Raw genomic sequence first — 52,041 nt, forward strand, 5'->3', positions numbered from 1 at the left:
AAATAATAAAGGCGAAAAATCAGTGTTTAATACAGTAACTCATAACAAGGTGGCCAAGAATGCTTCGGCCGTAAAAAACACGGCCTGCGCGGGACACGCTATGCTTCGCGCCGCGTGCCCCTTGCCACGGCGTTAACTGTCGTCCGTTCTAAGGAGTAGTAGTGGCAAAAATGCATGAAAGGCAAATTTTTCAGGAGCTTGCCACTCTAATAACATCGGACTCACCCACAACCTGGTTCAGTCTGATTTCGATATATCTATGCCATGATGGGGCTATGAAATTGACGCACTACTTTCGGGAAGCTCCTACCAGTGATTGGTGCTCATTCGATCCCAGCAGTGTTGGTTTTGACATAATGGATTGGTGGGAAAACTATCATGGGCTTGTCAAGCAAGCTGAAGGAAACGAATTCAAGTTTGCGGCAGCCGTGTTAGATCGATCTGGGAACCTTAGACTCAAACTGTCGTACGAAATAGTAGATCCACTTGCCGGTATCGATATTTTGAAGATGGCTGAGAAACTGATTAACAACAGTTAACAAGGCCAGTCAGGGCGACGTCTACTACATTGCGGCTTTGCCTTCATTCGTAGCCGCGCATGCTGGCTGGCGTTATGCACAGTGCATTGGAAGAAAGTAGAGAGTTATGGATTTGTCATCTGAATCTGAAAAAGTAGAGCGTTTGGTCCAAGAAATTGCACTTACTGCTCCAGAAGGTTGGAGCCGAATTGTGTTTTATCAAGAACTACTCGCCCAATCTGATGGCGGATTCAGAAATAAATCTACAGCAAGGTGCTGGATCGATAATGACCAAAATGAATACGAGCGCAGCTTTGAAATAGGAGGCTCAATGGAGGCCTTTGAAGCTGTCGAAGATATTTATGAGAGTGCTAAAAGCAAAGGTGAGGAATGGTCTGGGCTATTTCTGAATTTAACAAGTGATGGGAAGTTTCGCATTGAATTTTACTATGACGCTACCCCTTTGCTAGATGGTGATAGCAATCTTGTAAAGGAGAAAATGGGACTCTAAATGCATAACAAGTGACTGTGGTGTCAACGTCCCAAATCAGGCTGTTTTTTCACGCCACGGCTCTTGATTCTTAACCATGGTGTTGAGCATCACGATCATCTTTCGCATGCAGGCAATGAGGGCGACTTTTGGTAACTTTCCTTGGGCTTTCAGGCGTTCATAGAACTGCTTGAATACCGGGTTGCATTGGATGGCTGACATCATCGCCATGAACATCACTGTTCGCACTCTATGACGACCGCCACGGATCCGACGCTTGCCCGTCAGTCTGCCGCTATCGCGATTGATGGGTGCCACGCCAACCAGGGCTGCGATCTCTCGCCGGTTAAGCTTGCCTAACTCAGGAAGCTCGCTCAGTAGCGTAAACGCCATGACTTTGCCAACGCCTGGCACGCTGGTCAGGATGTCTGTTTTGCTTCGCCAATGATCAACCTTGGCGACTTCATGCTCGATCTGCTTGGTGATGGTTTTGATCTGGGTCTGGAGCGTTTTGAGTAGACTATTGATGGAGCTGTGAAGTGTTTTTGGCAGTATTTGCAGGCGGTTTTTTTCCATGGTGGACATTTCCATGAGCTGGCTGCGCCTCGCCAATAGGTCTTTGATTTTTTGAGATGTTTTATCCGGTATGGGCTTGAATTCTGGCTTCAGCGTAGCAGCATATTTGGCAATGACCTGAGCGTCGATGCGGTCAGTTTTTGCCAACACACCGATAGCTTGGGCATAGCGCCGCACACTGATCGGATTGACCACAATGATGGGCAGCCCAGCCTGACTGATGGCTCGAACCAATGCATGTTCGTAGCGGCCTGTTGCTTCTACAACGATCCGCTCAATGGCGTAGCCCTTGAGTATCTTCACAAGCTCTCGGATATGAGTGGTGCTGTTCGGGATGGTAAAAGACTGGCCGGACGGATGAAGGGCGATATCGAGGTTAGCTTTACCGACGTCGACACCGATGTTGATCAGGGTTTGGTTTTCTGGAGTGTTCATAATAAGCTGACTCTGCCTTGCTATACGGGCTCGAGGCCCCGATGACTGTTCGAGTTATCGCTTGAGAGTCATGCAGCGCTACCCACTTGTTATCGGTCTCTCAAAAGAGGAGCCGGCGCTACACCGAGCTGCTGCATGAAGGCCCCCGATGGCCGTCGGGGGTGGGCCTCAATTTACCCAAACACGGCAGAAATTATCCATACAAGTGCTTGAGGGCGAGCGAGTGGTGAGCGTTCTCAGGCTCTGGAGCCGATACGAATAATGCATAGCCAGCCGCTGTTGCCGGACAATATTTCCACCGCTTCGCGGCTCTAAAATTACCGCAATGCTCCGCGTTATGTTTTCTTCTATTACAAACCGCAGGCCACGGCATGAAAGATATCGAGTTTTCCAGAGAGCAGAAAGAACGCATGGTAGGCAAGATCAAAACCTACTTTCAGGACGAGCTGCAACAGGACATTGGCGGATTTGAAGCTGAGTTTCTGATCGACTTTTTTGCCAAGGAGCTGGGCCCCAGCTTTTACAATCGCGGCATTTTCGATGCGCAGCAGGTTTTCAACGAGAAGCTGGAAGAGGCCGGGTATGTGATTCAGGAGCTGGAGCAGCCGGAAGGTTAGTCGCTGGGCGCCTGGTTTGTGCCGCCGGCGGCATGGCGAGCAATCCGTTGGTTACCTGTGATGTGCTCAGCTTCTTCGTCTGACTCACCAGTAATCACGGCAATAGTTACCGCAATGGAGTGCGTATGTTTATCGGTCACCTACCCGCAGGTTATGTAGCCACAAGATTGTTGTACCGCCGCTTTGCCCGCACGGGCGTAATGGCCAAATATTTCATGCTGGCCGGTATGTTCGGCGCCATCGCGCCTGACCTGGACATGTTTTACTTTTATCTGATCGATAACCGGCAACACCACCATCACACCTACTGGCCGCACTATCCGGTGATATGGTTCAGCCTGCTGGCGGCAACCAGCCTTTGGTTCGGTCTGGCGCGGGACAAGGCACGCGCAGCGTTGGGGCTTGTCTTCGCGCTCAACGGCTGCCTTCACATGCTGCTCGACTCGATTGTGGGGGATGTATGGTGGTTGGCTCCCTGGGTAGATCAGCCCTATGTGCTCTTTACAGTGCAAGCCGTTTATACCCCTTGGTGGCTTAACTTCATTTTGCATTGGTCCTTCGCGCTTGAACTGGCGTTGTTGGCGTGGGCGATTTATCTGTGGCGCTGCAAACCGGTTGTGGCGCCTGCTTCTGCCATGCCGAGCGCGGATAACCCTCTTGACTGAGGCAGGCTTGGGAAGCGCTGGCAAGGGTAGTGCCTCCAGGCCAGCGCAGCTGCCAATTCGATTTTGCGGTGCTGACTGAGGAACGGCAGCACCCTGAAGATGGTCAGAACCTTCTGATAGCGCAGGGCGGGTCCGACTAACCGCCCCATCGCTTTAGCTTGTGGCAGCGCTTTGCGACCAGCCTGGCGTTGCCGGTCACTCGCCACCCGGTAAGGCTGCACTCTCGCTACAGGCTCCGGGCTTACACAGGAGAGGGTATGGCATTTAGTGAGTTTGAAATAAAGCAGATTGAGCGCGCGGCTGCAGCTTTCCTTGAGGTGCGCAGGCCGCCTGCCGGCGTGCGGCACCAGGTTGACCTGCAGGTACGCATTAACGAGCAAAGCATCGAGGTGATCGAACTCCGCCCGCATCACAGTGATCTGTCGAAAGCGGTGGAATCGCCGACGGCCAAGGCGGAGTATGTCGACCAGGGCCAGGGTTGGCGGGTCTATTGGATGCCCAGCGACCTTGAATGGCACGTATACGAACCACAGCCTGAAGTGCAGTCCATCGAGGCGTTCTTCACGCTGGTCAACGCGGATGAGAACGCCTGTTTCTTCGGCTAGGGTCAGGCGCGTTGTGGGTGTCCCGCCTTTGTTTACCTGGAGGCGCAAACGCACTGGCGCAGGCGGTTCAGCGGCGTGGCTGTGGCCCGCTTGCTCGCGCCAGGTGCGCAGTGGCGCTACAGACCATGAAGGCTTCTGTCTGGCGCTTTAACATCCTGGAGATGGCATGACACAAGCAACGACGGAGGCGAAGCAGCGGGCGATATTGGCACGGTTGGAGCGATTCAGCCGCTTTACCGACAGCAATATCGGCATTCCTTTCACCCGTATGCGCATCGGTACCGAGGCCCTGATTGGGCTGGTACCCGTGGTCGGTGATCTGGCGGGGTTGGCAATGTCGGGCTACGTACTGCTGGAGGCGCAAAGGGCCGGTGCCGACAGCGCGCTAAAACGCAAGATGCTGCGCAATGTGGTGATCGATTTTGTCGGCGGGCTGGTGCCGGTGGTGGGCGACGCCTTTGATGCCATTTACAAGGCCAATACGCGCAATACCCAATTGTTGAGAGGTTATCTCGACCGGCAGTTGAACCCCGAACCGCCACCGTCCCTGCAGTGGGGCAGGCTGGTTGGTCTGTCCGTCCTGTTTGCGTTGATCATCGGTGGCGTCGCGCTTGCCCTGTAACCGGGTCTCTGCGCTCGGTTTCGTCGGCCATAGAGCGCATTGATAAGCCCGTATACCCAAAGCCGCGACCGCGCCGACCAGGCGCACGCCTGTGCTAACGTCTGGCTCCGTGGCGCTGGCGGTGCCTTGCGACCACAGTGCCCATTCCCATCAGGAGACCAGCAATGAATTACGATGAGGTTGTGCTTGGCCGCCGCAGTATTCGCGCTTTTCAACAGCGTGCGGTGCCGCGCAGTGTGATTGAAGAGGTCATCGCCCTGGCCATCCGGGCGCCGTCGTCCATGAATACCCAGCCATGGCACTTGCACGTGCTGACTGGCGAGCCCCTGGATCGCATTCGCGCCGAGAATACCGAGCGCATGCTCAACGGCGTGCCGCCGGCCAAGGAAAGCCGGGGTATCGGCAGCTACGAGGGCGATCATCGGCAGCGGCAGATAGACATCGCCGTGCAACTTTTCGAGGCCATGGGCATTGCCCGTGATGACAAGGCCAAGCGCCAGGACTGGGTGCTGCGCGGCTTCCGTCAATTTGATGCACCAGTCTCCATTGTAGTGACCTACGACAAGGTGCTGCGCGAGGGCGATATTGCCCAGTTCGATTGCGGCGCGCTGGTGAACTCTCTGGTTAATGCAGCCTGGTCGCGCGGCCTGGGCTGCGTGGTCAACAGCCAGGGCATCATGCATTCGTCAGTGGTGCGCGAGCATGCGCAGATTCCGGAGGATCAGGTGGTGATGATCTGCGTGGCCATGGGCTACCCGGACGAGGCGTTTCCAGCCAACGCCGTGGTCTCCAGACGTCGCGCCGTGACGGAGGTGGCCAGTTTTGTAGGGTTTACCGAGTCGACTACCTGAGGTGGCCGGCCTGCTGAGATTCTGCGCTCGGCAGGAACAGGCGCCTTGCGCCGCGGTCTGTCAGTTAGCTCGGTCTCAGTGGGCTGCAGCGGTCACTTGCAGGTTAATTGCACTGACGCCAAGCAGCAGTTCGGCAAACTCATCCAAGGTGCTCATGTGAAAAGTCTGGTATTGCTTGCATTGTTTATCGCTCTGGCTGGTTGCAGCTCGGTGCCCTCGGGATCAGCGGGGGACTGGGCTGGCCATAGGGAGTCCGGGAAGGCGTCGTATTATGCGGATAAACATCAGAACATGCGCACCGCCAGCGGCGAGCCGTACAAGCATGACCTGCCCACCGCCGCGCACAAGCAGTTGCCCTTTGGCTCTATGGTCAAGGTGACCAATACGGCTAACGGCAAAAGCGTGGTAGTGCGCATCAATGATCGCGGCCCCTTTGTGCGCGGCCGGATTATCGATCTGTCCAAGACTGCCTTTAGCCGCATCGGCAGCCTTTCCTCTGGCCTGCTCAATGTGGAAATCGAGGTACTGCGGTAGCGGCTACCGCTCCGCTTGCGCTGCATTTGCGGTCAGGCGGTTATCCGGCCGACTACGCCTCTGACCCAGGGCGCCACAATGGCTACGGTGGGAAAGGCGATCGGCCAGGTGGTGAAGCAGCTTTGCAGCCACTGCGCCAGGAAGCCGGAGTGCAGTCCCTGTGAGGTGGCCAGTACAAAGGCCGAGACGATGGCGACCATGATGGCTGAGAGCAGGGCGCTGAACACCATGGGGGCGAAGCGAGCGGGAATACGCATTGTCATGCTCCTGAATGAGATTGGCCGGTAAGGCCGGAGGCGTTGTATGTGGGGGTTCAGCTCAGCGCAATGAGCTGCGCCACCTTGGCCGCAGCAAACAAACCAGCGCCGAACACCGCGTGGGTAATCAGGCTTTGCAGGCGAGCGGTGGCTGGGCGCGCTGTGCGGCTGGCGGCTATGCCGGCTCCCATGCCCGGCTGCATCAACAGGAATGGCGCTGCCACGGTGGCGATCCCCAGCGCCAGTGCCGGGCCCAGGCTGGGCTGTGCCAGCCAGGCAGCGCCATTAAGGCTCACCAGTAAGGCCGCGAAGGCAACCCCCGTCAGGTAATGCACAGCCCACCCCAGCGCTCGCTCGCCGCGCACCGGTGCCGCGGTTGCAATCGCAGGATGATGAAAGCGCCCGCGCGGCATGTGTCCCACCCAGCGGCCTACCAGGGCGTAGTTAGGTGGCGCTATGCCGAACAGGCGCTGGCGGACGAGCCCCCAGAAATCCATTACTGCAGTAGCGCCCAAGCCGATGAATAGGGTGGCTGGCAGGTAGTCCATGGTGTTCTCCCGAGTGGCTTGCTTTGAAGGTGAATGCAGCGTACAACTTCAAGTCGCCTTTAAGTCAAGGGGCCGGGATGGATATTGCTGAAGTGGCGAAAAGGTCGGGCGTGCCGGCCTCTACGCTGCGCTATTACGAAGAAAAGGGCTTGATTGCCTCGGTGGGCAGACGCGGTTTGCGGCGGTTGTTCAACGCCAATGTGCTGGAGCGGCTGGCGTTGATCGCGTTGGGTCAGTCCGCCGGCTTTTCGCTGGAGGAGATTGCTCGCATGCTGGGCGCTAACGGCCAGCCCAGAATCGACCGTCAGTTGCTGAGCGACAAGGCGGATGAACTGGACGCTACCGTCCGCAAACTGACAGCGATGCGCGATGGCTTGCGGCACGCCGCAGTCTGCTCGGCACCGAGTCATATGGAGTGTCCTACCTTTCGCCGTTTGCTCGGTCTGGCGGCAGCCGGTGCCAGCAGGCAGGCCAAAAACAAGCCGCGGTCTTCTCTGCCTTAACTACCTGGCCTGCCAAGGGTGATCTGCACCGCAGTTCTGGTCAGCGCTATTTGGTCTGCTGCGTCGCGGCATGGAAAGGTGCGCAAAGCCCACCACCGCTGCCTGTATCAGCGTGCGCCGGATAGGCCGGCCAGGTGGCCAAGCCACAGGGACGTTGCAATGCGGCAAATCTGCTTTTTTCTCCTCGTACTCGTTTGGCTTGGCGCTGCCCCACCTGGTTTGGCCGCAGGGCCTGCGCACCAACCCATGCTGGCCAGAGTTTATGCTGGCGAAGCCAAGGTGGAGGAATATTGGGTCAGCGAAAAGCTCGACGGCGTGCGCGCCCTTTGGGATGGGGAGGCGTTGTGGAGCAGAGGCGGATACCCGATTGCTGTGCCGCTCGAGTTCACTCAGGGCTGGCCCGGTATGGCGATGGAGGGCGAACTCTGGCTGGGGCGCGGCACCTTTGATCAGCTTAGCGGCATAGTGCGCAGCGCGAAGCCTGATGCGGCGCAGTGGCGGCAAGTCCGGCTGATGGTGTTTGATTTGCCCCAGCACGGCGGCAGCTTCACTGAGCGGGTCGCGGCCATGCGGCAGTTATCCGCGTTGAAGCTGGCATCGTTGCAGCCGGTGCCGCAGTTTCGGGTGGCCAGCGGCGATGAGCTGGATGCGCGCTTGGCGAGCCTGGTGGCCGCGGGCGCGGAAGGTCTGATGCTGCATCATCAGGACGCGCACTATCAGCCCGGCCGCAGTGATGCTTTGTTGAAATACAAACCCTATGCGGACGCCGAAGCACAGGTGATTGGTTACACGCCGGGCAAGGGCAAGTATCTGGGTATGCTTGGGGCATTGGAGGTTGCCGATGCCGACGGACGGCGTTTCCGCCTGGGCAGCGGCCTGAGCGATGCGCAGCGGGCCGCCCCGCCAGCGATTGGCAGCTGGGTGACCTTTCGCTACAACGGTTTAACCTCTACCGGGTTGCCGCGGTTTGCGCGCTTTTTGCGCGAGCGTGAGGCGCCGCCAGCGGCAGCTGCCGCGGCGCCAAGCCCCGCCGATACTGCGCGCGATGATGGCTGAAACACCTGAGGTTAGCGGGCCGGGTTGGCTGCGCAGGGCTGACGGTGCATGATGGCGCGGTATGTGCCACCGCTACCTGGAGCCGCATCTGTGCCGGAACTGAAAACCCTGGGCTTGTTTCTGCTGACCGCGCTGGCGGAAATCGTTGGCTGCTATCTGCCTTACCTCTGGCTGCGCGAGGGCAAATCTATCTGGCTGTTGTTGCCGGCGGCGTTGAGTCTGGCGCTGTTTGCCTGGCTGCTGACCTTGCATCCTACGGCGGCGGGCCGGGTGTACGCGGCCTACGGCGGCGTCTATATCTTTACCGCTATGCTCTGGTTGTGGGCGGTGGACGGCATCCGACCGACGGGCTGGGATTTGCTGGGCTCGCTGGTGGCTTTGCTGGGAATGGCTATCATCATGTTTGCGCCGCGCTCAGCCTAGACGAGAAATCCCCAAGCCTTGTCGAATGCGGCTGCGCTCAACCGACCTGTCAGTACCACCGCAATCCAGCGTGGCCATCGAGCTTCCACTTTAAGGAGACAGCTTATGCCCAGCACTATACGTTTGCACCGCGTTCTCATGGCACCGCCCGAGCGCGTTTATCGCGCCTTCCTCGATCCCGACGCCATGGTCAAGTGGCTGCCGCCACACGGGTTTACCGGCAAGATGCATGAGCACGAGGCGCGCGTGGGCGCGAGCTATCGCATGTCTTTTACCAATTTCAGCACTGGCAGCAGCCACACGTTTGGCGGTACCTATCTTGAGCTGATTCCCAACGAGCGGATTGTCAACGATGATCGCTTTGACGACCCAAAATTGCCCGGCAGCATGCGCAATACCGTGGAGCTGCGCGCCGTCGCCTGCGGCACCGAACTGAATATCATCCAGGAGGGCATCCCCGATGTAATCCCCGCCGAGTCCTGTTATCTGGGGTGGCAGGAGTCGCTGACGCTACTGGCGCAATTGGTGCAGGCAGAGGTACCGGACGAAGGCTGAAACGCCTGGACGGTAAGCGCCAGCCCCCTGGCTGAGCGCACTGTGCGCAGATAGAATCGCGCTGACCGGCGCGCCGCCGGAGGCTATCGGAAAGGCTCGCCGGAGGTGTTGATGCACAAGATAGGTTTCACCATTTTATTGCTGTCGCTCAGCAACGTGTTCATGACCTTTGCCTGGTACGCGCACCTCAAGGAGCTGAGCAGCAAGCCGTGGATTGTTGCAGCGTTGATCAGTTGGGGTGTGGCGCTGTTCGAGTATCTGCTGCAGGTGCCAGCCAACCGCATTGGTTACGAGGTGCTGTCGCTGGGCCAGCTGAAAATTCTGCAGGAAATCATCGCGCTAACGGTTTTTGTGCCCTTCGCCTTTTTCTACATGAAGGAGCCGCTCAAACTGGATTACCTCTGGGCCGGCCTGTGCATTCTCGGCGCCGCCTATTTTATCTTTCGCAGCAAGTGGGGAGTGGCGTGACAGCGCGTGCGCGGCCAGCTCAGTCACCAATCTGGGGGTGGGGTTTCGCTATCTGATTGCCAGTCGCTACGGCTTCTGGATGGGTAGCGACATTGCGCGGGGGCCGGAAGAGACCGCGTTCTACATTCAGGCCGGATCCAACTGGTAGCCGCCAGATCACGGCTGGGAGCGGTAGTACTCCCAGCCATCAACCTGCTGGCCATCGGGCAGCTCGCAGGTGCCTGAGTCCAGGTGGTAGCTGCCGCCCTGGTCTGCGCAGTAAATCGCCGCCGGGTTAGCCAGGCCGAGGTTGGGTGAATCGGACTGAGTGCTGCAGGCGCTGAGCACTGTCTGGGTAAGGGCGGCGAGTATGAGGGCTTTGGCGTGCATGGCGCCTTCTCCTGTGCGTGGTTCGTCAGTTCAACCCGGGCCTGAAGTTGATCCCGATACTGATATACGGGCTATTGCTGACATCAAACGCAGGCTCCTCCCAGTCGTCACCCCGTATGCTCATACCGGTCAGCCCGGTGACGCCAAGTTCGCCCTCCAGCCACAGATTGCCGTACACGCGGCGCTCCGCCGAGAAGCCGAAATCCCAGGTGTCCAGCTCATACTGCAGGTCGTCTTTACCGTTCTCGCTGGACCAACTCGCGCCGGACGGTGATACGCCAAGGCGGTACAGGGTGCGGTCGTCTGGTGCGTAGAGTACGGCGGGCCAAGGCATGACGGCGCTGAGGGTCCAGTGGTCGTTGACCGCATACGAGGCGCCGACATAGGGCAGGTAGAGGTCATCCCCCGGATTGAAATCAGCGTACAGGCCGAAAGCCCACCACAGCCGGTCGCTTTGTACATAGCGAGCGAAGCCGCCGGCCATGGTTTCCCAGCTCCAGTCCTCGCCGGAAGCCTTGTGGCCCAGCGGCATGACAAAGCCCCCGGCCTGCCACTGGGAATTGACCTGGCGGAACCAGCCAACGGGCAAACCGGCAGAGAGCACATCGAAGGACTCCAGCTCATTCGAGGTGGAGTCAAAACGCGACCAGCCCACCCAATCGCCGATCAGAAAGGCATCGCGCGGGGTGACCAGAAAGGGCAGCACCGCCCCTTGGGAGACCGTAGTCTGGCGCGTGCTCACGCTGCTGCCGTCTGCGCGGCGGATATCGCTCTCGCCATAATGCGTGGTATCGATAAACGCCAGCGGTTGAAAAGGGACATTGGTGGTGCCGCGTTGAAACACGATCTCGCTGTCTTCAAACTGCTGTACCCAGCGCTGCATGAACGCGGGGTCAGCCTGTGCCACGCTGGTTGTACAGCCCAGCAGCGCCAGAACGGTGAGGTTGATTTTGTACTGCATTGCCTTGCCGAGCGTTTTCACGGTCAATCGACTGGTCTCCAACGGGGCCTGTATACCGCCACTTTCGTGTGGTTCGAGTTCAGCATAGACCAGGCTTGCTGGTTGCCAGGTATGAATTGCACTGCAGGGTGCAGCGTTGACAGCCTATAGCCGGGCGGCTGGCGTGGAGGAGGACATTTACAGCGGAACGTGGGAGGGGCGGGCTGAGTGACGCGACGGCCGGGCCAGTGCGGCACCGCCAGGCGGTGCCGCTATTCGGGTCAGGCCAATACGACGGCGTGACCTTCCTTGGGGTCGATACGCCCGGCCACCAGGTCTTCTACCAATTGCTGGGCCTGCTCCAGACCGTTGTGCTCGTTGACCAGCATCCACGGCTGTTGCGGGCTCTTGGTGCGCTGAATGAATGCCAGTTGCGCCTCGTTGAACTTGCGCGTGACCTCGGCGGCGCCCCAATCGGCGTTGCGCTTCTTGATCTGGTAGGGCGCGAAGTAGGGCTGCGGCGTGGGGCCATGGGCCGGAGCATCGGCGGCGCTCAGATGCTCGTGGTTCTGTGAGGAGCCGGCGAAGCAGCTGTGCGTCAGGTTGTCCTTGAAGTGGTCATGGATGCGGTTGCGCAGCGCGTTGTTGCCGGCAAAGTCGACATAGAGCGTGGGCACGCTGGCGTCGAGCTGCTCTACATCGTCATAGGCCATTGAGCGTGCGTAGCAGCCCAGGTTGTCGACAAACTGGGTGTTACCGCTGGAGGTCAGGCCAATGAGTTCGACGTTTGGATTGTTTTCCAGGCAGAACGCGGTGCCGTAGGCAGTTTTGCTTGAGGCGCTGGAAACGACGATACGTTTGGCACCGAAGAAATTATTGTCTTCCAGAAAGTCAGCCAGCATGAAGGAGGTAATGAACAGCGGGCGCAGCAGCATCTGATAGTTTTCATCTTCTGCGCGGTAGGCCGCGTCTGTGCTGATGCGCTGATACTGGTTATAGGCGGAAGTCAGCTCCAGGCGGTGTTCGATGCCGTCGTAGAAGCCGCGTTCGCCAACCCGTACCGGCTTCATCACCACGTGACTGGCAATCGGCCAGAATCCGTAAAAACGCTCGCCCTTGTCGAGGCCTTCTACGCTGCTTTCGACGATTTCGGCAAAACCCCAGGCGGGCATGTGGAACCACGCCTTGTCGGTAGTCGGGTAGAAGTTCCAGTAGCGCAGGTGCGGCGTTTCACCGAAGGCGGCGTAGGTGATGTTATTGGTGGTCAGCGCCAGACGGCAAATGCGCAGCAGGGCTTCGCCCTCTTGCAGTTGGGGCATGGGCTCGCGGTGCAGACGGGTTTGCTGCAGGTCGGCCTTATTGTTCTGAAGTTGCAGAATGTCGCTCATCGATTGGCTCCTCGGGTGGTGAAACGCTGTGTAAATGACTGTAGCCTGTCTGTCCGTCTTCCGGGTTCGGATTCCATGACCAGCAAAACGCCCACCCCGCAGCCACGCCCCAAACCGCTTAAACGGCCTACGCAGTCGCGCGCCAAGGCCACAGTGCAGGCGATTTTTGATACCTATGTTCGGATTTGGCAGCGCGACGGCTGGGAGCGCATCACCACGCGTGCCATTGCCCTTGAGGCCGGAGTGGCGGTAGGTACCTTCTACGATTACTTTCCCAGCAAGCAGGCGCTGCATTCAGGTTACGTGCGCCACTGCATTGAAGCGTTGCTGCAGGCGATAGAGCAGCAGGCCGTACAACCGCAGGAGCTGAGCTGGCAGCAGCGCCTTGGCCGCCTGGTACGCCTGTTGTGTGGCGCTGATGGGCAGGTCTCCTGGTTTCATCCGGAGATGCTGGAGCTGGAGCCGCTGGTGGCCGAGCAGAAGCACCAGCGCCGCGCTTATGAAGAGTTGCTCAGCGCTTGGCGGCGGGTGTTTGATGCCGCCAGCGATCTACCCGAAAAGCCCGCCGCGGCGACGCTGGAAGCCATGCACCTAGCGGTATGGGGCGGGCGCCGTTACGCCATGCTGGTGCAGCTGGATGACGCGGCCATGGGCCGCTGGGCGCAGCAGATGCAGGGCTTTTGCGAGCAGGCAGTGGCGCTGGGCGAGGCGCCCAAGCCCTGAGCTTCAGTCGCGCCGGTTGACGCGAACCTTCAGGTAGTCTCGCTGAATCGCGGTTTCCAGCGCATTGGCCGCACTGACCAGTTCATCGAAGGTTTCTCGGCGTGCCTTGAGCTGGCTGATCTGTTCCGCCGAGGGCGGTTGGCCCTTACTGTGCTCCGCCAGATCAAGCAGACAAGTGAGGTAGTCGCGGCGGGCGCCGGCCACCAGGGTAATCAGCGGCTGCAGATTGGTCAGGCTCAGCTCGGGCAGGGCGGGGCTGAGCACATTGTGATTGATCTCGCGGCGCAGCTTTTCAAACTCCAGCAGCAGGCGGTTGCTGTCGATGGTCATGGGTGTCTCCTTGCCGGTCTCGCGGTTGTTATGATGCCAGTCTAGTTCAAGGCGCTGCGCTGTGATGCGCGCCGGAACCCGGTGATACGGAGGATAGCGGATGTACAAATTGTGCTTTTATGTGCCGGTCAGCCACGTCGAGCAGGTCAAGCAGGCGGTGTTCGCTGCTGGCGCAGGCCGCTTGGGGAACTATGACTGTTGCAGTTGGCAGACGCTGGGCTCAGGCCAGTTTCGTCCGCTCGGCGGTAGCACGCCGCATCTGGGTGTGCAGGATCAAGTGGAGCAGGTTGAGGAGTATCGCGTGGAGATGCTGTGCTCGCAGGCGTGTCTGCCGCAGGTCATCTGTGCGCTGAAGGCGGCTCACCCCTACGAGGAGCCGGCATTCGATTATGCGACGGTACAGATAAGCTGACGTTGCCCGGCGCTGCCCGCCGCGGGCGGGTTATTTCAGATGGCTGGCAAACTGGCTGACCACATTGACCACCTGCTGCGCGCCCTTCTTGATCTCGCGCATCACCCGACCGGACTCGTTGGAGAGCTCCAGCCCTTGCTGCGCTTTGTCCTGGCTCTGTCTGATGGCGGTTACCGTGGATTGGGTCAGGCTCTGGTTCTTCTGCACCACCTCGACTATCTCTACCGTTGCCTTGCTGGTTCGCTGCGCCAATTGGCGCACTTCATCGGCCACCACGGCGAAGCCGCGGCCCTGTTCTCCGGCACGCGCTGCTTCAATGGCGGCATTGAGGGCCAGCAGGTTGGTCTGATCGGCGATGCTGCTGATGCTCTGGACGATACTGGCGATCAATTGCGACTGCTTGTCCAGTGCGGAGATCTCTTCCCCGGCCTGCTCCATCTGTACCGACAGCTCACTGATAACCTGCAGGGTTCGTTCGATGACCTGTGCGCCTTGATCGGCGATAGCGTCGGTCTGGGTGGAGGTGTCGTAGGCGACGCTCGCGGCGTTGGCGACCGATTGCTCACGTTCGATTTCATTGGTGATTACGGTCGCGAATTTGACGACTTTGTACAGCTCGTTGTCTTGGCTGAAAATAGGGTTGTAGGAGGCTTCCAGCCAGACGGTATTACCGTAGTGATCGAGCCGTTTGAAACGGTCGGACACGCATTCGCCGCGGCCCAGTTTGGCCCAAAACTCGGTATAAGCGCTGGAGTTGGCTTCGTCCGGATCGCAGAAAATGCGGTGGTGCTGGCCGATGATCTCATCCTTGCGATAGCCCATGGCCGTCAGAAAGCGCTCGTTGGCATGCAGCACATGGCCCTTGAGGTCAAATTCGATCAACGCCATGGAGCGGTTCAGTGCCTGTATCAGGTCCTGGTATTCCCGCGAGGTCTCGATGGTGCGCGTGAGCACCGTGCTGTGCAGGGTGAACTCCTGCAGCCGCTGCTGCTCGTCGATAATCGGCTGCAGGATTGAGCGGAGCCAGGCCTGTTTGCCGTCCGCGCGCTGAAACTGTATTGCGCCAACCCAATGCTCTTTCTTCTCCAGCGCGGTCTTGAGGCTTTTGAAGTGCGGGGTGTTGCGGGCCTTGTCAGGGACGAAGTCGAGCAGTTTTTTACCGGTTACCCGGTCGAGGGGATAGCCCAGTTCGTCTGCTGAATTGCTGTTCTGTGCAGTAATGACCCCGGCTTCATTGAGGGTCATGACCAGCATTTCCTTGTTCAGACTGTCGGTGACCTGGTCCATGCGGAACAGCTTCTTTTCCAGCTGGGCAATTTTTTCTTCTGATTTTTTACTGAAAAACATGAAGCCTCCGTGGGCCATTGTACGGGTGTCGTCATGCTATCCATAGCAACAAGGTAAGCGTATTACCATTAGGTGACACTATAGTTCAGGCTTGCTTGATCCGGCGAGCGGGCCGCGAGGCTGGGTGGCCAGGCGATGAATCAAGGCAGGATTTCAACCAGGGTGCCGTCGGGTACGAGATTCCAGACTTCACGCATCTCGGCGTTGCCCAGGGCGATGCAGCCGTTGGTCCAGTCCAGCCCTTCGAAATACCACTCCGGGTAGTCTTCGTCGATGGGGGTGCCGTGGATCATGATCATGCCGCCGGGATCTACATCGTTCTTGTAGGCTGCCATCTTGTCTTTCAGGTTGGGGTAGTCCAGGTGCATGCTCAGGTTGTAGGCCGGGCTTTCATGGCGCCAGTCTATGGTGTAGATGCCTTCTGGCGTGCGCTGATCACCCTGCTGGCGCTTGTGCCCCACGGGTTGGCGACCGAGCGAAATGCGGTAACGGTGCAGCACCTCACCATTGCTGATCAGCTGCAACTGACGCTCGGCCTTGAGCACCACTACCTTGTCGATCACCGGGGCGGCTGCGTGGGCAGCCAGGCTGCACAGGCACAGCAGTACTATGCTGAAAAGACGGCTCATCGGCTGGCTGCCTGTGGGCGGTAGAGGATGTCGCGGATGCGCACCGGGAAGTGGTTGTCCTGGCGGTCGATGAAATACTGCTTTAGCGTTTTGCCAATGGTCGGGAAGGCCAGTTCCTGCCAGGGGATCTCGTCTTCGCTGAACAGGCGTACTTCCAGGCTCTCTTCACCGGCAGAGAAATCCAGATCGGCCAGTTCGCCGCGAAAGAACATGTAAACCTGATTGATGTGCGGCAGATTGAACAGCATATACAACTCCTGCGCCTGCAGGCTGGCGCGGGCTTCCTCCCAGGTTTCACGCAGCGCGGCCTGCTCGGTGGTCTCGCCGTTCTCCATGAAGCCGGCGGGCAGGGTCCAGTAGCCCAGGCGTGGCTCGATGGCACGACGGCACAGCAGCACGCGCCGCTCGTGGGTGGCCAGACACCCAGCCACGATGCGTGGATTCTGGTAATGAATGGTTTCGCAGTGGTCACAGATGAACCGCGAGCGCGTATCGCCCGAGGGGATGCGTGCGGAAACGCTTTGTCCGCACTCACTACAGAACTTCATGTTGTTTTCCCGACTGGGTAGGGTTTCGAATCCACCCTATCTTGCGGGGCGATGCGCGCTTGGGCAAGAGACAAAAAGCACAAATGCGCTTGACGGCAAGCAGGTTTCCGGATGGCTGGTGGCCTGGCTATCAAGGGGTATTCACACCGCTGTGCGGCTGGTTCTGCCCTGGTGATCATGCCATCATTGTGAAAAGAACCGAGGACCTATGCATGCTGGACAAAATGCGCATGCGGGTACAGGAGCATTCCCCCCGAACGGTTGAGGCAGCCGGTCTCCCGGAGGCGGGTGTGTTGATCCCCATTACCTGTGTGCATGATCGCCCCGAGATTATCCTGACGCTGCGTTCGCAGCGGCTTTCTACCCATTCCGGCGAGGTGGCCTTTCCCGGTGGGCGCCGCGATCCCGGTGATGTTGATCTGTGTTTCACTGCCCTGCGCGAGGCGCACGAAGAAATCGGCTTACTGCCCGAGCTGGTTGACGTGGTCGGCCCCATGGACTCGCTGGTATCGCGCTTCGGGATCAAGGTCACACCTTATGTCGGCATAGTGCCGGATGTGTTCGATCTGGTGCCCAACAGCGGCGAAATTGAAGAGGTGTTTCGGGTGCCGGTAGAGTTTTTTCTTAACGACCCGCGCGAGATGACCCACCGCATCGACTATGAGGGGCGCAGCTGGTATGTGCCCAGCTACCGCTACGAGGGCTTCAAGATCTGGGGTCTGACTGCACTGATGCTGGCCGAGCTGATGAACACCGGCTTTGACGCCGGTATACCCTTGCACACCCCCTACGACGGCCACAAATAAGAGGTAAAGCCATGAAGTACAGCCTGGGAAACGACCGTGTCGAGATGGCGGACGACGCCTGGATTGCCGATTCCGCCGCCGTGATTGGCAAGGTCAAGCTGGAGGCCGGCGCCAACGTCTGGTTCAGCGCGGTGATTCGGGGTGACGTCGAGCAGATCACCGTGGGCGAGCACAGCAACGTGCAGGACGGCGCCGTAATGCACGCCGACCGTGGCGTGCCGCTGACGTTGGGCAAGGGGATTACCGTGGGTCACAACGCCATGCTGCACGGTTGCACTGTGGGGGACTACAGCCTGATCGGTATCAACGCGGTGATTCTCAACGGTGCCAAGATCGGCAAGCACTGCATCATCGGCGCCAACTCGCTGATCCCCGAGGGCAAGGAAATTCCCGACGGTTCGCTGGTCATGGGCTCGCCCGGCAAGGTGGTCAAGACGCTCAGCGAGCAGCAGAAAAAAATGCTCGAACTCAGCGCGGCGCACTATGTGCAAAACGCCAAACGCTTCCGCGAACAGTTGCAAGTGCAGGAAGATTGATGGGCGCGCAATCGCCGGTGCGTTCACCCTGTGTGAGCATTTGCGCACTGGACGATAACGACATCTGCACCGGCTGCCAGCGCAGCGGTATGGAGATCGCGACCTGGGGCCGCATGAGCGACGCCCAGCGCCTGGAGGTGCTGCAGCGTTGCGAGGCGCGCGCCCGTGACCAGGGCCTCTGGCTGGGCACGCTTAACCAACAAGGATACAAGGCATGAATGTAATCATCGGCACCCCGCAGGCGGAAGATGCCACCCGGGTACTGCTATTGGGTGCGGGCGAACTGGGCAAGGAGCTGGCCATCGAGTTGCAACGCCTGGGCTGTGAGGTGATAGCAGTGGACCGCTACGCCAAGGCGCCGGCGATGCAGGTAGCGCACCGCAGCCACGTGATCAGCATGCTGGATGGGCAGGCGCTGCGTGAGGTAATCGAGGCTGAGCAACCTGATTACATAGTGCCGGAAATCGAAGCCATCGCCACACCCACCCTGGTGGAGCTGGAAAGCGAGGGCTACCGCGTTGTACCAACCGCCGAGGCGACGCGCCTGACCATGGACCGCGAAGGCATCCGCCGGCTGGCAGCAGAAACCCTGGGCTTGCCTACGTCGGCCTATCAGTTTGCCGAGACCCTGGAGGATTACCGGGCGGCGGTGGCTGCCGTTGGCTTGCCCTGCGTGGTCAAGCCGGTAATGAGTTCCTCCGGCAAGGGGCAGAGTCTGGTGCGCGAAAGTGCCGATATCGAATCGGCCTGGGAATACGCCCAGGCGGGTGGTCGCGCAGGCAAGGGTCGGGTGATCGTTGAGGGCTTCGTTGATTTCGAGTACGAGATTACCCTGCTGACGGTGCGCCATGTAGACGGCACCAGTTTCTGCGCACCCATTGGCCACCGTCAGGAGGCCGGCGATTACCGCGAGTCGTGGCAGCCGCAGGCGATGTCCGAGGCAGCGCTGGCCGAAGCCCAGCGCGTGGCCAGAGAGGTGACCGAGGCGCTGGGCGGGCGAGGCCTGTTTGGCGTGGAGCTGTTCGTTAAAGGCGATCAGGTGTGGTTCAGCGAGGTCTCGCCGCGGCCGCACGATACCGGTCTGGTGACGCTGGTCTCCCAGGATTTGTCCGAGTTTGCGTTGCACGCGCGGGCGATTCTCGGCTTGCCGATACCAGCAATCCGTCAGCTGGGGCCGGCGGCGTCGGCGGTTATCCTGGTTGAGGGGCAGTCGGCGAATGTCAGCTACGGCAATCTACGCGAGGCGTTGGCCGAGCCGGATACTCAGCTGCGTTTGTTCGGCAAGCCGGAAGTGGACGGTCAGCGCCGCATGGGGGTGGCCCTGGCGCGAGATGAAAGCATCGAACTGGCGGTCGAGAAGGCCGTGCGTGCCGCCACTGCTGTCCAGGTCAAGCTCTGAGCCGTTGGTGGTATCTGGTCGCGCCAGCGCTGCCGCTACTGCTGCCGCAGGCGCTTTGGGTCAAGCGTACCGCACTGCGTTTGCCGGACGCCGCCGCGCCCTGGCACGGCCTGGTTGCCGGCAGCGAGTCCGTTGCACCGCCGCTCAGGTTGTTGCTACTGGGTGAATCCACGGTCAGCGGTGTGGGGGTAGCGCAGCAGACGGATGGGTTGGCTGGGCAGCTCGCCGCCCAGTTGGCGAATGCTACCGGCCGGGCGGTGCAATGGCGGGCAGTGGGCCGCAATGGCGCGGATGCGCGCCTCGCGTTGCAGGCGCTGTTACCCCAGGCGCTAGATCAGCAATGGGATATGGCGTTGCTGGTGCTCGGGGTAAACGACACCACCCATCTGACCTCTCGACGGCACTGGCGTCAGCGTATGCAGCAACTGATTGCAGGCTTGCACGGCTGCGCTGAGCGGGTGCTGGTCACCGCGGTACCGCCGCTTGGGCACTTCAGCGCCTTGCCGCAGCCGCTGCGCGGCTGGTTTGGTCTGCGGGCCAATTTGCTGGATGGCGATTTGCGCGCGGTCGCTGCGCAGCAGCGGGCAGGCTATCTGGCGCTGGACATACCCTTTCAGCCCGCCTATCTAGCCTGCGATGGCTTTCACCCGTCGGCGGCAGGTTACCGCCTTTGGGCTGACGGTATTGTTCGTCAGCTGGGATTGCCAGCATCGTCCGCTGGCGCAGAGGTGTCGGCCGGCACGGGCACCTGATCCCGCGCGCGGTCCCAGACGCGTACACTTTTCACCATGTTGTCCTTGGTCTGCAGGATTTCCATGCGGTAGGCGCCGGTGGTCAGGCAGACGCTGGTTTCCGGAATGCTTTCCAGTTGCTCGGTGATCAGGCCATTGAGCGTCTTGGGGCCATCGGCGGGCAACTTCCAATGCAGGTGGCGGTTGATATCGCGAATGGCAGCGCTGCCATCGATCACATAGGTGCCGTCTTCCTGGGGGTGGATGTCCTGGCTGGGGATCAGCATGTCGGTGGTAAATTCGCCGACGATCTCTTCCAAAATGTCCTCCAGGGTTACCAGACCAATTACATCGCCGTACTCGTCTACCACGATGGCGATGCGGCGCTTCTGTTTTTGAAAGTTGAACAGTTGCGTATGCAGGGGCGTGCTTTCCGGGATGAAGTAGGGCTCCTTGCAGGCGCCGATCAGCGCTTCCTTGGTCAGCTCGCCGCGGCTCAGCAGGCGGGCGATGGAGCGCATGTGTACCAGACCGGTAATGTTGTTGATATCGCCGTGGTACACCGGCAGCCGTGTGTAATGGCAGCTGCGCAGTTGCTGATTGATCACGGTCATGCTGTCTTCCAGGTCAATACCCACGGCCTCGTTGCGCGGGATCATGATGTCATTGACCGTCATCTTTTCCAGATCGAGGATGCCCAGCAGCATGTTCTGACGGCTGCGGGTGATGCCCAGCCCAGCCTCACGCACCACGGTGCGCAGCTCTTCGGTGGTGAGCTGGTCGCCATCCTTGTCGTTCGGGTTAACGCCTATCAGACGCAACAGCATGTTGCTCATCGCGCTGCACACCCAGACCACCGGATAGAGCAGGCGCTGCAAGAGGGCCAGCACCGCGCTGGCCGGGAAGGCGATCAGTTCAGGTCGCAGGGCGGCCAGGGTCTTGGGCGTGATTTCGCCAAAAATCAGGATCACTACGGTCAGCAGCATGGTTGCAATGGCGATGCCGGCCTCGCCCCATAGCTCGACGGCCACGACGGTGGCAATCGAGGCCGCAAGGATGTTGACGATGTTGTTGCCGACCAGAATGGTGCCAAGCAGCCGGTCCGGACGCTCAAGCAGGCGCGAGGCGCGCTTGGCAGCGCGGTGCCCCTCCTTGCTCATGTGCTTCAGGCGGTAGCGGTTCAGGCTCATCATGCTGGTCTCCGAACTGGAGAAGAATGCAGACAGGATGATCAGCAGCGCCAATAACAGCAGCAGCAGGCCAGTATGGGATTCGTTCAAGAGCGTGCCTCAAACAGGTTGGTATGAAAGGAGGTCAGGCGCCGACCAGCAGGTGGCGGACCAGCTTGCTGCCAAAGTAGGCCAGCATCAGCAGCAGGAAGCCGGCGAGTGTCCAGCGTATGGCGTTGCTGCCGCGCCAGCCACGGAAGTGACGGCCCCAGAGCAGCACACCAAAGACCACCCAGGCCAGGCAGGACAGCAAGGTTTTGTGCGCCAGGTGCTGGGCAAACATGTTTTCCAGAAACACGAAGCCGGAAATCAGCGCCAGGGTAAGCAGTACTTCGCCGCAGAGCAAAAACTGGAACAGCAGGCGTTCCATGGTTTGCAGTGGCGGGAAGGTGCGTATGAAGCGGGTAGGGTGCTTGTGCTTGAGCTGATAATCCTGCACCGCCAGTAGCGTGGCCTGGAAGGCGGCGATGGTCAAAATGCCATAGGCCAGCACGGACAGCAGAATATGCACCAGCAACCCGCTCTGGCCCGAGGGCAGGGTAGTAGCCTCGTGCGGGAACAGGCCCGCCAGTAGCGCGGTAATCAGCGCCAGTGGGTACAGGCCCAGCAGCAGGCTGGTGACCGGCGCGCGCAGGCTCGACAGCAGGGTCAGGGCAACGATCAGCCAGGCAATCAGCGAGGCGATGTTGAACAACCCCAGGGCAAAGCCCTGATCCGTCATCAGCTGCAAATACAGACTGGCCGCGTGGGCCACCAAGGCGACCAGACCGATGCCCCGCAGCAGCCCGGTATTGACCGTCAGGCGTTTGCCCAGACAAAGCATCTGGTAAAGCATGCCACCGAAGTAGAAAAAGGCGGCCAGCAGGCTGGGAGTGAGGGCTGTCATACGTCCTTGAGAGCGGTTATCAACAAACCCGCAGTGTGGCACAAGCCGCGCGCCGGTTAAAGCGCTTCGATGGGCTTCCCTATCATCACCCAAAGCACGCGGGTATACTGCGCAGCTTAACTGCTTCGCCCCTGCGGCGGGGGTCGAGAAGCTCAGGAGAGTTAGAGATGTTCGAGAATCTTACCGAGCGCCTGTCACACAGCCTGCGTGGCGTGACCGGTCAGGCCAAACTCACAGAAGACAATATCAAGGACACCCTGCGCGAAGTGCGCATGGCGCTGCTTGAGGCCGACGTGGCGCTGCCCGTGGTCAAAACCTTTGTTGATCAGGTGCGCGAGCGCGCCGTGGGTCACGAGGTGTCACGCAGCCTGTCGCCGGGGCAGGTGTTCGTCAAGATCGTCAAATCCGAGCTCGAAGCCGTCATGGGGCAGACCGAAGGTCTGAACCTGGCTGTGTCGCCGCCGGCGGTGATTCTGATGGCCGGTCTGCAGGGCGCGGGTAAGACCACCAGTGTGGCCAAGCTGGCCAAGACGCTGCGTGAGCGTGAAAAGAAAAAGGTCATGGTGGTCAGCGTCGACGTTTATCGTCCGGCGGCCATCAAGCAGCTGGAAACCCTGGCGGGTGAGGTAGACGTTACCTTCTTCCCGTCTGACCTTGCGCAACAGCCGGTGGCCATCGTCGAGGCGGCGCTGCGCGAAGCCAAGAACCGCTTCATGGACGTGCTGATCGTCGATACCGCCGGTCGTCTGCACGTCGATGCCGAGATGATGGCTGAGATCAAGCAGGTGCACGCGGCAGCCAAGCCGGCGGAAACCCTGTTCGTGGTGGATGCCATGACCGGCCAGGACGCGGCCAACACGGCGCAGGCGTTTAACGAGGCGCTGCCGCTGACCGGGGTGATTCTCACCAAAGTTGACGGTGATGCCCGCGGTGGTGCGGCGCTGTCGGTGCGGCACATCACCGGTAAGCCGATCAAGTTCCTCGGTATGGGTGAGAAGGTCGATGCCCTTGAGGTGTTCCACCCTGATCGTGTGGCCTCGCGCATTCTCGGCATGGGCGACGTGCTCAGCCTGATCGAGCAGGCCGAGCAGAAGCTGGACAAGGACAAGGCCGAGAAACTGGCCAAGAAGCTGAAAAAAGGCAAGGGCTTCGATCTTGAAGACTTCCGTGATCAGCTGCAGCAGATGAACAGCATGGGCGGTTTGGGCTCAATGATGGAAAAGCTGCCGATGATGGGCGGCAAGCTCAACGCAGCGCAGATGGAAACGGCGCAAACCGAAGCAACCAAACAGTTCAAGCGCATGGAGGCGATCATCAACTCGATGACGCCGGCCGAGCGCCGCAACCCCGACATCATCAGCGGGTCGCGCAAACGCCGCATTGCAGCCGGTTCCGGCTCGCAGATTCAGGACATAGGTCGCGTGCTGAAGCAGCACAAACAGATGCAGAAGATGATGAAGAAAGTCACCGGCAAGGGCGGTATGGCCAAGCTGATGCGCGGTATGGGTGGCATGGGCGGCGGTGGCATGGGCGGCGGCGGTGGCATGCTGCCACCGGGCGGCGGTATGCCCCGATTCTGAGCTGTTCAGGCTTTAATCAAAAAAGAGTTTTCATCGGTCGCGATATTCCGTAGAATACGCGACCTTTCGGGCTGTAGGTGTATGCATAATTGCTGCGCTGCCCGTGATGAATTTTGTAGCGTTACTCAAACACAGGAAATAATGTCCACATGGTAACCATTCGTCTTGCTCGTGGTGGCTCCAAGAAGCGCCCCTTCTATCATTTGACTGTTGCCAACAGCCGTAACGCCCGTGACGGTCGTTTTGTTGAGCGCGTTGGTTTCTTCAACCCGGTTGCTGCCGGTGCCGAAGTTCGTCTGTCGGTCAATGAAGAGCGCGTTCAGTACTGGCTGGGTCAAGGCGCACAGCCTTCCGAGCGCGTTGCTGCTCTGCTGAAGGAAGCTCAGGCCGCTGCCTGAATATGACTGCTGCTCCTGAATCGACTGAATCACCACGGGTGATTCTCGGCAAGATCGTATCGGTTCAAGGGCTGCGCGGGGCGGTCAAGGTGTATTCACACACCGACCCGCTGGACAACGTGCTGGAGTATGCCGAGTGGACCCTCACCAGGGGTTCCGAGCAACGCACAGTGTCTGTTCTCGGTGGTCGCCTGCAAGGGCGCGTGCTGGTAGTTCAGCTCAAGGGCGTGAACGACCGCAATCAGGCCGAGGAACTGGTAAATTTCGAGATCAGTGTAGAGGCCGAAGCCCTGCCCGAACTCGAGGAAGGTGAGTTTTACTGGTATCAGCTGGAAGGCTTACAGGTAATCAACCTGGAAGGTCAGCTGTTCGGCAAGGTGGATCACCTGCTGGAAACCGGTTCCAACGACGTCATGGTGGTCAAACCCTGCGCAGGCAGTATTGATCAGCGTGAGCGGTTGTTGCCCTACTTGCCGGGCCAGTTTGTATTGAATATTGATCTGGACGCTGCGGTGATTCAGGTCGACTGGGATGCGGAGTTCTGACCGGTGTGGGCCGGTGTAGTTACCCTGTTTCCCGAGATGTTTGCAGCGCTGACCGAGTCCGGGGTAACCGGGCGTGCCGTCAAGCGCGGGCAGCTGGAGGTCAGCTTCAGCAACCCACGTGAACACGCACATGATCGTCACCGTACGGTGGATGATCGCCCCTTCGGCGGCGGCCCCGGCATGCTGATGAAGGTGGAGCCCTTGCTTGAGTCGATTGCGGCCATCAAGCAGCAGGCACCCTCGCCACCCCGGGTGATCTATTTGTCACCGCAGGGGCAGCCACTCACTCAGAAACGGGTCGAGCAGCTGGCCGAACTGGACAGCCTGGTTTTGTTGTGCGGGCGCTACGAAGGCATCGACGAGCGCATCATTGAGCGTTGTGTCGATGAAGAGATATCCATCGGTGACTATGTGTTGTCCGGTGGCGAACTGGGAGCCATGGTGCTCCTGGACGCGGTAACCCGCCTGATTCCCGGTGTACTGGGGCATGCGGATTCTGCGGTGGAAGATTCGTTTTCGGCGGGGTGGCTGGATTGCCCACACTATACCCGGCCGGAAGAGTTTGACGGGCAGCGCGTACCGGAGGTGCTGCTCAGCGGTAATCACGAACTGATCCGGCGCTGGCGTCTCAAGCAGTCTTTGGGAAGAACCTGGCAACGTCGGCCAGAGTTGCTCGAAGAGCTGGAATTGAGCAAAGAACAGCAGAAGCTGTTGGCGGAATACATCCGCGAACAGGAAACCGATAACCATTAACAGGTCCGACGGCCTGTGCAGGAGAAGCAACGATGTCCAATATTATTGCCCAGCTTGAAGCTGAACAGATGTCCAAGGAAATCCCCGCGTTCGCGCCGGGTGATACCGTAATCGTCCAGGTCAAGGTGAAAGAAGGCGATCGCTCGCGTCTGCAGGCCTTTGAAGGCGTGGTTATCGGTAAGCGTAACCGTGGTCTGAACTCTGCTTTCACCGTTCGCAAGATCTCCAGCGGTGTAGGTGTTGAGCGTACTTTCCAGACCTACTCGCCGCTGATCGACAGCATCTCTGTCAAGCGTCGCGGTGACGTACGCAAAGCGAAGCTGTACTACCTGCGTGCCCTGTCTGGTAAGGCAGCACGTATCAAGGAAAAGCTGTCCTGATCGGACGCCTTCCCCACAAAAAAGCAGCCTGAGGGCTGCTTTTTTGTGGGCGAGTGTTTTTAATGGCTATTCCCTCGCACAGTGAGCAGATCATGCCTGCAGACAGCTCCCCGCCGGTTGCCCCGGCTGACCAGCAGTTGATTGCCGAGTTTCTCGACAGTCTATGGCTGGAGCGCGGGTTGTCGAAGCATACCCTGAGCGCCTACCGCACCGACTTGAATCTACTGGCTGGATGGCTGGGCCAGCGCCGCAGTGATCTGTTGCAGGCCTCGCGCGGGGATCTGATGGAGCACCTGGGCTGGCGCCTCGCCCAGGGCTATCAGGCGCGTTCCAGTGCACGCTTATTGTCCTGCTTGCGCGGTTTCTATCGGCACCTGGTGCGGCTGGGACGGTTGTCCGCCGATCCCACGCTGGATGTGGCTATGCCCAAGTTGGGCCGGCCGTTGCCCAAAGCCCTCAGCGAGCAGGATGTCGAACGCCTGCTCGCTGCGCCGGATGTCGAGGACAGTCTGGGGTTGCGTGATCGCTGCATGCTTGAAGTGCTGTATGCCTGCGGGCTGCGGGTCAGCGAGCTGGTTGGGTTGCGGCTGGATCAGGTTAACCTGCGCCAAGGCATAGTGCGCATCACCGGCAAGGGTAACAAGGAAAGGTTGGTGCCCTTGGGCGAGGAGGCGATGCTCTGGCTGGAGCGCTATGTGCAATTGGCGCGGCCCGCGCTGCTCGCCGGCAAGCCCAGCGATGTGGTATTCCCCAGTCGCCTGGGCCGCGAGATGACTCGGCAGACCTTCTGGCACCGGATCAAGCTCCACGCACAGCAGGCGGGTATCAATGCTGCGTTGTCGCCGCATACCCTGCGACATGCCTTTGCTACGCACCTGCTCAATCATGGGGCGGATTTGCGAGTAGTGCAGATGCTGTTGGGCCACAGTGATCTGTCGACTACACAAATCTACACACATATCGCCCGTCAGCGCCTGCGCGATATGCATGCGGAGCACCATCCCCGTGGGTGATGGGGATGTTTCATGATAAGCTTTGCCGTCTTCTAGAGGATCGGATTATGCGACTGAGATACGGCGTGACCTGCCTGCTCGCCCTGTGGGGTTCGCACGCAATGGCAGATACCCAGACTGCAATTACCGAAGGTCTGGCAAAACTCAAATTCGATGTGCCGGTAACCGCCGTGGCGGAAACGCCGGTCGACGGTCTTTATCAGGTGCAGCTGGAAACCGGTCGGGTGCTGTATGCCAGCGCCGACGGTAAATACTTCATGCAGGGCACCCTCATTGAAGTAAACGACGGCCAGCCACGGAACTTGACTTCAGCTGCTGAAGCACGGGGTATTGGCCAGGTGCTCGACAAGGTCGAAACCAAGGACATGGTGGTGTTTGCGCCGGAAAAGCCGCAGACCCACATTACCGTGTTCACCGATGTGGACTGCGGCTACTGTCGCAAGCTGCACAGCGAAGTGGAAGAGTTGAACGAGCTGGGTGTTGAAGTCCGCTATATGGCGTTTCCGCGGGGCGGTATGCAGTCGCCGGCCGCGCAGGTGATGCAGTCGGTCTGGTGTGCCGATGACCGCCAGCAGGCCATGACCTCTGCCAAGCAGGGCAAGCGGGTGGAAGACAAGACATGCGCTAACCCGGTCGCTCAGGAATACCAGCTGGGTCAGCAGTTGGGCGTGCAGGGCACCCCAGCCATCTTCCTCGCCAATGGCACCATGATCCCAGGCTACCAGCCAGCCGAGCAGCTGGCGGCAATGGCGCTGGAAAATAAAGAGTAATAACGGCACCGGTGGCGCTGCTGCCGGCCAGCCAATCATTTTCGAACAGACAATCAAGTGGGGACCAACGTTTGAAACCGGTCAAAGTAGGCATCTGTGGTTTGGGCACCGTCGGTGGTGGCACCTTTAACGTCCTGCAGCGCAACGCGGCGGAAATTGCCCGCCGCGCGGGGCGTGGTATTGATGTGGCGCAGATTGCGACCCGTCACCCGAACCCGGCCTGCAATATTGGCGTTACCCCGACCACGGACGATGTATTCGAGGTGGTGAACAACCCCGAGATCGACATCGTCGTCGAATTGATCGGTGGTTACACGCTGGCCAAGGACGTGGTCATGGGCGCCATCGCCAACGGCAAGCATGTGGTTACTGCCAATAAGGCGCTGATCGCTGTGCACGGCAACGAAATTTTTGCTGCCGCCAGCGAGAAGGGCGTGATGGTCGCGTTCGAGGCTTCGGTGGCGGGCGGTATTCCGATCATCAAGGCGCTGCGTGAAGGCCTCGCAGCCAACCAGATTGATTGGGTTGCCGGCATCATCAACGGTACCGGCAACTTCATCCTTACCGAGATGCGCGACAAGGGCCGTACCTTTGAAGACGTGCTCGCCGAGGCGCAGGCGCTGGGTTATGCCGAGGCCGACCCGACCTTCGACGTCGAAGGCATAGATGCCGCGCACAAGCTGACCATTCTGGCGTCCATCGCCTTTGGCATCCCGCTGCAATTCGATAAGGCGTACACCGAAGGCATCACCAAGCTGACCACCGCCGATGTGAACTACGCCGAAGCCTTGGGTTACCGCATCAAGCATTTGGGCGTCGCGCGCCGCACCGGCGATGGCGTGGAGCTGCGCGTGCATCCGACGCTGATTCCGGCTGACCGTCTATTGGCCAACGTTAACGGCGTGATGAACGCGGTCATGGTCAACGGCGATGCCGTAGGTTCAACGCTGTATTACGGCGCAGGCGCCGGTGCCGAGCCAACCGCTTCAGCGGTGGTCGCTGACATCATCGACGTGGTGCGGACGCTGACCACCGATCCGAACAACCGCGTGCCGCATTTGGCGTTCCAGGCTGATGCGCTGTCCGATCTGCCGGTGCTGTCGGTCGAGGATGTGGAAACCGCGTACTACCTGCGGCTGCAGGCCAAGGATCGCCCCGGTGTGCTGGCCAAGGTAGCGACCATACTGTCGGAGCGCGGTATCAATATCGAATCCATCATGCAGAAGGAAGCGGAAGAGCAGGACGGCCTGGTGCCGATCATTCTGCTGACCCACCGCGTGCTTGAACGCGACATGAACGTGGCCATTGCCGCACTGGAAGCACTGGATGATATCGCCGGCCCGTTGATGCGGGTGCGGGTAGAACAACTGAACTAAACCAGCGGCAAGCGCCAAGCTGCAAGCCGCAAGCGGTCGAGCGATGACCGCCTTGCAGTTTGCAGCGCGCAACTTGCAGCTCAAACCGAAGGTTTGTAGAAATGCGCTATATCAGCACTCGCGGCCAGGCTCCGGCCCTGAATTTTGAAGATGTTCTGCTGGCCGGTCTGGCCTCCGATGGCGGCCTTTATGTACCCGAGAACCTGCCCCGCTTCACCCAGGAGCAGATAGCCTCATGGGCTGATCTGCCGTACCACGAACTGGCGTTCAACGTGATGCGCCCGTTTGTTACGGACAGCATCCCGGACGCCGATTTCAAACAGATTCTGCAGGAAACCTATGGGGTCTTCGCGCATAGCGCAGTAGCACCGCTGCGCCAGTTGGACAGCAACGAGTGGGTGCTGGAGCTGTTCCACGGCCCGACGTTGGCGTTCAAGGACTTTGCCCTGCAACTGCTTGGCCGCCTGCTTGATTATTTCCTGCAGAAGCGGGGCGAGCGCGTAGTCATCATGGGCGCCACGTCCGGCGATACCGGCTCGGCGGCGATTGAAGGCTGTCGCCGTTGCGAGAATGTGGATATCTTCATCCTGCATCCGCATAACCGCGTGTCCGAGGTGCAACGTCGCCAGATGACCACCATCATGGGCGAGAACATCCATAACATCGCCATTGAAGGCAATTTCGACGACTGCCAGGAAATGGTCAAGGCCAGCTTCGCCGATCAGGGTTTCCTCAAGGGCACTCGGCTGGTGGCGGTCAACTCGATCAACTGGGCGCGCATCATGGCGCAGATCGTCTACTACTTCCATGCTGCGCTGCAGCTGGGCGGCCCGGCGCGCTCCATTGCCTTCTCGGTGCCGACCGGTAACTTTGGCGATATCTTTGCCGGTTACCTGGCGCGCAACATGGGCTTGCCTATCAGTCAGCTGGTGGTTGCGACCAACCGCAATGACATCCTGCATCGCTTCATGAGCGGTAACCAGTACAACAAGGACACCCTGCACCCCTCGCTATCACCGTCGATGGATATCATGGTGTCGTCCAACTTCGAGCGTCTGCTGTTCGACCTGCATGGGCGCAACGGCGCTCTGGTCGCTGAACTGCTGAATGAGTTCAAGCAGACCGGCAAACTGTCGGTAGCGGAAGACCGCTGGACCGAGGCGCGCAAGTTGTTCGACTCGCTGGCGGTGGATGATGAACAGACCTGCGCGACCATTGCCAAGGTCCATGCCGAGAGTGGTGAATTGCTGGATCCGCATACGGCCATTGGCGTGCACGCGGCGCGTGAATGCCGCCGTTCGTTGAGCACACCTATGGTGACGCTGGGCACCGCGCATCCGGTCAAATTCCCGGATGCGGTACGTGAAGCGGGCGTGGGCCAGGAACTGCACCTGCCGGCGCACTTGAGTGATCTGTTTGAGCGCGAGGAGCGCTGCACCGTACTGGAAAATAGCCTGGCGGCGGTACAGCAGTTCGTCGCTGCCCACGGCAATCGCGGCAAACCTCTCTAAACAGGTCTTTTCGGGATGGCAGGCGATGGAATTCTTTAGATACATAAAAGCGTCTGCGCCTGCCGACGAATGCCATCCCGTTGGCCTGACAGGGGTTACTATTTCAGCATCGCCTGTTGAGATAACGGCCATAGCTCAGTTCCTTCCCCATTGCGCGAAAGAGATCGAGGCTTTGGGTGATGGGTCTGAGCATGAGCACTTTGCTTGCGAACGCGAAGGCGACCCGCCGTTGTTGGTGTTCAACCCTGGCGCGGGCGAGTGAGACGTTGAACTGGCCATCGGGTACTCTCTGGCGCAGGTAAATGTACCTGCGTGTCAGGATTCGGTTTCCCGGCACCTGAAGGAGTAGCGCAGTGGCGGAAGCCCCACAGAATCTTGAACAGATGCTGGACCACATAGCCAGTTTGACTGGCGATGATCAGCGCATTTCGATGGGCGAGGTAGTCGAGTCGGTAGGCAGTCGCTCCTTTGGCCCCTTGCTGCTGATTATGGGGGTCACGCTGTTTTCGCCTTTGAGTGGTATTCCCGGCATGGCGGTGTTTGCCGGGCTGTTCGTCATGTTGATCGCCGTACAGATGCTGATTGGCCGCAAGAATTTCTGGCTGCCTGCGTTCATTCTCGACCGCTCGGTACCGCAGCAAAAGCTGCACAAGGCGATCGACTGGGTCAAACCGGCCGCGCGGCGAATCGATCGTCTGATCAAGCCGCGGCTGAACTTTATGCTGCACCCTTCCTCTACCTATTTACTGGCCGGCTTGTGTGTTGTCGTAGCGGCGGGCTTGCCGTTTCTCGAGCTGGTGCCCTTTTCTTCATCCATCGTTGGTTTGGCGCTGGCCATTCTGGGCTTGGCACTGGTGGCGCGCGATGGACTGCTGGTGTTGATCGCCGTGGTTTTTATTGTGCTGGCGGGAGGCCTGCTGGCCGCCAAACTGTTGTAATACAAGACCGGGAAGCCCTACCACGGGGCTCGCAAAAGCATACAAGGAGTTGTTTGAGCGATGCTCTGGATTCTTGTTCTGCATATCGCCGCGTTACTCTTCTGGGGCGCCTGCCTGCTGTATTTACCTGCGTTGATTGCCGGTGTGACGCGGGATAATTCGGCGATCGAGGAAAACCCCGACCCGTTCGATTCCCTTACCCGGTTTGTCTTTACGCGCGTGGCCACGCCGGCGGCTTTGTTGGCGATCATTGCTGGCAGCCTGGTGTTTGTTGTTGATCACACCATTACCGTCTGGTTGATTGCCAAACTCACGCTGGTGGTGGGGCTGGTGTTTGTTCACACCGGATTGGGGCTACTGGTGCTCAGGCTGGAGGCGCGCAACGGCAAACCGCTGCGTCGCTGGTGTCTGGTGGCAGGCCTGACCGGGGCCAGCCTGATGGCACTGATTATCTGGATAGTGCTGGCCAAGCCGCCGCTGGAGCTGTGGTGATGCCCCGCTCAGGACGCCTTGGCTTTCTCGATCTTGCGGTTGCGCAGCGCGCGCTCTTCGGTTTTCTCCGGGGCCACGCCCACCGCGTGATCGTAGACCAGCTGCCCGCCCAGCACGCTGGCAAGCGCGATCAACAGGCCGCAGAGCAGCGACAGATACAACCCCCAGGGCATTATCAACGCGTCAGGCTGGTCGAGTCTGCTGAGCCAGTTGAGGGTGGCCAGCGACAGCAACATGACCGCCAGGATGGCATGGCACCAAGCGGTAATCAGGCGGCGAATCTGTTTGACGATCAGCAGGTCCAGCAGGCCGATGGTGCCGGATATCCAACCGCCGAGTACGCCGATTCCCGACAACCAGAGACCGGCGCGCGCCCAGAAAAAGTCGTTGCTGATAACGTAGGCGATGTCGCTGCCGATCAGTCCCAGCAGCGCCGCCACGGGGAAATGAATCACCATGGGATGCAGCGGGTGTCCGGCGATGGCCATCTTGCTGATAATCGGGGCGCTTGCCATCAGAATCCTCGTTACGTTGCGGGTAAGGCGCTGTTGGCAAGATTAGCAGCCAGCGCGCTGTGTGGCACGGGCTTGTCGCTCGCTGGCTGCGACGGCCCCATGTCGACCCTGCAGCCGGCAGGCCCCAGCGCCCAGGCCAGCGCCTGGCTATGGTGGGGCATGTTTGCCTTTTTCGGGTTCGTGCTGGTGGCTCTGGTGTTGCTGTGGCTGCATGCACTGCGCCGCGAACCAGGGCAAGTCAGTGACCGAGAGGCGCAGCGGCTGCAGAACCGTTGGGTGGTTGGTGGCGGTCTCATATTGCCGATCCTCAGTATCAGTGTGGTGCTGGTGGTGGGTATCGCACTGGGCCAGCGCATGCTGGCGCTGCCGCTGGCCGAGGGCCAACCGCTACGCATTGAGGTGGTGGCGCATCAGTGGTGGTGGGAGGTGCGCTATCCGGAGAGTGGCGTGGTGTTGAAAGACAAGCTGCATATCCCGGCGGGCCAACCAGTCAATCTGCACCTGATCAGCGAGGATGTGGTGCATTCGTTCTGGGTGCCGCGCCTGGCCGGCAAGATGGATATGTTCCCTGGTCGCACCAATGTGCTGCGGCTGGAAGCCGATGCACCCGGAACCTATCACGGTATGTGCAGCGAGTTCTGCGGTGTGGGTCATGCGCGCATGCATTTTACTGTCGAAGCTCACACGCCGGCGGAATTCGAAGCCTGGCTGCAGCAGGAACAAGCCAATGACTAATCGCACCAACCAACCGGCAGAAGACCTGCACGAAGAGCTTGAGCGCGTCTGGGGTAACCAGCCGGGATGGCGCGCCGGGTCTGCAGTCAATCACACCACGGTTGGATTACGTTTTCTGGTAACCGGGCTGGGCTTCTTTCTGGTTGGCGGCCTGTTGGCGATGCTGGTGCGCACCCAGTTGGCCCTGCCCGAGCAGGACATTATCGGCCCTGAACTCTACAACCAGCTGTTCACCATGCATGGCACGGTGATGATGTTCCTGTTTGCGATTCCGGTGCTGGAAGGCGCCGCCATGTACCTCATTCCCAAGATGATAGGCACACGGGACCTGGTGTTCCCCAGGCTCAGTGCACTTGGTTATTACTGTTACCTGTTTGGCGGCCTGATCATTCTCTCGAGCCTGGTGCTGCAGATAGCGCCGGATGCCGGCTGGTTCATGTACACGCCACTGAGTAACGCCGAGTTTTCGCCGGGCAAGGGCCCGGACTTCTGGTTGCTGGGGATCACCTTCGTGGAAATCTCGGCGATTTCCGCCGGGGTGGAGCTGGTGGTATCCATTCTGCGCACCCGGGCCAACGGCATGGCATTGAACAAGATGCCGATCTTCTGTTGGTACATATTGGCGATGGCGCTGATGATCATCTTCGGCTTTCCACCGCTGATTCTGGGCAGCATCCTGCTCGAGCTTGAGCGCGCCGCCGGTTGGGTATTCTTCGATGTGGCGGGCGGCGGCGATCCGCTGCTCTGGCAGCACCTGTTCTGGTTGTTCGGCCACCCCGAGGTCTACATCATCTTCCTGCCCGCTGCGGGCATTGTCTCAACCCTGATCCCGGTGTTTGCCCAGCGCCCGCTGGTGGGTTATCGCTGGATAGTGCTGGCGATCATTGTTATGGGCTTCATCAGTTTCGGGCTTTGGGTACACCACATGTTTACCGTCGGCATTCCGCAGCTGGCGTTGGCGTTTTTCTCGATTGCCAGCATGCTGGTGGCGATTCCTACCGCTATTCAGATTTTCGCCTGGCTGGCCACATTGTGGACCGGCAAGGTGGCGTTTCGCCTGCCGATGCTCTGGGTGTGCGGTTTTTTGATGGTGTTTGTAGCCGGCGGCCTGACCGGGGTGATGCTGGCGCTTGTGCCATTCAACTGGCAGGTGCATGACACCCATTTTGTGGTCGCCCATATGCACTATGTACTGGTGGGCGGCATGTTGTTTCCGCTGGTGGCCGGTTTCTACTACTGGCTGCCCCACGTGTCTGGGCGCATGCCCTCGGATACGCTGGGGCGCTGGGGGTTCTGGCTGTTTTTCGGCGGTTTCAACATGACCTTTCTGCTGATGCATCTCACCGGTCTGCTGGGGATGCCACGACGGGTGTACACCTATGACGCCGAGATGGGCTGGGGTTGGCTGAACTTGTTGTCGTCGGTTGGCGGTTTTGTCATGGCCATCGGGGTGGCGGTGATCATTCTGGATATCACGCTGCACTTTCGCTTTGGTCGCAAGGCAGAGTGCAACCCCTGGAACGCAGATACCCTGGAATGGGCCACGCCAATGCCGGCCAGTGCCTACAATTTTGCCAGCCTGCCCGATATCGACACCCGGCATCCGATGTGGGAGCACCCGGATCTGCCGCACACTATTGAACAGGGACACCATGGTTTGGGTGAGGTGATGTACGAGCGGCGCGATATTTTTGGCTCGGACGCCATCACCGGCAGGGTACGCGAGGTGATCCACCTGCCCACCAACTCCTGGCTGCCATTGCAAACCGCAGCGGTGATCGCGGTGGTGTGCATCAGCTTGCTGGTCAAGGCCTATACGGCGGCGTTGATTGCCCTGTGCGGCGTGTTGTTCTTTGCCTTGCGCTGGAGCTGGCATAACGGTGCGCATCCGGTGGCGTCACCGTGGCGCGAGGATGACCCGGTCGATCCGCCCTTGCACTCGCGCACCTTCGACGGTCCAGGCTTGTGGGGCATGGTGGTCAGCCTGATGGCCAACGGCACCCTTTACGTCTCGCTGTTGTTCGGCTGGTTCTACCTGTGGACGGCGGCGCCGCAATGGTCGATGCCCGCGCAAGCGCCAATCAGCCTGTGGCCGCTGCTCGCCAGCGGAGCGGCGCTGGTGCTGGCGGTTGTGGTATATCGCCGCGGCGTGGCGCAGTTGCGCAATGGCAGTGATGCGCCACTGCAGGGCGCGTTGTGGCTGGCAACCGGGCTGGGGGCGCTGCACGTTGGCCTGCTGGTGTGGGTGTTGATCTCAGCGCCGCTGAATCCGGGTGACCTCGCGCATGACGCGGTGCTCACGGTCATGCTCTATTACCTGCTGCTGCATGGAAACCTGGCGTCGATTGTCACTGCGCTGCAGGCACTGCGTGTGCGCATCGGCTACGTCAGCCTGCGGCTGCCCTATGAGCCGGTGGTGGTACAGCCGCTCTGGATTTATACGCTTGGCGTATTCTGGATGAGCTTCGCCGCATTCGTTGTGCTGCCGATGGTCTGGGGGGCAGGCTAGTGTCGCCATGGTTGCCTGTGCATCCGGCCCAACTGGTGTTTGGGCTGGTGATCTGGAGTGGCTGGTTTGTGCTCTTGTACGGCGGCCTCTCAGTTGCCTGTGAACTGGTCCCGCCAGCGGAAAAACGCGGCGCCATGACCTGGCTGAATGGTCTGATTTTGCTGCTGGGAGCAGCGCTGGCGGTGTTTTTGCTTTGGTTGGCCAGACGCTGCTGGCGGGCGGCACCGGTGAGCGATCAGGGTACCGATAGCGGCCGCTTTGTGGCGCGCATTGCCGCCGGCGTTTACCTGACGTCTGCCCTGGCCGCGTTCGCACTGACCTTGCCCAGCGTCGTTATGGCGCCCTGTCTCTGATGCTGCGCCTTGGCCTGGTGTTGATGATGCTGGTTGCGCCAGCGGCCTGGGCGCACAGCCCGGTGTCGGGCGGCGGGCATGAGCAGTTGGCGGCGCTGCTAAGTGCGCTGGTATTGGCGGCGGCCTGGGTGCTATATCTGGTCGGTGCCTGGCGTGTGCGCCCAGGATGTTGGTCGCTGGGCTTATTCAGCCTGGGTATGGCGCTGGCGTTCTCTGCTGTGCTGGGGCCGCTCGACACCTGGGCGGAGACCAGCACCAGCTGGCATATGGTGCAGCACATGCTGTTTATGGTGGTGATCGCACCGCTGTGGGTGCTGGCGCGGCCGTTGCCGCAGATCGTCGGTGGAGCAGGGCGCTACGCCGCTGTGGTCTGGAACCCGCCACTGCGCCTGGTCCAGCATCCGATGCTGACCGCCTATTTGCACGGGCTGGTGATCTGGTTCTGGCATGTTCCGCGCTTCTACGTGCTGGCGCTGGATAATCCCTGGTGGCATGTGTTCGAGCATGCCTGCTTTCTGCTGACGGCCGGATTGTTCTGGTGGGCGGTATTGAAAACTAGCGCACGCCGCGTACATTGGGCGCTGTTTGCGCTGCTGTTTACCCTGATGCACACCGGCTTTCTTGGCGCCATGTTGACGTTTGCCCAGTCGTCGCTCTATGGGCCGGAGCGCTCGCTGGAAGATCAGCAACTGGCTGGCATGATCATGTGGGTGTTGGGGGCCTTCCCCTATCTGCTGGCATCTGCCTGGATAGGTTATCGCTGGTATCAACAGGTACAGGCCCGGCTCAATAGCTGAGCCGAGCCTGGACTGTGCGGCTCACACCCGGGTCAGGGTAACGTCGATGTTGCCGCGGGTAGCGTTGGAGTACGGGCAAACCTGGTGCGCGCTATCGATCAGTTGGCTGGCCTGTGCATCGTCCATCCCGGGCAGGCTGATGCGCAGCTCCACTTCAATGCCAAAACCGTTGGGGATCTGACCGATCCCGACTACACCCTCAACGGACGCATCTGCCGGCATGGGCAGTTTGTCGCGTCCGGCCACGAACTTCATGGCGCCGATAAAACAGGCTGAGTAACCCGCGGCGAACAGCTGTTCCGGGTTGGTACCCTTGCCGCCAGCGCCGCCCAGCTCTTTGGGCGTGGTCAGCTCGACGTCCAGCACGCCGTCGGATGAGATGGCGCGGCCGTCACGGCCGCCGGTGGCTTCAGCGTAAGCACGGTACACAACGTTTTCTACAGACATGGTATTTCTCCCGGTGCATTTAATTTTGCGCAATATATTTGCGCGCTAACTAAAAAAGGAGATTAGTCGTAATTTAGTTTGCGCGCAAGATAAAATTTCAGGAGAGTCTGTGTGATCAGATCGCGACTTATCGATTCAGGGGGTCAGTCGTCGCTGCCGCCCAGACTGCGCTGCAGCGACTGACGCAAGTTGAGTAACTGATTGCGGAGATCGACCAGCTCGTCCAGCGATTGATCAGAGGCTTCGACAATGCAGCGCGGCACGGCCCTGGCGCGCTGCTTGAGTGCTTCGCCAGCGGGCGTCAGAAACAACTCGACCACGCGCTCATCCTGGCTGCTACGCTGGCGCTTGAGCAGGCCTTCGGCCTCCAGGCGCTTGAGTAGCGGTGTCAGCGAACCGGGGTCGGTCAGCAAACGCTTGCTGATCTCGCCTACGGTAATGCCATCGCCCTCCCACAGCACCAGCATCGCCAGATACTGCGGGTAGGTCAGCGACAGCGCTTTGAGCAGAGGCTTGTAGACTTTGGTCATCAGCAGTGAGGTGGAGTGCAGGGCGAAGCACAGCTGGTTGTCCAGCATCAACTCGGGGCAGGTTTGTGGCTTCGGCATGGGCGTATCCTGGTGCGAAAGCGGGCGATGTAGGCGCGAGGTAAATACGCGCGAGGCGATCATTTAGTGCGCAAATAGTCTGGCAGATAGGTCTGTTACCGGCAAGCCGGACGCTAGGCCGTGAGCCGGCGCGGGCATGTCGGTATACTCGCGTCTTTTGTGCGGCGAGATCCCATGCCTTTTCTTATTGCGGTTACCCTTTTGTGGGCACTGTCTTTCAGCCTGATTGGCGAATACCTGGCGGGGCAGGTCGACAGCTACTTCGCCGTGCTCACGCGCACGGCACTGGCCAGCCTGCTGTTTCTGCCGCTGTTGCGGCTGCGCGCCTTGCCGCGGCCGATGATCGGCGGTCTCCTTTTGGTGGGGGCGCTGCAGTTCGGTGTGACTTACATCTGCCTCTATCTCTCGTTCGAATACATTTCAGTTCCCGAAGTGCTGCTGTTTACCATTTTCACGCCGCTGCATATCGCGCTGGTGGATAACCTGATTCGCCGGCGCTTCAGCCTGGGGCCACTGGTGGCCGCGAGCATCGCCGTGGTGGGGGCGGGAATTATCCGCTACGACGGCCTGAGCGACAGCTTCGTGCGCGGCTTTCTGATCATGCAGCTGGCCAACCTGACCTTCGCCGCCGGGCAGGTGGGTTACGCGCACATGGTGCGCCGTTACCAGCTGCCGGCGCGGGTGCAGTGGCAGGGTTTTGGCTTATTTTTTATTGGCGCCTTCATGGTGGTATTGCCAGCCTGGCTGTTGCTGGGGGATCACAGCCGCCTGCCGCACACCAGCTTGCAGTGGGGTGTGCTGGGCTGGTTGGGGCTGGTAGCCTCGGGCTTGGGATTCTTCTTCTGGAATCGCGGCGCGGCACAGGTCGACGCCGGCACCTTGGGGGTGATGAATAACGCCTTGGTGCCCGCCGGGCTAGTGGTCAACCTGGTGATCTGGAACCATGACGCTGATCTTGCGCGCTTGGCCGCCGGCTCGGCGGTGATCGGCCTGTCGCTGTGGGTCAATGCCCGTTGGGACCGTTGGCGGGGTACCCAGCTGCCCTGAGCGTCAATTGGCGGTGGCCGAAAAGGTATCGCAGGCGGCCACCTGACCAGACTCAAAACCCCGCTTGAACCAGCGCACGCGCTGCGCCGAGCTGCCGTGGGTGAAGCTGTCGGGCACTACATCCTGCCCGGCCTGGCGCTGCAGGCGATCATCGCCAATGGCTGAGGCAGCGGTAAGCGCTTCTTCCAAGTCATCAGGGTCAAGTAGCTGGCGCTGGTTGTCGGCGTGGTAACCCCAGACGCCAGCAAAGCAATCGGCTTGCAGCTCCTGCTTCACTGACAGGGCGTTGACCGTGGCTTGCGACTTGCCCGCGCCGGCCTGGCGAACCTGCTGACTGATGCCCAACAGATTCTGCACATGATGGCCGACCTCGTGGGCAATCACGTAGGCCTGAGCAAAGTCGCCGGGCGCGCCGAGCTGCTGACGCATGTCGTTGAAAAACGAGAGGTCGAGATACACCTGGTTGTCACCGGGGCAGTAGAAGGGCCCGACCGCCGAACTGGCGGTGCCGCAGGCTGAGTTCACTCGGTTGGAAAACAGCACCAGGCGTGGCTCCTGATAAGTCTTGCCCGCTGCGCTGAACAACTGGTGCCAGGTGGTTTCGGTATCGGCCAGTACCACCGAGACGAACTGCGCCAGCTCCTGCTCCTGCGGGCTCATCTCGCGTTGGTTCTGGCTGACGCTCTGGGTGCCGCCGCCCAGCAGCATGGGCAGAATGTCTATGCCGAGCATCTTGCCGCCAAAGATCACCACGGCGCCCAGAATCAGCACGATGCGCCCGGTCTTGCTGCGCAGCATCATCGGCAGAAAGCGCACCAACAGCAGGGCCGCGCCGCCACCGCTGGCGCGCTGTACGTCCTGGCCACGGCGATCTTCCACGTTGCTGCTCTGTTTTCGGCCGCGCCAATCCATTGCTCTGCTCCTGCGTTTGTTGGTAAGAGGCGTTATTGCACAGCATAGCTCGCGATAAGCAAAGCAAAACCAGCGTGGATCGTCGTCCGTTTGCCGGGCTCAGCAGCTCAGTGGCACGTGGGGCTGCTGATACAGTTGCTCAAACAGCTGGCGAGCCTGTTCCTTGTCTGCCTGTTTCTGTTCTTCAAGTACAACCAGAACCTGCGCCACACTGTTGCCCAGCTCCGGTACCTGGGCGGCCTCACTCTGCAGGCTGTCTTCCAGTACGCAGTGATCCTGAAACAGGCCCAACCGCTCGCCCAGCTGTTTTAGTAGTTCGATGCTGGCTTTGGCGGCCTTGCGGTTACAGAGCAGCTGAGCCTGATAGAGGTAGTACTTACTCCACTTGCGGCACTGGTGATAGGTCTCATCTTCACCGCCATCGTGGGCTTCCAGTGCCAGAGCGCGGGCGCGTCTGTAGGTGTAGTCCAGCCCCTTAACCGGATCCTTGCGGTGTTTGAGCTTCAGCCTGGTTTGCCAGTCGGCGAGTATCTCGGCAAAGCCCTGGTGCGGGTCTTCGGGGGTGATCTGGCTGCCGGCCGCACTGGCCGCTGAAGCAAAGTAGGCGAACAGCGGCTGCATCGCGGCCTGCTGCTGCGGCGGCAGGCGGGTAATCAGCCGGGCCAGGGTTTTCTCCTGCACGTGGGCGTCGCGCAGCCCGGCGTAGGAAGCCGCCAGTTGCTTCAGGCGTTGCTCAACCTGCTTGATGTCTGCCTTGGCGCAGCCGGGACGATAGAGCTGCAGCAGGGCACGCAGTTTTTTGCTGCACACGCGGATGGCGTGAATATCTTCATCGCTGGGAGTCGCATCCGCTGGCAGGGCTTTGAGCGCCTTGCGCACCTGTTTGCGGGCGGCCTGGAAAATAGGGTCGGGTTTATCGGCACTGTGTTTCATGTCGGTAGTCTAGCCGAGCCAGCTTGCAAACAGATGACCTGGCTCACCGATAACCTTCCTCGCTCAGGGCCTCGTCAGTCACCTTGACGGTCTGGCGTTCGTCTTCGGTCAGGCGTGTGTTCTTCCAGCTGCCGCGGGCGAACCAGCACAACGAAATGACCGCGACCAGAATGTTGGTGATCGGGAAGGACCACCAGATACCCTCGGCGCCCAGCGTAGTGTGTTTGGATAGCACATACGCGAGCGGAAACTGCAGCATCCACTGGGTCACCAGGGCGATAACCATGGCGCTGACCATGTTGCCCGAGGCGCGGAACGCTGCCACTAAGCACAGCTGAATGCCGATTCCACCCCAGGCCAGCGCCATGATGCGGATAAAGCGCGCGCCCTCGCTGATCACGCCGGCATCGCCCGGTACGAAGAAGGCGACAATCTGGGGTGCCACCGCATACACCAGCAGCCCCACCAGACTCAGGCCGATAAACGCATAGAGCGCGGCCAACTGGGTGATCTTGCTGGCGCGTTGCACGTTACCCGCGCCCATGTTCTGACCCACCAACGTGGAGACTGCCATCGACAGGCCCATGGCGGGGATGGTGATGACCTGCAGTATGTTGGAGCCGATACCGTAGGCGGCGATGGTCAATGTGCCGAAGCTGGCCACCAGAAAGGACATTACCATCAGCCCCAGGCCACGGGTCGACAGTTCTACCGAACCCGGAAAACCAAGGAAGAACGCCTTGCGGATATAGACCATATCCGGCTTCAGCCCGCGCCAGGCGAGCTGGATGCCGTGCCGCCCGCGCAAAAAGATGATCAGGCCGATACCGGCGGCTATCGCCTGTGTGGTCAGCGTCGCCATGGCGGCGCCCATTACGCCATATCCCGGTAGCGGGCCCCAGCCAAAGATGAACAGCGGGTCCAGGCCAAAGTTGAGAATCACCGTACCCAGCACGATCAGCAGCGGCACCCTGGTCTGACCCACCCCGCGCATCAGCGATTGGAACATGATGTAGATGAACACGAAGATCACGCAGATGAACGACACCCGCATAAAGCCGAGCGCGCCGGCGTAGACCGCGTCAGTAACGCCCAACAGGCGCAGTAGGTGTGGCGCCAGGATGAAACCGATCGCGCCCAGCACAACGGAGGTGATGGTCACCATCAGCATGGTTTGCGCTGCCACGTGATTGACCAGATCCGGACGCCCGGCGCCCATGTATTGCGCGGTCAGGGTCGCGCCGGCCATCGCCAGCCCCGAGCCCATGGCAATCACCAGGAAGGTCACCGGCATACTGACCGACACCGCTGCGACGGCGTCGGCACCCAGCCGGCCAACCCAGAAGGCGTCGGTCAATTGGTAACCCGACTGCAGAATATTGGCGAGCATGATCGGCACGGCCAAGGTGAGCAGGGCACGGGGAATGGAGCCGGTGAGAAAGAGTTGCTGGCGGTGGCTGGGCATGCGGTCCTCTGGGCGATTTGCAGGTAAGGCTGGAGACCTGCAACGGGTGGACTACAGCATAGCTGTATCCGTTCCGCTTTTCCGGCAGCACTCAGGTGCGTGTAATGCTGCTGCCGCCGGCGGCTCAGGGCAGTCCGAGCGCCTGCGCGACAGCAGGATCAATATCGTCACGCAGCGCTACGCCCAGCTGCCGGTCAAGTAGTTCGGGCGGCACCAGGCCGTGCAGGCTGTGCGGTTGAACGTCCGTTGGCAGGCTGTCGGCATCGTCACCCAGGGCCATCACGGTCACGCCCTGCTGATGCTGTACCAGGCTGAGGGCGAGGTCTTCGGTATCGACCTGCAGCAGACAGTGCTCGGCCAGCTGCGGCAGGCGGCTGAGCAAGGCGGCGCGCTGCTCGCAATCGAGTCGATCGATCCACGGGTAGTCGAGTGCCGCCTGCAGGGTCAACGGCTGGGGCAGTGGCCAACCGCGTGGTGCCAGCAGGTGATATTGCTGATCTAGCAGGCTGACGAAGCGATAGCCGGCCGGCACACGGCGCGCACTGGTCAGCCAGAGCGCGGGTGGTGTTTGTGGTTGGCTGCGCACCTCCAATTGATGGTCTGGCAGGCTGCGGCTGAGCAGCTGTACCAGCCAGGCGCTATCGCGGCTGGCCAGTTCACGCTGAATGCCCAGCTGCAGTGGGCTGCGCCGGCGCTGCTTGAAGCGTGCCTCGACCTGTTCGGCATTACGCAACAGTTGGCGCACCTGCTGATGAAAGTCGCTGCCGGCTGGCGTCAGGGTCACGCCTTTGCGGCCGCGGTTGAACAACCGCAGGGAAAACTCCGCCTCCAGCTGCGCGATGGCATTGGAAATGGAGGGTTGTGCTACATGGCAGTGCTCGGCAGCCGCCGTGATGCTGCCGAGCTCCGCCGCCGCGCAGAAGTAGCGCAGACTGCGCAAATCCATGGTCAATCCTCGAATTGTGGAAAATGAGCCAGTTGCCGGGCGACCTGCTCGTCGTGGGCCGGCACGATCAACAGCTCGGGTTGCTGCTGGTGCAACTGGTGAATCTGCTGCAACACCCGGGCATTGGCCTCACGGTCGCTGTCGACATGGGCAATCCACTGCACAAACTGCGGCCGGGATCGGTTCTGCTCCACGCCGCGTAGCGTCCAGCTGGTATCGCCAATGAAGAACAGCCTGCGGCCGGAGTCGAGGTTGACGAACAGTCCCACCTGCCCGGCGGTGTGTCCGCTAAGGTCAACCACCACCAGGCGTTGATCGCCAAACAGATCGAGGCTGCGGGCAAAACCCGCATAGGGGGTGTCGCGCAATGACAGTGTTTGCCACTCGCGCGGGCCAGCCAAATGCTCTGGCAGAAACGCTGGGCGTTGGCCGTGCTCGCGGGCTTCCTGCAGGCCGCTTGGCAGCACCTTGACGGGCGTGTGCGGGAAGTCGGGCAGGCCGCCCAGATGATCCCAGTGTAGGTGGCTGGGCAGGATGAAGTCGATATCCTCGGCCTGGTAACCGGCCCGTTCCAGTTGATCCAACGCCGGGTCGAGCTGCTCGTAGGCCAGTAGCGTGCGATTGAGCCAGTTGTTGGCGGCAAAGGCGCTGTCGATCTCGCGGCCCAGTCCGCTATCGAAGAGAAAGCGCCCCTGTGGATGATCGACCAGCAGCGCTGTATGCACCAGTTTACGCTCGGTCCGCCAGCGCCCTCCGCTGACGGTGAAGGCTTCCGGTGAGCCAGCCGACTGCGCGGTGATCAGCAGGGCGATGCGCAAATGTTGCGGCCGCTCAGCCGCCTGGGCGGCGCTGCCGAATAGCAGCGCGAATAAGGTTAAAGCGATCAGGCGGGGCATGGGTGGCTGTCCTTGTTGAGATGAAGTCATACTCTGGCAGCCGTTAAAGCATAGGTTAAATAGTGTTTTTTGAGCATTAGGCAATAAAAATCCGAGGGAAGGCGTGCCTCTCCCTCGGTTATCGTGCGGGCGGCGCAGGGGCGGCTTAGGCTGTTCCGTTCTGCTGGCTGCGTAACCTGGCCAGTACCTGATTCGCGTCGCTGGCGCCAGTGCTGATGCCGGCCCGTTGCAGTCTGCTGTCCAGGGCGCTGCCGTCGTCTTCCTGTTGCAGTTCGCGCAGGGCGCTGTCGACGTCGCTGAAGCGGTGCTGCTGTTGGCGAATACGCTGCAGTGAACTGGCCAGGTCGCCCAACTGGGCGTGCAGGCCCTGCTTATGGCCGCCGAGGTTGCGCAGCACCTGTTCGGCGTTGCGGTTGGCCCGGGCCAGCTGCCATTCCCGGCGGTATTGTTGATGGCTTTGCGCGGCGTCGCGCAGGTGCTGGCGCAGACTGGTTTCCTGTCGGCGCAGATGCTCGGCCTGCTGGCGCTGCTGTTGCAGCTGGTTCTCGTGCGCGGCTATCCACTCGGCCAGCTCGTAAGCCAGCCCGGCTTCGCCTTTTTCCAGCGCTTGGCTGGCTTGTTCTTCGCGCTGCGCCAACGCCTCGCCGAGTTGCTGGTTGCTGCGCAGCAGTTCCTTGCCGCTGGCCATCAGACAGGCCAGCTCGCGCTTGGCACGCAGCATGGCTTGCTCGGTATCGCGTAGCTCCTGCTCCATGATCCGCAGGGCGTTGGCATCGACCAGGTGTTCCAGCGGCTCCTGTGCGCTGGCGCGAAATAAAGTGCCTACCTTTCTCCAGATCGTCATGGCGATTACTCCGTGTATTCTTTCAGCAGTTGTTGGGCGCGGGCGTCGGAAATGCGGTTGTAAATGCGTTTGCCTTCGTGCTCGTCGCGCAGCGTCTTCGACAGGGTGATGGTGGTGCTGACCAGAAAGAGCGCGCAGACCGCCATATAGCCTTTCACCAATAGATCAGTAGGCGAGAAGATCACGCCGGCGCCGGTGGCCAGCAGTGCCACGGCAAAGGACACCTTGACGAAGAATATCCAGCCGCTGGAGTTGCTGTTGATCTCGTTTTCCATCGCTTGCTACCTCGCAGTGAATGAGTGCGGCTGGTTGGTCGCCGCTGGAAGGCAATCTGCATTAACCGCTACCTGAAGGCGAGGTAAACCGCAAAAGTTGCATTCGCGGGCGCCGTGGGTATTACTAGGCAATACTTTTTCTCTCCGGAATGGGTTAACGAGCATGGCGCAGACCACGGCAATCGTTGAGGTATTGAAGAAGTTGCTGAAGGAGCAGGGCGTAACTTACCTGCAGGTGGCGCAGGCGCTCGACCTGTCGGAGGCCAGCGTCAAGCGGCTGTTTGCCGAACGACAGTTCTCGCTGCAGCGGCTGGATCGGGTATGCGCGTTGTTGGGGGTGGAAATCAGCGATCTGGTCAGGCGGCTGGAGCAGGAGATGCGCATTGACGCTTTGGCCCCGGCGCAGGAGCAGGAACTGGTTTCCGACAGCAAATTGCTGCTGGTGGCCATCTGCGCGCTGAATCGCTGGAGCCTGGCGCAGATGCTGGAGAACTACCGCCTTAGCGAGCCCGAAGCCATCAGCAAGCTGGCGCGCCTGGATCGCATGGGATTGATCGAGCTGCTGCCGGGCAACCGCATCAAGCCGCTGATCAGCCATGATTTCAATTGGCAGAAGAACGGGCCCATCCAACGCTTTTTCGAGTCGCAGGTGCAAGCCGATTTCTTTCAGTGCCACTTCAATCGGCCGGGCGAGCTGCGGCTGTTTCTCAACGGCATGTTGTCGCCACGCAGCAACGAAGCCATGCAGCAAAAGCTGCGGCGCCTGGCGCTGGAGTTCCGCCACAGTCATCAGGAGGACCTGGCCTTGCCGCTGGAGCAGCGTTACGGCGTCAGCATGATATTGGCCATTCGCCCCTGGGAAGTGGCAGTATTCCAGCAGTACCGGCGTGACGACGCCGAAAAGTACTACCCAGGCCATGCCGGTGCATGAGCTGAATACACTCTTGAAAGGATGGAGGCGCTGTGGCTTTTCTGCAGGATGTGATGGACGCCATTGGTCATGCCGTACCGCTGCTGGAAACTCTGCTCGTGGTGGCGCTGGTACTCTGGTGCGCAGACTATCTGCTGATCCGCCGACATGGTGGTCTGGGTAACGAGAAGCTGTTCTCTCGCCAATTGGTGATGCTGGGGTTGACCCTGGTAGGCGTGGTAGCCGTGGTACTGGCGCTGCCGGTCAACGAGGGGTCGCGCAACCAGATCATCGCCTTGCTGGGCTTGTTGATCTCCGGCGTGTTCGCCTTTTCTTCCAGCAACATTTTCGCCAACCTGGCGTCGGGGATTCTGCTGCGGATCACCAAACCCTTCGGCATCGGCGATTTTATCTCTGTCGGCAGCCATTTCGGTCGGGTGGCCGAGCGCGGTCTGTTTGATACCGAGATCCAGTCCGAGAGCGGCGAGCTGATCGCGCTGCCCAATACCTACCTCACCACCAATCCGGTCTCCGCGCTGCGTAGCGACGGCGCGCTGGTGTCTGCCTCGTTGTCATTGGGTTATGACGTGCATCACGCGCAGGTCGAGCCGCTGCTGATCGAGGCAGCGCAGAGCAGCCAGCTGGAAGACGTTTTTGTGCAGATTCTCGAATTGGGCAACTTTGCCATCACTTACCGCGTCTCGGGGGTATTGCCGGAGGCCAAGGGGCTGATTACCGCGCGCTCCAATTTGCACAAGGCGATTCTCGATCAGTTGCACGGCGCGGGCATTGAAATCATGTCGGCGACCATCATGAACCAGCGCCCGGTTGATGCTGGTTACAGCTTCATTCCCGCGCCGGCCCGCAGCCGTCCAGCGACGCCGCAGGCCGCGCCGGAAAAAATCGCTGAGAAAGTGCTGTTTGATAAAGCCGAGTTGGCGCAGCAGTTACAGCAGCGCAAGGCCGAGCTGGCGAAGAGCATGGAGGCGCTGGAGCAGCAGGCCAAGCAGGCGGACGGTGACGAGAAGCAGCGCTTGAAGGACCGCATGGAGCAATTGCGTGAAGAGCGCAAACAGCTGGATAAGGCCGAAGAGGAACCGCTCAAGGTTGTCAGCGGCAAGGGCGAGTAGCCAAACCCCAGGAACAAAGTAACGATGCTGAAAAGTCTGCAGCGCAAGCTGACGCCCACCTACTATGTACAACTCGGTAGCGACGAGATGCGCATTACCGATGTCAGCACCGCCCAGGTACTGACCGAGCGTACCGTGCTGGCCCTGGAGACTGACGCCAAGGGCGTCAAGCAGGTGCTGGCCGTGGGGCGCGAGGCCAGTGCGCTGCCCGCGGGGAACGGCCGCGAGGTGCTCAAGGTGTTTGATCATCCGCGCATGTTGGTGGCGGATTTCGCGCTGGCGGAAAAGTTTTTGCAGTTGATGCTGAAAAAAGCCGTGGGCAAGCGTTTCCTGCGCGCTTCACCCAATGTGATCATGCACCCGATGGAGAAGCTGGAGGGCGGGCTTACTGAGGTGGAGCACCGGGTGTTACGTGAGCTGGCGCTGGGCGCCGGCGCCCATAAGGTGTGCGTCTACACGGGCGCGCCCCTGGCGGCACAGCAACTGGATTTTGCCGCGCTTCATCAACGGGAGTTGGAGGCGCTGGCGGTGCCGTCTCGGCGGGGAGGATTGAGCGGCGGGGCGCTACTGCTGCTGTCTTTGCTGGCGGCGGGCTTGTTACTGTGGTCGCGCTCGCAAAGCTGACCGGGCGCCGCAGAGCGACGCCCGTGAGCGTCAGAACTCGGCGTTGTGGTAGATGTTCTGCACGTCGTCCAGCTCGTTGAGCATGTCGGTGAACTTCTCGAACATGGCCACGTCGTCACCGCTGATCTCGGTGGTGGTCTGCGGCAGGAACTGAATCAGGTCGACCTCAAAATCCATTTCACCAAGGGCATCGGTCAGCGCCTGTTTGGCCTTGAAGTATTCGGTGCTGGGGGTGAACACGGTGATCAGGCCGTCTTCGTTCTCGATGTCGGTGACATCCACGTCGGCCATCATCAGCGCTTCCAGCGTAGCCTCTTCGTCATCGCCCTTGAATGCCAGAATCGCGCAATGATCGAACATGTGGCTGACGCTGCCCTCGGTGCCGATCTTGCTCTTGGTCTTGGTGAAGCAGTTGCGCACGTCGGCAAAGGTGCGGTTGGGGTTGTCGGTCAGGCAGTCGACAATCACCATGCAGTTGCCTGGGCCAAAGCCTTCGTAGCGCGCCTTGGAAAAGTCTTCGCCGCCGCCGCCCTTGGCCTTGTCGATGGCCTTGTCGATCACGTGGCTAGGCACCTGATCCTTCTTGGCGCGGTCGATCAGGCCGCGCAGGGCCAGGTTGCCGTCGGGGTCAAAGCCGCCGGATTTGGCGGTGACGTAAATTTCACGCGCGTATTTGCTGTAGACCTTGGTTTTGGCATCAGCCGTTTTGGCCATGGACTCTTTGCGGTTCTGATAGGCGCGACCCATGTTTTTATCCTGTCGATTGGCGAAAAACAGCGATTCTAACCGCACTTGCCGCCGGATATCCACGTCTGGCGACGCGTGGCAAAAGAAAGCCGGCTGGCGGCCTCAGCTGGCATAAGATGGGATTTTACCGGGGGGCACAAGAATGATTTCCAGATTGCCGCGCTGGGTTGAAGGCGGCGCCTTTGCCCTGGCCTTTGTGGCGGGCAACGTCAATGCGATTGGCCTGCTGGGTTTCAGCCATCAGGCGGTATCGCATCTGAGCGGGACTTCAACCCTGCTTGGGCTGGAGCTGGCCCGCCTGGACGCCGCGGCGGCGCTGCACCTGCTGCTGGTGCTGTTGAGCTTTGTGCTGGGCGCGGTATTCAGCGGCGTATTGATCGACAGCAGCGCGCTGCAATCGGGGCGGCGTTATGGCGTGGCGCTCTGGGTAGAGACCGGCTTGTTAGTGCTTGCCATGCTGGCGCTGCATTACAACAGCGTGGCGGGGCATTATCTGGCCTCCGCCGCCTGTGGTTTGCAAAATGCGATGGTCACCACCTACAGCGGCGCGATTATTCGGACTACCCATGTCACCGGGCTGTTTACCGATCTGGGGTTGATGCTGGGTGCACGGCTGCGTGGTCAGGCGCTCGATCGGCGCAAGCTGTTGCTGTTTCTGCTGTTGATTGGCGGCTTCATCAGTGGCGGCCTTGTGGGCGCGCTGGTGTATGCGCTGCTGCACTTCAAGGCGCTCCTGTTACCTGCGCTGCTCACTGCACTCCTGGCGGTGCTGTATCAGCGTTACCTGCGGCGCCGCTGATCAGCCACGGCGCGCCGCGGCGTCGGCATGCGGTGGCTGCAACCAGAGCTCAGCCAACTGGCGGCGTTGCTTTCGCTGGTTGTTGTAGCGCCAGCCCAGCTTGGTGGTCAGTTGGGTGGTCAGCTGCTGCCCCAGGCCAAACCCCAGCTCCTCGCCCGCATTTTTCTCATCGCTTGGCAGGGTATTACTGATGCGTACGCAGTTGTGCAGTTGCAGAATTTTCACCTGACCTTCGCGGCTGTGCTGGAAGGCATTGCGGATCAGGTTGCCGAGCACGATACGCGCCGGCGCCTCAGCCAGCTTCATGCTGTAAGGGTCGGTTTTGACCTGCACGTCCACGTCCTTGCCGCGCAGCAAATAGCGCATCTGCTCTACCAGTTCGTGCATCAGCGTATCGAGCTGCACTGGCTGGGCCGGCAGGCTGTCCATATTGTCGCGGCTCAACCACAGCAGTGTTTCGGTCAGATGCAGCATGGACTGGCTGGCCCCATCGATGCGCTCAATGGCCTGCAGCTGACGCAGGTCGACCTGCTGATCACTGCTCTCCTGTAGCCGGTTCAGCAGTTCTACGTTGTTGCGTACCACGCTGATCGGGGTGCGCAGTTCGTGGCTGGTGTGGCGCAGGAAACGATGCTCGCGCGCCAGGCCGTGCTGTGCAGAACTGAGGCTGCTGCGCACCCGTTCGGCAAAGTCATTCAGCTCCGGATAGTGAAAGTCCGGCGGGGGCTGGTTGAGGGTTTGCTCGTTCAGGCCGCGCGCCCAGTTGCCGAGGGCGCTTATGGGCCGCGATACCCGCCGCATCACCAGCCAGATCAGCAAACCCAGCGTCAGTGCACTGCCCAGACTGATCAGCAACAGGGTGTTCAGGCTGCCGCGGTGCTCGGTCAGCAGGCGTGGCTCTACGCCGGGTATCACCTGATGGCTGAGGAAACGATCGCCGGCAGGGCTGGTAAAGCGGATGGCGAAGTAAATCGCACTGGGTTTAGCCAGAAAGTTTGGTTGATCGAGCTCTTTATAGAGCACGCCTTCGCGCTCCGGTGGGCTGGCGAAGGCCTGCTGAATGGCCTGCGGCTGTTCGCGCCACTGGCTGGTAACCGGATAGTCGTCGAACAGTTGCGCGGCGGTCGCCGGATCGGTCAGATAACTCTGCGCGACCTTTCCCATATTGCGGCCCATGGATGCATCCATGCCGTTGATAAAGTAGTTGATCGACAGCAGGGTGTAGCCCACCACCAGCAAGATACCGAGCGATAGAAACGCCAGCGCAACAAACCATCTAAGGCTGATCTGGCGCTTCTTTGGTGCTTTCATGTAATACAAACCCGTGTCCTGGAACTGTGTGCAATAGCGCGGTGAAGAAAGGCGCGTTGAGCCCCTTGCGCAGGTGAAGCCTATGTACTTTGAGACTGTTGCTGTCGGGTAGTTCATCGCCCAGGCGCGCTTCTTCGCGCTGTTGCAACGGATAAGCGGTGGGTAAGGGTATGCAGGCGAGAGGCGCGAGAGAAAGGGTAAGGCTGGCGGGTTAAGCAGCCCGGCCTGCCGCGTGGCTGGCCGGGTGAGGGTAGGTCAGTCGATGTCATCCAGGGTGAAGGTTACGTCGCGCTTGGCGATATCTACATCCCAGAGGGTGTAGGTGTCGCCGTCTTCATCTTCGGCGCGAATGTCGTACACCGATCCCTTGGCCTTGCGCACGGTGACGCGCACGGTATGGCCGTCAGGCAGGATGTCCTCGTCGAGAACGTCTTCCTGCCAGTCGCCGGCGTGGGCCGGGCTGACGTACAGGTAGTGGATGTCATAGCCAGTGTCGTTGGTGACCTCCACGTAGCCGTTGAAGGCGGCGGCAGCGCTGCTGAACAGGCAGCCGACGGCCAGCAACGCAAGTGCGCGTGTGATCATGCTTTGTCTCCTTGGCGGCCGGGAATCAAGATCCAGGCAAGTGCCAGATTGCAGAAATGGGGTTGCCTTGCCCTGCAAACCAATGACCTATGGTGAGGTTAACCGACCGGCAGGGCTGACGGGGAACAGGCGTTTGCGCGATTGCAAAACGCCATAAATGATAAGGAGGGGTTCTTTTCTGCGGCAATTACTTGAACTGGGTATTGCCAGAGTAGCTGTTCAGGTGGTGCGAATGCGCCGCGCCAATATCTGACCCCAGCGGCTTTGCGGATCGGCCTGCCAAACCTGGGTATGCAGCCACTGCAGGGAGCGGGCATCGCTGGCCAGCAGGTTGCGTTCTGCGCTGGATAGCGCGGCGGGACCGTCTTGCAGGCAGCGCTGGGCGAGCAGCTGCAGCTCACTTTGCTGGCGCTGAGCGCGCGGGGCGTGGGCCAGGCGGGTCTGCAGTCGGTTGGTTTGCGGATGCACTATTGCCTCGTTGAAGGCCGGCTGCTGCTCTGCCGTCAACAGATTGCTCGGGGTTTCGAGGTCGTCGAGCAGGCTGCTGCCGCTGGCTTCTTCGGGGATCTGCAGCCAGCGCTTACGCATCAGGCCTTCGCCCCAGCTGACCTTGCTCAGCAATACGAAAATGGGTGCGGCCAGCACCAGCGGCAGGGCAACCGGCAGCGACCAGACAAAGAACATGGGGTCCAGCCACCAGGCAAAGCCGGCCCAGGCCAACGCCATCAGGCTGCCGATGCCCTGATTCAGCACCGCCGCCAGCCAGCTGGTCTCCCCGCTACGATTCTGCCCGGCCCAGCGCAGGTTGACGTTGAACAGTGCCTCCAATACGTAGCGGCAGTGCGACAGCATGCGGATGGGCGCCAGCAGAGCGGAAATCAGCATCTCCAGCAAGACGCTG

68 protein-coding genes (2 of these 68 cut by a window edge) are annotated in these 52,041 nt (G+C 60.3%); 42 read left to right on the forward strand and 26 right to left on the reverse strand.

Annotated elements, in window-relative coordinates; genetic code table 11:
* From BLU26_RS16325 to BLU26_RS18620, 3 genes are all read left to right on the forward strand, one after another.
* Positions 1-38: the 3' portion of a hypothetical protein gene (locus BLU26_RS16325; protein WP_092287911.1), read on the forward strand. Its footprint begins 256 nt before the window's first position; only the last 38 of its 294 coding nucleotides appear in the window; its start codon lies off the left edge, out of view; its stop codon occupies positions 36-38.
* Positions 39-275: 237 nt separating this feature from the next.
* Positions 276-539, forward strand: coding sequence for a hypothetical protein (locus BLU26_RS16330; RefSeq protein WP_157719390.1), 264 nt, complete (start codon positions 276-278; stop codon positions 537-539).
* A 106-nt stretch (positions 540-645) separates the two neighbouring features.
* Entirely contained in the window at positions 646-1,029 is a 384-nt protein-coding gene (locus BLU26_RS18620; RefSeq protein WP_157719391.1) for an immunity protein YezG family protein, read from the forward strand.
* Positions 1,030-1,065: 36 nt separating this feature from the next.
* Here the strand turns inward: BLU26_RS18620 and BLU26_RS16340 are convergent, their stop codons facing one another.
* Positions 1,066-2,019 (reverse strand): IS110 family RNA-guided transposase, encoded by a 954-nt coding sequence (locus BLU26_RS16340; RefSeq protein ID WP_092283079.1) that lies wholly within the window; start codon positions 2,017-2,019, stop codon positions 1,066-1,068.
* A 371-nt stretch (positions 2,020-2,390) separates the two neighbouring features.
* Here BLU26_RS16340 and BLU26_RS16345 point away from each other — a divergent pair, with 371 nt between their 5' ends.
* From BLU26_RS16345 to BLU26_RS16370, 6 genes are all read left to right on the forward strand, one after another.
* Positions 2,391-2,636 carry a DUF2164 domain-containing protein gene (locus BLU26_RS16345; RefSeq protein ID WP_092287914.1) on the forward strand — a complete coding sequence of 82 codons (246 nt, stop codon included), beginning with the start codon at positions 2,391-2,393 and terminating at the stop codon, positions 2,634-2,636.
* Between the two features lie 125 nt (positions 2,637-2,761).
* Positions 2,762-3,301: a metal-dependent hydrolase gene (locus BLU26_RS16350; protein ID WP_092287915.1), complete on the forward strand. Its 540-nt coding sequence runs from the start codon at positions 2,762-2,764 to the stop codon at positions 3,299-3,301.
* Between the two features lie 257 nt (positions 3,302-3,558).
* Positions 3,559-3,906: a DUF3024 domain-containing protein gene (locus tag BLU26_RS16355; protein ID WP_092287916.1), complete on the forward strand. Its 348-nt coding sequence runs from the start codon at positions 3,559-3,561 to the stop codon at positions 3,904-3,906.
* 166 nt (positions 3,907-4,072) lie between these two features.
* Positions 4,073-4,528, forward strand: coding sequence for a DUF4112 domain-containing protein (locus BLU26_RS16360; RefSeq protein ID WP_092287917.1), 456 nt, complete (start codon positions 4,073-4,075; stop codon positions 4,526-4,528).
* Positions 4,529-4,692: 164 nt separating this feature from the next.
* On the forward strand, positions 4,693-5,379 hold the full coding sequence (locus tag BLU26_RS16365) for a nitroreductase (RefSeq protein WP_092287918.1): 687 nt from the start codon (positions 4,693-4,695) through the stop codon (positions 5,377-5,379).
* 156 nt (positions 5,380-5,535) lie between these two features.
* Positions 5,536-5,913 (forward strand): septal ring lytic transglycosylase RlpA family protein, encoded by a 378-nt coding sequence (locus BLU26_RS16370; protein WP_092287919.1) that lies wholly within the window; start codon positions 5,536-5,538, stop codon positions 5,911-5,913.
* A gap of 32 nt (positions 5,914-5,945) precedes the next feature.
* On the opposite strand, the gene BLU26_RS16375 is transcribed toward BLU26_RS16370, so the two are convergent.
* Complete coding sequence (locus BLU26_RS16375) at positions 5,946-6,170, reverse strand: DUF2798 domain-containing protein (RefSeq protein WP_197674500.1); 225 nt, start codon at positions 6,168-6,170, stop codon at positions 5,946-5,948.
* A gap of 56 nt (positions 6,171-6,226) precedes the next feature.
* Complete coding sequence (locus tag BLU26_RS16380) at positions 6,227-6,718, reverse strand: DUF2938 domain-containing protein (protein WP_092287920.1); 492 nt, start codon at positions 6,716-6,718, stop codon at positions 6,227-6,229.
* 77 nt (positions 6,719-6,795) lie between these two features.
* On the opposite strand from BLU26_RS16380, the gene BLU26_RS16385 reads away from it, so the two are divergent.
* From BLU26_RS16385 to BLU26_RS16405, 5 genes are all read left to right on the forward strand, one after another.
* On the forward strand, positions 6,796-7,221 hold the full coding sequence (locus tag BLU26_RS16385; RefSeq protein ID WP_092287921.1) for a helix-turn-helix domain-containing protein: 426 nt from the start codon (positions 6,796-6,798) through the stop codon (positions 7,219-7,221).
* Positions 7,222-7,380: 159 nt separating this feature from the next.
* Positions 7,381-8,277, forward strand: a complete 897-nt coding sequence (locus tag BLU26_RS16390) for a DNA ligase (RefSeq protein ID WP_092287922.1) — start codon at positions 7,381-7,383, stop codon at positions 8,275-8,277.
* A gap of 90 nt (positions 8,278-8,367) precedes the next feature.
* Positions 8,368-8,700: a YnfA family protein gene (locus BLU26_RS16395; protein ID WP_092287923.1), complete on the forward strand. Its 333-nt coding sequence runs from the start codon at positions 8,368-8,370 to the stop codon at positions 8,698-8,700.
* 105 nt (positions 8,701-8,805) lie between these two features.
* Positions 8,806-9,255: an SRPBCC family protein gene (locus tag BLU26_RS16400; protein ID WP_092287924.1), complete on the forward strand. Its 450-nt coding sequence runs from the start codon at positions 8,806-8,808 to the stop codon at positions 9,253-9,255.
* A 111-nt stretch (positions 9,256-9,366) separates the two neighbouring features.
* A complete protein-coding gene (locus BLU26_RS16405; protein ID WP_092287925.1) occupies positions 9,367-9,723 on the forward strand; it encodes a DMT family protein in 357 nt (118 codons plus the stop codon).
* A gap of 156 nt (positions 9,724-9,879) precedes the next feature.
* Here the strand turns inward: BLU26_RS16405 and BLU26_RS16410 are convergent, their stop codons facing one another.
* The 3 genes from BLU26_RS16410 to BLU26_RS16420 form a co-directional block, all read right to left on the reverse strand.
* A complete protein-coding gene (locus BLU26_RS16410) occupies positions 9,880-10,092 on the reverse strand; it encodes a putative hemolysin (RefSeq protein ID WP_092287926.1) in 213 nt (70 codons plus the stop codon).
* 25 nt (positions 10,093-10,117) lie between these two features.
* The gene (locus BLU26_RS16415; RefSeq protein ID WP_092287927.1) at positions 10,118-11,080 is read right to left on the reverse strand and encodes a hypothetical protein; all 963 of its coding nucleotides are present in this window, start codon (positions 11,078-11,080) and stop codon (positions 10,118-10,120) included.
* A 233-nt stretch (positions 11,081-11,313) separates the two neighbouring features.
* Entirely contained in the window at positions 11,314-12,420 is a 1,107-nt protein-coding gene (locus tag BLU26_RS16420; RefSeq protein WP_092287928.1) for a DUF2855 family protein, read from the reverse strand.
* 75 nt (positions 12,421-12,495) lie between these two features.
* Here BLU26_RS16420 and BLU26_RS16425 point away from each other — a divergent pair, with 75 nt between their 5' ends.
* A complete protein-coding gene (locus tag BLU26_RS16425) occupies positions 12,496-13,143 on the forward strand; it encodes a TetR/AcrR family transcriptional regulator (protein WP_092287929.1) in 648 nt (215 codons plus the stop codon).
* A gap of 3 nt (positions 13,144-13,146) precedes the next feature.
* Here BLU26_RS16425 and BLU26_RS16430 read toward each other — a convergent pair whose 3' ends face one another.
* The gene (locus tag BLU26_RS16430) at positions 13,147-13,473 is read right to left on the reverse strand and encodes a hypothetical protein (protein ID WP_092287930.1); all 327 of its coding nucleotides are present in this window, start codon (positions 13,471-13,473) and stop codon (positions 13,147-13,149) included.
* Positions 13,474-13,573: 100 nt separating this feature from the next.
* On the opposite strand from BLU26_RS16430, the gene BLU26_RS16435 reads away from it, so the two are divergent.
* Positions 13,574-13,885, forward strand: a complete 312-nt coding sequence (locus BLU26_RS16435) for an NGG1p interacting factor NIF3 (protein WP_092287931.1) — start codon at positions 13,574-13,576, stop codon at positions 13,883-13,885.
* 30 nt (positions 13,886-13,915) lie between these two features.
* On the opposite strand, the gene BLU26_RS16440 is transcribed toward BLU26_RS16435, so the two are convergent.
* The 3 genes from BLU26_RS16440 to BLU26_RS16450 form a co-directional block, all read right to left on the reverse strand.
* Positions 13,916-15,232 (reverse strand): methyl-accepting chemotaxis protein, encoded by a 1,317-nt coding sequence (locus BLU26_RS16440; RefSeq protein ID WP_092287932.1) that lies wholly within the window; start codon positions 15,230-15,232, stop codon positions 13,916-13,918.
* 140 nt (positions 15,233-15,372) lie between these two features.
* Positions 15,373-15,861 carry a L,D-transpeptidase family protein gene (locus tag BLU26_RS16445; protein ID WP_092287933.1) on the reverse strand — a complete coding sequence of 163 codons (489 nt, stop codon included), beginning with the start codon at positions 15,859-15,861 and terminating at the stop codon, positions 15,373-15,375.
* Entirely contained in the window at positions 15,858-16,409 is a 552-nt protein-coding gene (locus tag BLU26_RS16450; RefSeq protein WP_092287934.1) for an NUDIX hydrolase, read from the reverse strand. The genes BLU26_RS16445 and BLU26_RS16450 overlap by 4 nt, the downstream gene beginning before the upstream one ends.
* Before the next feature lie 212 nt (positions 16,410-16,621).
* On the opposite strand from BLU26_RS16450, the gene BLU26_RS16455 reads away from it, so the two are divergent.
* The 5 genes from BLU26_RS16455 to BLU26_RS16475 all read left to right on the forward strand — a co-directional run bounded on the left by BLU26_RS16455 (position 16,622) and on the right by BLU26_RS16475 (position 19,902).
* The gene (locus tag BLU26_RS16455; protein WP_092287935.1) at positions 16,622-17,215 is read left to right on the forward strand and encodes an NUDIX hydrolase; all 594 of its coding nucleotides are present in this window, start codon (positions 16,622-16,624) and stop codon (positions 17,213-17,215) included.
* Between the two features lie 11 nt (positions 17,216-17,226).
* On the forward strand, positions 17,227-17,751 hold the full coding sequence (locus BLU26_RS16460) for a gamma carbonic anhydrase family protein (RefSeq protein ID WP_092287936.1): 525 nt from the start codon (positions 17,227-17,229) through the stop codon (positions 17,749-17,751).
* Positions 17,751-17,969 (forward strand): DUF1289 domain-containing protein, encoded by a 219-nt coding sequence (locus BLU26_RS16465; protein WP_092287937.1) that lies wholly within the window; start codon positions 17,751-17,753, stop codon positions 17,967-17,969. Before BLU26_RS16460 ends, BLU26_RS16465 begins: the two co-directional genes overlap by 1 nt.
* The gene (purT, locus tag BLU26_RS16470) at positions 17,966-19,150 is read left to right on the forward strand and encodes a formate-dependent phosphoribosylglycinamide formyltransferase (RefSeq protein ID WP_092287938.1); all 1,185 of its coding nucleotides are present in this window, start codon (positions 17,966-17,968) and stop codon (positions 19,148-19,150) included. The genes BLU26_RS16465 and purT overlap by 4 nt, the downstream gene beginning before the upstream one ends.
* A gap of 80 nt (positions 19,151-19,230) precedes the next feature.
* A complete protein-coding gene (locus BLU26_RS16475; protein ID WP_231701967.1) occupies positions 19,231-19,902 on the forward strand; it encodes an SGNH/GDSL hydrolase family protein in 672 nt (223 codons plus the stop codon).
* Here the strand turns inward: BLU26_RS16475 and BLU26_RS16480 are convergent.
* Positions 19,842-21,161 (reverse strand): HlyC/CorC family transporter, encoded by a 1,320-nt coding sequence (locus BLU26_RS16480; protein WP_092287940.1) that lies wholly within the window; start codon positions 21,159-21,161, stop codon positions 19,842-19,844. The two genes, BLU26_RS16475 and BLU26_RS16480, sit on opposite strands and share 61 nt — an antisense overlap.
* A gap of 34 nt (positions 21,162-21,195) precedes the next feature.
* Positions 21,196-21,996, reverse strand: coding sequence for a cytochrome C assembly family protein (locus BLU26_RS16485; protein ID WP_092287941.1), 801 nt, complete (start codon positions 21,994-21,996; stop codon positions 21,196-21,198).
* A gap of 167 nt (positions 21,997-22,163) precedes the next feature.
* On the opposite strand from BLU26_RS16485, the gene ffh reads away from it, so the two are divergent.
* The 12 genes from ffh to BLU26_RS16545 all read left to right on the forward strand — a co-directional run bounded on the left by ffh (position 22,164) and on the right by BLU26_RS16545 (position 31,752).
* Entirely contained in the window at positions 22,164-23,576 is a 1,413-nt protein-coding gene (ffh, locus tag BLU26_RS16490; RefSeq protein ID WP_092287942.1) for a signal recognition particle protein, read from the forward strand.
* 149 nt (positions 23,577-23,725) lie between these two features.
* Positions 23,726-23,974 carry a 30S ribosomal protein S16 gene (gene rpsP / locus BLU26_RS16495; RefSeq protein ID WP_092287943.1) on the forward strand — a complete coding sequence of 83 codons (249 nt, stop codon included), beginning with the start codon at positions 23,726-23,728 and terminating at the stop codon, positions 23,972-23,974.
* Between the two features lie 2 nt (positions 23,975-23,976).
* Positions 23,977-24,519 (forward strand): ribosome maturation factor RimM, encoded by a 543-nt coding sequence (gene rimM, locus BLU26_RS16500; protein ID WP_092287944.1) that lies wholly within the window; start codon positions 23,977-23,979, stop codon positions 24,517-24,519.
* A 3-nt stretch (positions 24,520-24,522) separates the two neighbouring features.
* Entirely contained in the window at positions 24,523-25,272 is a 750-nt protein-coding gene (trmD, locus tag BLU26_RS16505) for a tRNA (guanosine(37)-N1)-methyltransferase TrmD (protein ID WP_092287945.1), read from the forward strand.
* Positions 25,273-25,304: 32 nt separating this feature from the next.
* Positions 25,305-25,652: a 50S ribosomal protein L19 gene (gene rplS / locus BLU26_RS16510; RefSeq protein WP_088273285.1), complete on the forward strand. Its 348-nt coding sequence runs from the start codon at positions 25,305-25,307 to the stop codon at positions 25,650-25,652.
* A gap of 92 nt (positions 25,653-25,744) precedes the next feature.
* Entirely contained in the window at positions 25,745-26,665 is a 921-nt protein-coding gene (gene xerD / locus BLU26_RS16515) for a site-specific tyrosine recombinase XerD (RefSeq protein WP_092288536.1), read from the forward strand.
* Between the two features lie 47 nt (positions 26,666-26,712).
* The gene (gene dsbC / locus BLU26_RS16520) at positions 26,713-27,435 is read left to right on the forward strand and encodes a bifunctional protein-disulfide isomerase/oxidoreductase DsbC (RefSeq protein WP_092287946.1); all 723 of its coding nucleotides are present in this window, start codon (positions 26,713-26,715) and stop codon (positions 27,433-27,435) included.
* Between the two features lie 71 nt (positions 27,436-27,506).
* Positions 27,507-28,811, forward strand: a complete 1,305-nt coding sequence (locus tag BLU26_RS16525; protein ID WP_092288537.1) for a homoserine dehydrogenase — start codon at positions 27,507-27,509, stop codon at positions 28,809-28,811.
* A gap of 101 nt (positions 28,812-28,912) precedes the next feature.
* A complete protein-coding gene (gene thrC, locus BLU26_RS16530; RefSeq protein ID WP_092287947.1) occupies positions 28,913-30,322 on the forward strand; it encodes a threonine synthase in 1,410 nt (469 codons plus the stop codon).
* A 25-nt stretch (positions 30,323-30,347) separates the two neighbouring features.
* On the forward strand, positions 30,348-30,584 hold the full coding sequence (locus tag BLU26_RS16535; protein ID WP_092287948.1) for a hypothetical protein: 237 nt from the start codon (positions 30,348-30,350) through the stop codon (positions 30,582-30,584).
* Between the two features lie 91 nt (positions 30,585-30,675).
* Positions 30,676-31,260, forward strand: coding sequence for an exopolysaccharide biosynthesis protein (locus tag BLU26_RS16540; RefSeq protein ID WP_092287949.1), 585 nt, complete (start codon positions 30,676-30,678; stop codon positions 31,258-31,260).
* A gap of 60 nt (positions 31,261-31,320) precedes the next feature.
* A complete protein-coding gene (locus BLU26_RS16545; RefSeq protein WP_092287950.1) occupies positions 31,321-31,752 on the forward strand; it encodes a CopD family protein in 432 nt (143 codons plus the stop codon).
* 8 nt (positions 31,753-31,760) lie between these two features.
* On the opposite strand, the gene BLU26_RS16550 is transcribed toward BLU26_RS16545, so the two are convergent.
* Complete coding sequence (locus tag BLU26_RS16550) at positions 31,761-32,267, reverse strand: DUF2231 domain-containing protein (protein ID WP_092287951.1); 507 nt, start codon at positions 32,265-32,267, stop codon at positions 31,761-31,763.
* Between the two features lie 99 nt (positions 32,268-32,366).
* Between BLU26_RS16550 and coxB the strand changes: the two genes are divergently transcribed.
* The 4 genes from coxB to BLU26_RS16570 are packed head-to-tail and all read left to right on the forward strand — an operon-like array spanning position 32,367 to position 36,661.
* Positions 32,367-33,002, forward strand: coding sequence for a cytochrome c oxidase subunit II (gene coxB, locus BLU26_RS16555; RefSeq protein WP_197674502.1), 636 nt, complete (start codon positions 32,367-32,369; stop codon positions 33,000-33,002).
* The gene (ctaD, locus tag BLU26_RS16560; protein WP_092287953.1) at positions 32,995-35,511 is read left to right on the forward strand and encodes a cytochrome c oxidase subunit I; all 2,517 of its coding nucleotides are present in this window, start codon (positions 32,995-32,997) and stop codon (positions 35,509-35,511) included. The genes coxB and ctaD overlap by 8 nt, the downstream gene beginning before the upstream one ends.
* Positions 35,511-35,864 carry a hypothetical protein gene (locus BLU26_RS16565; RefSeq protein WP_231701968.1) on the forward strand — a complete coding sequence of 118 codons (354 nt, stop codon included), beginning with the start codon at positions 35,511-35,513 and terminating at the stop codon, positions 35,862-35,864. Before ctaD ends, BLU26_RS16565 begins: the two co-directional genes overlap by 1 nt.
* Entirely contained in the window at positions 35,864-36,661 is a 798-nt protein-coding gene (locus BLU26_RS16570; RefSeq protein WP_092287955.1) for a cytochrome c oxidase assembly protein, read from the forward strand. The genes BLU26_RS16565 and BLU26_RS16570 overlap by 1 nt, the downstream gene beginning before the upstream one ends.
* A 21-nt stretch (positions 36,662-36,682) precedes the next feature.
* Here BLU26_RS16570 and BLU26_RS16575 read toward each other — a convergent pair whose 3' ends face one another.
* Both BLU26_RS16575 and BLU26_RS16580 read right to left on the reverse strand, forming a co-directional pair.
* Positions 36,683-37,108 (reverse strand): organic hydroperoxide resistance protein, encoded by a 426-nt coding sequence (locus tag BLU26_RS16575; RefSeq protein WP_092287956.1) that lies wholly within the window; start codon positions 37,106-37,108, stop codon positions 36,683-36,685.
* Between the two features lie 143 nt (positions 37,109-37,251).
* Positions 37,252-37,716, reverse strand: coding sequence for a MarR family winged helix-turn-helix transcriptional regulator (locus BLU26_RS16580; protein WP_092287957.1), 465 nt, complete (start codon positions 37,714-37,716; stop codon positions 37,252-37,254).
* A gap of 174 nt (positions 37,717-37,890) precedes the next feature.
* Between BLU26_RS16580 and BLU26_RS16585 the strand changes: the two genes are divergently transcribed.
* Positions 37,891-38,763 carry a carboxylate/amino acid/amine transporter gene (locus tag BLU26_RS16585; RefSeq protein ID WP_092287958.1) on the forward strand — a complete coding sequence of 291 codons (873 nt, stop codon included), beginning with the start codon at positions 37,891-37,893 and terminating at the stop codon, positions 38,761-38,763.
* A 3-nt stretch (positions 38,764-38,766) separates the two neighbouring features.
* Here BLU26_RS16585 and ypfJ read toward each other — a convergent pair whose 3' ends face one another.
* The 7 genes from ypfJ to BLU26_RS16620 all read right to left on the reverse strand — a co-directional run bounded on the left by ypfJ (position 38,767) and on the right by BLU26_RS16620 (position 45,034).
* Entirely contained in the window at positions 38,767-39,675 is a 909-nt protein-coding gene (gene ypfJ, locus BLU26_RS16590) for a KPN_02809 family neutral zinc metallopeptidase (RefSeq protein ID WP_092287959.1), read from the reverse strand.
* Between the two features lie 99 nt (positions 39,676-39,774).
* Complete coding sequence (locus BLU26_RS16595) at positions 39,775-40,608, reverse strand: CHAD domain-containing protein (RefSeq protein ID WP_092287960.1); 834 nt, start codon at positions 40,606-40,608, stop codon at positions 39,775-39,777.
* 43 nt (positions 40,609-40,651) lie between these two features.
* Positions 40,652-42,073 carry an MATE family efflux transporter gene (locus BLU26_RS16600; RefSeq protein WP_092287961.1) on the reverse strand — a complete coding sequence of 474 codons (1,422 nt, stop codon included), beginning with the start codon at positions 42,071-42,073 and terminating at the stop codon, positions 40,652-40,654.
* A gap of 124 nt (positions 42,074-42,197) precedes the next feature.
* Positions 42,198-43,019, reverse strand: a complete 822-nt coding sequence (locus tag BLU26_RS16605; protein ID WP_092287962.1) for a LysR family transcriptional regulator — start codon at positions 43,017-43,019, stop codon at positions 42,198-42,200.
* Positions 43,020-43,021: 2 nt separating this feature from the next.
* Complete coding sequence (locus BLU26_RS16610) at positions 43,022-43,915, reverse strand: MBL fold metallo-hydrolase (protein ID WP_157719392.1); 894 nt, start codon at positions 43,913-43,915, stop codon at positions 43,022-43,024.
* A gap of 145 nt (positions 43,916-44,060) precedes the next feature.
* Positions 44,061-44,759, reverse strand: coding sequence for a PspA/IM30 family protein (locus tag BLU26_RS16615; protein ID WP_092287964.1), 699 nt, complete (start codon positions 44,757-44,759; stop codon positions 44,061-44,063).
* A gap of 5 nt (positions 44,760-44,764) precedes the next feature.
* On the reverse strand, positions 44,765-45,034 hold the full coding sequence (locus tag BLU26_RS16620; protein WP_092287965.1) for a YiaA/YiaB family inner membrane protein: 270 nt from the start codon (positions 45,032-45,034) through the stop codon (positions 44,765-44,767).
* Positions 45,035-45,197: 163 nt separating this feature from the next.
* Between BLU26_RS16620 and BLU26_RS16625 the strand changes: the two genes are divergently transcribed.
* The 3 genes from BLU26_RS16625 to BLU26_RS16635 are packed head-to-tail and all read left to right on the forward strand — an operon-like array spanning position 45,198 to position 47,698.
* Positions 45,198-45,965, forward strand: coding sequence for a helix-turn-helix domain-containing protein (locus tag BLU26_RS16625; protein ID WP_092287966.1), 768 nt, complete (start codon positions 45,198-45,200; stop codon positions 45,963-45,965).
* Between the two features lie 32 nt (positions 45,966-45,997).
* A complete protein-coding gene (locus tag BLU26_RS16630; RefSeq protein WP_197674503.1) occupies positions 45,998-47,074 on the forward strand; it encodes a mechanosensitive ion channel domain-containing protein in 1,077 nt (358 codons plus the stop codon).
* Between the two features lie 24 nt (positions 47,075-47,098).
* Positions 47,099-47,698, forward strand: coding sequence for a rod shape-determining protein (locus BLU26_RS16635; RefSeq protein ID WP_092287967.1), 600 nt, complete (start codon positions 47,099-47,101; stop codon positions 47,696-47,698).
* A 30-nt stretch (positions 47,699-47,728) separates the two neighbouring features.
* On the opposite strand, the gene BLU26_RS16640 is transcribed toward BLU26_RS16635, so the two are convergent.
* Entirely contained in the window at positions 47,729-48,445 is a 717-nt protein-coding gene (locus tag BLU26_RS16640; protein WP_092287968.1) for a YebC/PmpR family DNA-binding transcriptional regulator, read from the reverse strand.
* Positions 48,446-48,587: 142 nt separating this feature from the next.
* Between BLU26_RS16640 and BLU26_RS16645 the strand changes: the two genes are divergently transcribed.
* On the forward strand, positions 48,588-49,244 hold the full coding sequence (locus tag BLU26_RS16645) for a YoaK family protein (protein ID WP_092287969.1): 657 nt from the start codon (positions 48,588-48,590) through the stop codon (positions 49,242-49,244).
* On the opposite strand, the gene BLU26_RS16650 is transcribed toward BLU26_RS16645, so the two are convergent.
* From BLU26_RS16650 to mdoH, 3 genes are all read right to left on the reverse strand, one after another.
* On the reverse strand, positions 49,245-50,555 hold the full coding sequence (locus BLU26_RS16650; RefSeq protein ID WP_092287970.1) for a sensor histidine kinase: 1,311 nt from the start codon (positions 50,553-50,555) through the stop codon (positions 49,245-49,247).
* 255 nt (positions 50,556-50,810) lie between these two features.
* Complete coding sequence (locus BLU26_RS16655) at positions 50,811-51,140, reverse strand: hypothetical protein (protein WP_092287971.1); 330 nt, start codon at positions 51,138-51,140, stop codon at positions 50,811-50,813.
* A 219-nt stretch (positions 51,141-51,359) separates the two neighbouring features.
* A protein-coding gene (mdoH, locus tag BLU26_RS16660) for a glucans biosynthesis glucosyltransferase MdoH (RefSeq protein ID WP_197674504.1) crosses the window boundary here: on the reverse strand, positions 51,360-52,041 show its 3' end. 1,421 nt of this gene lie beyond the right edge of the window; 682 of the gene's 2,103 nt are visible here — the last part of the coding sequence; the start codon falls outside the window, past its right edge — the gene reads right to left on this strand; it ends in the stop codon at positions 51,360-51,362.

It is taken from the genome of Halopseudomonas sabulinigri (assembly GCF_900105255.1).
GTDB classification, from domain to species: Bacteria; Pseudomonadota; Gammaproteobacteria; order Pseudomonadales; family Pseudomonadaceae; genus Halopseudomonas; species Halopseudomonas sabulinigri.

What these genes read in the sequence shown, in the direction of transcription:
- BLU26_RS16620 (WP_092287965.1), bottom strand. Translation starts at nt 45,034, where the DNA reads ATGGAAAACGAGATCAACAGCAACTCCAGCGGCTGGATATTCTTCGTC.
- BLU26_RS16350 (WP_092287915.1), top strand. Translation starts at nt 2,762, where the DNA reads ATGTTTATCGGTCACCTACCCGCAGGTTATGTAGCCACAAGATTGTTG.
- rplS (WP_088273285.1), top strand. Translation starts at nt 25,305, where the DNA reads ATGTCCAATATTATTGCCCAGCTTGAAGCTGAACAGATGTCCAAGGAA.
- BLU26_RS16430 (WP_092287930.1), bottom strand. Translation starts at nt 13,473, where the DNA reads ATGACCATCGACAGCAACCGCCTGCTGCTGGAGTTTGAAAAGCTGCGC.
- BLU26_RS16385 (WP_092287921.1), top strand. Translation starts at nt 6,796, where the DNA reads ATGGATATTGCTGAAGTGGCGAAAAGGTCGGGCGTGCCGGCCTCTACG.
- BLU26_RS16575 (WP_092287956.1), bottom strand. Translation starts at nt 37,108, where the DNA reads ATGTCTGTAGAAAACGTTGTGTACCGTGCTTACGCTGAAGCCACCGGC.
- BLU26_RS16550 (WP_092287951.1), bottom strand. Translation starts at nt 32,267, where the DNA reads ATGGCAAGCGCCCCGATTATCAGCAAGATGGCCATCGCCGGACACCCG.
- thrC (WP_092287947.1), top strand. Translation starts at nt 28,913, where the DNA reads ATGCGCTATATCAGCACTCGCGGCCAGGCTCCGGCCCTGAATTTTGAA.
- BLU26_RS16580 (WP_092287957.1), bottom strand. Translation starts at nt 37,716, where the DNA reads ATGCCGAAGCCACAAACCTGCCCCGAGTTGATGCTGGACAACCAGCTG.
- BLU26_RS16455 (WP_092287935.1), top strand. Translation starts at nt 16,622, where the DNA reads ATGCTGGACAAAATGCGCATGCGGGTACAGGAGCATTCCCCCCGAACG.
- dsbC (WP_092287946.1), top strand. Translation starts at nt 26,713, where the DNA reads ATGCGACTGAGATACGGCGTGACCTGCCTGCTCGCCCTGTGGGGTTCG.
- BLU26_RS16425 (WP_092287929.1), top strand. Translation starts at nt 12,496, where the DNA reads ATGACCAGCAAAACGCCCACCCCGCAGCCACGCCCCAAACCGCTTAAA.
- BLU26_RS16605 (WP_092287962.1), bottom strand. Translation starts at nt 43,019, where the DNA reads ATGGATTTGCGCAGTCTGCGCTACTTCTGCGCGGCGGCGGAGCTCGGC.
- coxB (WP_197674502.1), top strand. Translation starts at nt 32,367, where the DNA reads ATGTCGACCCTGCAGCCGGCAGGCCCCAGCGCCCAGGCCAGCGCCTGG.
- BLU26_RS16345 (WP_092287914.1), top strand. Translation starts at nt 2,391, where the DNA reads ATGAAAGATATCGAGTTTTCCAGAGAGCAGAAAGAACGCATGGTAGGC.
- BLU26_RS16340 (WP_092283079.1), bottom strand. Translation starts at nt 2,019, where the DNA reads ATGAACACTCCAGAAAACCAAACCCTGATCAACATCGGTGTCGACGTC.
- BLU26_RS16610 (WP_157719392.1), bottom strand. Translation starts at nt 43,915, where the DNA reads ATGCCCCGCCTGATCGCTTTAACCTTATTCGCGCTGCTATTCGGCAGC.
- BLU26_RS16405 (WP_092287925.1), top strand. Translation starts at nt 9,367, where the DNA reads ATGCACAAGATAGGTTTCACCATTTTATTGCTGTCGCTCAGCAACGTG.
- BLU26_RS16380 (WP_092287920.1), bottom strand. Translation starts at nt 6,718, where the DNA reads ATGGACTACCTGCCAGCCACCCTATTCATCGGCTTGGGCGCTACTGCA.
- BLU26_RS16655 (WP_092287971.1), bottom strand. Translation starts at nt 51,140, where the DNA reads ATGATCACACGCGCACTTGCGTTGCTGGCCGTCGGCTGCCTGTTCAGC.
- xerD (WP_092288536.1), top strand. Translation starts at nt 25,745, where the DNA reads ATGCCTGCAGACAGCTCCCCGCCGGTTGCCCCGGCTGACCAGCAGTTG.
- BLU26_RS16595 (WP_092287960.1), bottom strand. Translation starts at nt 40,608, where the DNA reads ATGAAACACAGTGCCGATAAACCCGACCCTATTTTCCAGGCCGCCCGC.
- BLU26_RS16410 (WP_092287926.1), bottom strand. Translation starts at nt 10,092, where the DNA reads ATGCACGCCAAAGCCCTCATACTCGCCGCCCTTACCCAGACAGTGCTC.
- BLU26_RS16570 (WP_092287955.1), top strand. Translation starts at nt 35,864, where the DNA reads ATGCTGCGCCTTGGCCTGGTGTTGATGATGCTGGTTGCGCCAGCGGCC.
- BLU26_RS16625 (WP_092287966.1), top strand. Translation starts at nt 45,198, where the DNA reads ATGGCGCAGACCACGGCAATCGTTGAGGTATTGAAGAAGTTGCTGAAG.
- BLU26_RS16420 (WP_092287928.1), bottom strand. Translation starts at nt 12,420, where the DNA reads ATGAGCGACATTCTGCAACTTCAGAACAATAAGGCCGACCTGCAGCAA.
- BLU26_RS16545 (WP_092287950.1), top strand. Translation starts at nt 31,321, where the DNA reads ATGCTCTGGATTCTTGTTCTGCATATCGCCGCGTTACTCTTCTGGGGC.
- BLU26_RS16435 (WP_092287931.1), top strand. Translation starts at nt 13,574, where the DNA reads ATGTACAAATTGTGCTTTTATGTGCCGGTCAGCCACGTCGAGCAGGTC.
- BLU26_RS16440 (WP_092287932.1), bottom strand. Translation starts at nt 15,232, where the DNA reads ATGTTTTTCAGTAAAAAATCAGAAGAAAAAATTGCCCAGCTGGAAAAG.
- BLU26_RS16485 (WP_092287941.1), bottom strand. Translation starts at nt 21,996, where the DNA reads ATGACAGCCCTCACTCCCAGCCTGCTGGCCGCCTTTTTCTACTTCGGT.
- BLU26_RS16445 (WP_092287933.1), bottom strand. Translation starts at nt 15,861, where the DNA reads ATGAGCCGTCTTTTCAGCATAGTACTGCTGTGCCTGTGCAGCCTGGCT.
- BLU26_RS16400 (WP_092287924.1), top strand. Translation starts at nt 8,806, where the DNA reads ATGCCCAGCACTATACGTTTGCACCGCGTTCTCATGGCACCGCCCGAG.
- BLU26_RS16615 (WP_092287964.1), bottom strand. Translation starts at nt 44,759, where the DNA reads ATGACGATCTGGAGAAAGGTAGGCACTTTATTTCGCGCCAGCGCACAG.
- BLU26_RS16355 (WP_092287916.1), top strand. Translation starts at nt 3,559, where the DNA reads ATGGCATTTAGTGAGTTTGAAATAAAGCAGATTGAGCGCGCGGCTGCA.
- BLU26_RS16390 (WP_092287922.1), top strand. Translation starts at nt 7,381, where the DNA reads ATGCGGCAAATCTGCTTTTTTCTCCTCGTACTCGTTTGGCTTGGCGCT.
- BLU26_RS16535 (WP_092287948.1), top strand. Translation starts at nt 30,348, where the DNA reads ATGGAATTCTTTAGATACATAAAAGCGTCTGCGCCTGCCGACGAATGC.
- BLU26_RS16330 (WP_157719390.1), top strand. Translation starts at nt 276, where the DNA reads ATGAAATTGACGCACTACTTTCGGGAAGCTCCTACCAGTGATTGGTGC.
- BLU26_RS16635 (WP_092287967.1), top strand. Translation starts at nt 47,099, where the DNA reads ATGCTGAAAAGTCTGCAGCGCAAGCTGACGCCCACCTACTATGTACAA.
- BLU26_RS16645 (WP_092287969.1), top strand. Translation starts at nt 48,588, where the DNA reads ATGATTTCCAGATTGCCGCGCTGGGTTGAAGGCGGCGCCTTTGCCCTG.
- BLU26_RS16375 (WP_197674500.1), bottom strand. Translation starts at nt 6,170, where the DNA reads ATGCGTATTCCCGCTCGCTTCGCCCCCATGGTGTTCAGCGCCCTGCTC.
- BLU26_RS16450 (WP_092287934.1), bottom strand. Translation starts at nt 16,409, where the DNA reads ATGAAGTTCTGTAGTGAGTGCGGACAAAGCGTTTCCGCACGCATCCCC.
- BLU26_RS16650 (WP_092287970.1), bottom strand. Translation starts at nt 50,555, where the DNA reads ATGAAAGCACCAAAGAAGCGCCAGATCAGCCTTAGATGGTTTGTTGCG.
- ypfJ (WP_092287959.1), bottom strand. Translation starts at nt 39,675, where the DNA reads ATGGATTGGCGCGGCCGAAAACAGAGCAGCAACGTGGAAGATCGCCGT.
- BLU26_RS16640 (WP_092287968.1), bottom strand. Translation starts at nt 48,445, where the DNA reads ATGGGTCGCGCCTATCAGAACCGCAAAGAGTCCATGGCCAAAACGGCT.
- rimM (WP_092287944.1), top strand. Translation starts at nt 23,977, where the DNA reads ATGACTGCTGCTCCTGAATCGACTGAATCACCACGGGTGATTCTCGGC.
- rpsP (WP_092287943.1), top strand. Translation starts at nt 23,726, where the DNA reads ATGGTAACCATTCGTCTTGCTCGTGGTGGCTCCAAGAAGCGCCCCTTC.
- purT (WP_092287938.1), top strand. Translation starts at nt 17,966, where the DNA reads ATGAATGTAATCATCGGCACCCCGCAGGCGGAAGATGCCACCCGGGTA.
- ffh (WP_092287942.1), top strand. Translation starts at nt 22,164, where the DNA reads ATGTTCGAGAATCTTACCGAGCGCCTGTCACACAGCCTGCGTGGCGTG.
- BLU26_RS18620 (WP_157719391.1), top strand. Translation starts at nt 646, where the DNA reads ATGGATTTGTCATCTGAATCTGAAAAAGTAGAGCGTTTGGTCCAAGAA.
- BLU26_RS16585 (WP_092287958.1), top strand. Translation starts at nt 37,891, where the DNA reads ATGCCTTTTCTTATTGCGGTTACCCTTTTGTGGGCACTGTCTTTCAGC.
- BLU26_RS16360 (WP_092287917.1), top strand. Translation starts at nt 4,073, where the DNA reads ATGACACAAGCAACGACGGAGGCGAAGCAGCGGGCGATATTGGCACGG.
- BLU26_RS16465 (WP_092287937.1), top strand. Translation starts at nt 17,751, where the DNA reads ATGGGCGCGCAATCGCCGGTGCGTTCACCCTGTGTGAGCATTTGCGCA.
- BLU26_RS16460 (WP_092287936.1), top strand. Translation starts at nt 17,227, where the DNA reads ATGAAGTACAGCCTGGGAAACGACCGTGTCGAGATGGCGGACGACGCC.
- BLU26_RS16365 (WP_092287918.1), top strand. Translation starts at nt 4,693, where the DNA reads ATGAATTACGATGAGGTTGTGCTTGGCCGCCGCAGTATTCGCGCTTTT.
- ctaD (WP_092287953.1), top strand. Translation starts at nt 32,995, where the DNA reads ATGACTAATCGCACCAACCAACCGGCAGAAGACCTGCACGAAGAGCTT.
- BLU26_RS16600 (WP_092287961.1), bottom strand. Translation starts at nt 42,073, where the DNA reads ATGCCCAGCCACCGCCAGCAACTCTTTCTCACCGGCTCCATTCCCCGT.